This is a genomic window from Niabella sp. CPT15-335-S11, assembly GCF_058792415.1.
The window spans coordinates 57,672-115,342 of record NZ_JBYTEI010000006.1 but is presented as its reverse complement, the minus strand read 5'-3'; the positions used below and the strand labels follow the sequence as shown (position 1 = coordinate 115,342).

Genomic DNA, 57,671 nt, shown 5'->3' with positions numbered 1-57,671 from the left:
CCGGTGAAACCTTCGCCCAATTTAAATACGCAACAGAGCATCCTGCTGTATCCCTCTTTGTGTTTGTTTGAAGGGACCATCGTTAGTCAGGGCAGGGGCACGCAGTTCCCCTTCACCGTGCTGGGAGCGCCGGCGCTCAAAGGGAAATACAGTTTTAGTTTTACGCCGGTAAGTATCAAAGGTATGGCTGAAACGCCGCTGCATATGAACAAGGCCTGTTACGGACTTGACCTCAGGCATATTGATCTTTCGGGATTGATCAAAGAAAGAAAAATTAATATACAATGGATGATGGAATTGTATAAAGCCTATCCCGACAAGCAAAAATTCTTCGACAGGTCTCAAAGCGCGCAGATAGGGGACATTGACAAGCTTGCCGGCGTATATGAATTCAAAAAACAGATTATCGCCGGAACTTCCGAAGCTGATATCCGCAAAACCTGGGAGCCCGGGTTGTCCGCCTATAAGACAATGCGCGAGAAATATATGATATATCCGTAATGCATTTTGGGGTAGAGGAATGAATAGGTGGGGTAGCGATTGCAACAGTGGAGGAACTGGAAGATTGGAAATCACAAAATGTGATATCCAATAAAGAAAAGATGCGCCCCAGACCCCGCGACCCTATTGGTTTTAAAACAAAAGCGGATAAAGAATAATACACAGTTAAAAGGCCGTCGATTCGGAAAATAAAAAAACGGGTCAGGACACTTCCTAACCCATAAATTTTATTGCTGCCCGGTAATTCGGAGTTCTGCCAAAATATACTTAAGCGAATAATTCCGATTAACTCAATTTCTTTTTGAGGTTTTCATCAATCGCTGCCAGGAACTCCTCGGTATAGAGGTAGTGTTCCCCGTGATTGACATTTTTTCCATATACGCTGATGGCCAGGTCCTTGGTCATCTTACCCTCTTCAACAGTTTCAATGCACACCGCTTCCAGCGCGTGGGCAAAACGGATCAGTTCCTGGTTATCATCCAGCTTTCCCCGGAACGCCAACCCGCGGGTCCAGGCGAAAATACTCGCTATTGGATTGGTGCTGGTGGGATTGCCTTTCTGATATTCCCGGTAGTGGCGGGTCACAGTCCCATGCGCAGCCTCGGCTTCCATCGTCTTGTCATCTGGTGTGATCAGCACAGAGGTCATCAGTCCAAGCGAACCAAATCCCTGAGCAATGGTATCACTCTGTACATCGCCATCGTAATTCTTACAGGCCCAGACAAAATTGCCATGCCATTTCAGCGCGCTGGCAACCATATCATCGATCAGCCTGTGCTCATAGGTGATACCTGCTTTATCAAACTCTGTCTTGAACTCCCTGGTGAAAATTTCCTCAAAGATGTCTTTGAACCTGCCATCATATTTTTTCAGGATCGTGTTTTTGGTTGACATATAAAGGGGCCATTTCTTATCCAGCGCCATATTGAAACAGCTCCTTGCAAATCCTATGATGCTTTCATCGGTATTGTACATCGACAATGCGACGCCATCTCCTTTAAAGTCATACACCTCAAAAACCTGCGGTTCACTGCCGTCTTCAGGAGTGAAAGTCATCGTAAGTTTTCCCTTGCCTTTAATGACCGTATCCGTGGCACGGTACTGGTCTCCAAACGCGTGACGGCCAACAATAATAGGCGCTGTCCAGTTTGTAACCAGCCTGGGGATATTGCTGATAACGATCGGTTCGCGGAAAACAGTGCCATCGAGAATGTTCCGGATGGTACCGTTCGGGCTTTTCCACATCTGTTTCAGATGAAACTCTTTTACGCGGGCTTCATCCGGCGTGATGGTAGCGCATTTAATACCTACCCCGTATTCTTTAATTGCGTTTGCGGCGTCAATCGTAATTTGGTCGTTGGTCGCATCCCTGTGTTCAATACCCAGATCAAAATATTTTAATTCAACATCCACATAGGGTAGAATGAGTTTGTCTTTAATGAATTTCCAGATGATCCTGGTCATTTCATCACCATCCAGTTCCACAACCGGTTGTGATACTTTAATTTTCTGAAGCATAAAGTTGTATTTATTTATCCATTCTGAGAAAGCGGCAAATCTACATATTTAACAGTTAATTTAATGTTTAACGCCTGAATAATTGCCTCTGTCAAAGTTTGTCTTAACTTTGAGTGCCATGCCTGACCGAAAATCAATTGAGCCATTTGTACAATTTCTCCGTCAGTTCGTTCCGCTTACGGAAGATGAGGTGAGGAAACTGATGAAGCCCGTTTTGCAAATCAGAAATTTCTCCAGGAAATCCTATATTACCAAAGCGGGCGAAGTTGAAAATTATATAAATTTTATCGTAAAAGGGATAGTCCGGAAGTTTCATGTTGCACATGAAGAGGAGAAGGTTGTTCAACTGGCCAGGGAGGGACATTTGATTTCCTGCCAGGAGTCCTTTTTTTCCGGCACGGAATCCATTTATTATCTCGAAGCGATAGAGCCGACTACACTGATTTCAGTTAAGCGCGAAGACCTTGAAAATTTGTTTAAAATCAGTCACCAGTTCGAAAGGCTCGGGCGATTGGTGACCATTCAAATGATGGTGCTTAAAGATAACTGGCAGATAAGCCTGATCAGTCATACACCCAGGGAGCGATTTTTCTACTTTGTGGAAAATTATCCGGAGATTCTGCAGCGGGTTCCACAAAAATATATCGCGTCCTACCTGAACATCCAGCCCGAAACATTCAGCCGTTTCAAGCACCTGATGATGAGCGAATATCGTAACCCTTACAAGTAATACGACTACCCATTGACTACCAGAACGGGCACCCGGATCCTGTGCCGGACATTATTGATGGTTTCCCCGTAAATAAAGTCACGCAGACCTTTGTGGCCGTGCGCTCCGATCACCAGCATGTCTGCCCCCGATTCGTTGACGATCCGTGCGATTTCCCTGGCCGGTTTACCATATCCCAGGGCAGTATCAGTTCCGATCGCTAATTCATTGAGCTGATCTGAATAGTGGTCCAGGAATGTCTTATCTGTTTGCGTTTCATCATCCTCGCTTTCGGCGAAATTTACCGTTGCCGCCACACTTTCCACAACATGGATCAGCAGGTAGCGGGTGTCCTTCTTGCCCTGGGCAATCGCGTAGTTGATCAACGGCTGGTCCATATCACTGAAATCAAGCGCCACCGCAATTTTTTTATAGGCAGGTACCGGTCGGATCTGCAACTGGACAGGCAGCTTGTGAAGGGGGGAAATGGCTCTGCGCCTGAATCGTTTTCCCATTGGGTACAAAACCGTATAGACAAGCAGGAAGACAAATGATACGCCGCCCAGGACGATCAATATTTTCCAAATCAGGTTCCCCGGTTGTTTAAAATAGGATACGGCCTGATCGCCGACCATCCGAAGGTTCAGGTAAACCAGGATCACCGTGATACCCCATGCCAGTAATTTTGTCTGTGTTTTGATGGCAAATTTTCCCATCGTTTGTTTATCACTCACAAAATGAATGAGCGGCACAATAGCAAAACTCAACTGCATGCTCAATATAACCTGGCTGAACACCAGCAGCCAGTCAACATCACTTTCTCCGTGAATGACAATGATTGCCACCGCCGGGATAATGGCTACCAGCCTGGTCAGCAAGCGCCTTACGATGGGATTAATCCTGATCCGAAGGTATCCTTCCATGACGATCTGGCCGGCAAGCGTACCCGTAACAGTGCTGCTTTGCCCTGCTGCAATGAGCGCCACGGCAAAGAGAGTAGCTGCAAACTTGCTCCCCAGGTGCTGGGGCAGGAGCTCATAGGCTTGTTTAATCTGCGCCACATCGGTCCTGCCGGTTTTAAAGAAGACGGTAGCTGCCAGGATCAGGATCCCTGCGTTGACCAGGAAAGCCAAATTCAGGGCGATGGCGCTATCCATAAAATTCGCCTTCAGCGCTTTCTTTATTCCGGAATCGTCCCGCTTAAATTTACGGGTCTGCACGAGCGCAGAATGCAGGTAGAGATTGTGCGGCATAACCGTGGCTCCAATGATCCCTATTGCAATGTACAGGGCGGCGTCGTTTTCGAGCCGGGGCACGAATCCCGACATGATTTCCCTGCCGTTGGGCTCAGCTACAATGATCTGAATCAGGAAAGAAATGCCAATAATAAAGATCAATCCAACAATAAAGGCTTCCAGTTTGCGAATACCCAGGCGCTGTAATGCCATCAGGAGGAAAGTGTCCAGGGCCGTGAGAAGTACGCCATAAATAAGCGGAAGCCCGGTGAGTAACTGGATACCGATGGCCATCCCCAGGATTTCAGCCAGGTCCGTTGCCGCGATGGCGATCTCGGCAAGAATATATAGAATCAAGTTCAATGCCTTGGGATAGGTTTCCCGGTTTGCTTGTGCCAGATCCCGGCTCCTGACAATTCCCAGGCGGGCAGAAAGGCTCTGCAAAAGGAGGGCCATCAGGTTACTCATCAGCAGGACCCATATCAACGAATAACCAAACTGACTTCCCCCGGCGAGGTCGGTGGCCCAGTTTCCCGGATCCATATAGCCGACACTTACCAGGTAGGCCGGTCCGAAAAAAGCCAGGATGCGTCTCCACTTTGATTTGTAGGGGCGGGTGGTGTCAACCGACTGATGTACATCGCTTAGTGAGGTTTCGGAATGATGACGCTTCATGTTTCGCGGATATTGATCTCTTAGGGAACCCATTCTGTAAAAAGTTTTAAATACCCCTAAAAAAATTTTTAGGCAAATCTAAAAAAATATTTGAAATAATGGGGGATGGAAATTCATCGGGATGAAAAAACCGAAATGGCGGGGTTTTTGCGCAAAGCGGTCGGTAATTGCTGAAAAGTCAAAAAATGATGAAGTTCCGGGAGTTTGAACCTACAAAATATTTATTTTCGTAATTAATTGTTAATGTATGAGTACGAGGTTGTTATTTGGCTGGCTGCTAATGGGATTCGTGTTGGTTGCCTGCGGAGGTAAAATGAAGAAGAAAATGTCTGGCGGTGAATCGGTCATCATTACGGATTATATTGGTTTCTTTCCAAAACTCGATTTGCCGCTGGTTTATTCCGATAGTTCTTTTCCCGCCAGTCTAAATGATTCCGTGTTAATCAGTCCCGAAGTCTATGCACTTTTTAATCCGGATTCTGTTTATGCTCCGGCGTTTTCAAAAAAGGAACATCCCCGTTTTTTTGCCATCGGTCGGTTTGACAATGGTCCGGATGAAGTTTATTTACTGTCAGGCGCTATATCTACCGCGAAAAAAGTATTATTTATCAGCACTTACGATAAAGCCCATAAATTCATTGCCGGTATGGCAGCACTTGAGGCAGGCGCAGATAAACAGTTACATCAATCCGTGACCATTGATACCAGGTTTAATATTACCCGCGATCTGGTCAGGAACAGTCCGGGCGAGACCCCCACTTCAGGCCGGGATGTATTTGTCCTGAACCGCGCCACGCAAAAATTCATGCTGATCATGACCGATTCGTTGGGTCAGGCGGCTACAGAACTGATCAACCCCATTGATACCCTGCCCAGGACCGGAAAGTTTTCTGCCGACTATGGCAGTGGGAAGAAGAACCTGATATCTGTCAGGGATGGTCAGCGTGAGGGCAGGATTCGTTTTTTCATTCATCTGGAAAAGAAAGAAAGTGAATGCTCAGGTGAGCTGAAAGGGGAAGCTATTTTCACAGGCCCAAATGTGGCGGAATATCGCCAGGGTGGAGACCCCTGTGTACTGAAGTTTATATTTAGCAAGTCGGCCGTTACACTCAGTGAGGTAGAAGGCTGCGGTTCCAGGATGGGCGGGCTGCAATGTTCCTTTAACGGCAATTACCCCAGGATAAAAGAGGCGGGGCAATCCGCCGAAAAGCACAAAACACGAAAGCATAAGACAAAAAAATAATGGTTACCCTTTAGCATCAGGTAACCATTAAGTAGAGGTTTGATTAGCTTTGAATCGATTACCGGTCCAGAATGACCTTGTCTGTGATAATCAATGTCTTTGTTCCGTCCACCATTTCTTCATGCCAAATCCATTCCTTTAGATTGATCCGCGTTCGGCTTGAAAACAGATAATCATCAATATACTCAATGGCGTTGGCCGTGAAGCTGATATTGGTCATTACCACAACTTCGTCATCGTTCTCAAACTCTCTGCGCTCGGGTATTTTGTTGACAATTCTCATCTTTACCAGTTTTAAAATGTTAAAGTGAATTTTCAGTTCGAACTAGTCAAAGTACTCTAAAACAACAGGCTAGTCTGGGAGGTGAAGAACGGTCTGAAATATTGCCTGTCTATCGGGTGAGAAATGCCTTACGAGGCAGTACGTGCATCTGCTTTAAAGATAGGATGTTTTCCGTTAAAAAGCAAATTAATTGTAACAATGATTTGTTAAGGAAAAATTTGGGCGGCATTCAACTGGGGCGCAAAGAGTTATGAATACAATATATTAATTATTCTAAATATTTATATGTACTTAAGCCGTCCCATATTGTCAAAAACGGGGCCGTGACTAAAGGCTACGCAGGAGATTGGCAGCAGAACTTTTCATCTGCAGCAGGATATCATATAATTGGAAATAATTGACTGGTTCCGCCCGCTGACCATTTTTATTTTGCAATCAAGTAGAAATTCAGCTAAAAATACATGCCGGATGATCAGGCATATTCTCCGAAAACTTCTACCAGTGCTGCAGAAATCTCTCCCAGCGTGCATTTGGCGGCAACGGCTTTCAGCACCACCGGCATCAGGTTATCAGTTCCCGCAGCTTTTGTTTTCAGCTCCGCAAGCAGCTTGTCACAGGCTGCCTGGTCACGGTTTTGACGAAGTTTCCTGAGTTTTTCAATTTGCACTTCCCGGATCTTATCATCGACTTTCAAAATCGGAGGTGTTTCCGATTCCACAGTCTGAAATTTATTCACGCCGACGATAATTTTTTCATTGGTCTCAATCTTGCGTTGATACTCATACGCGCTCCGTGCAATTTCCTCCTGGACAAATCCTTCTTCAATGGCACGGACGCCCCCACCCATCGCGTCAATTTGTTCGATAAGTTCATTAGCCCTTTCCTCAATCTCGCGGGTCAGCGATTCTACAAAATAGGATCCCGCGAGCGGATCGACCGTCTCCGTGACACCGCTTTCAAACGCGACGATCTGCTGGATGCGAAGTGCGATCCGGGCCGCATCTTCGGTTGGCAGGCTCAACGCCTCATCAAAACCATTGGTGTGCAAAGATTGGGTTCCACCCAATACTGCGGCCAGCGTCTGAATGGTCACCCTGGAAATATTATTCTGCGGTTGCTGTGCCGTGAGGGTGCTCCCGCCAGTCTGCGTGTGGAAACGCAACATCATCGCTTTTAGATCCGTAGCGCCAAGTGTTTTCATAATATTTGCCCACATCCGTCTTGCTGCGCGGAACTTGCCCACCTCTTCAAAAAGGTTATTGTGCGAATTAAAGAAGAAAGAAAGCCTCTTGCCGAATACATTGATGTCCAGTCCTTTTTCCAGGGCTGCCTTAACATATGCTTTACCATTGGAGAGCGTAAAAGCAATTTCCTGTACAGCCGTGCTACCGGCTTCCCGGATATGATAACCGCTAATGGAAATAGTATTCCATTTGGGCAGCTTCTGGCTGCACCATTCGAAAATATCGGTAATGATCCGCATCGAACTTTTTGGCGGAAACCGGTAGGTGCCCCTTGCTGCGTATTCCTTTAATATGTCATTCTGAATAGTTCCTGCGATCTTTCCAAGGTCGGCCCCCTGCTGCCGGGCCAGTTCCACATACATCGCTAATAAGATGAATGCTGTGGCATTGATCGTCATGCTGGTAGAGACCTCTTCCAGCTTAATACCTCTGAACAGGATCGCCAGATCTTCAATGCTGTCAATGGCAACGCCCACTTTTCCAACCTCACCCTCAGCGAGCGGATGATCGCTGTCATAGCCGATCTGCGTGGGGAGATCAAAGGCCACGCTTAATCCCATCACCCCCTGAGAAAGCAGGTAATGGTAGCGCTTGTTGCTCTCTTCTGCTGTGCTAAAGCCGGCATATTGTCGCATCGTCCATAATCGACCCCGGTACATATCTTTTTGCACCCCCCGCGTGAACGGAAATTCTCCTGACTTTTCATTCAGGGTCTCTGCCGGAGGCAGGTCTGCGGCCGTGTAAAGCGATTTGACTTCAATGTGGCTGTCTGTAACAATCTTCCTGGTTTCCATATATGTTTGTTCTCGAATCGGCGTTAAAGGTACGCGGATTCAGATGATTGAGGTCAATTTACAGGCTAACCTGAGATAAATCATTTTTGTGTCACCGGGTGTTAAAATAGGTACATCTTGATTGATTGTCAGGAAGGAACGACATTTTTAAAAGCCTGAGTTACTTGGTCTGAAAAGTTGTAACCACACTTTCTGCGCCGGTTATTATGTGGAGGACGCCAGTTCATCTACGGTTCAATTTTAATAGTTAAATTTGCAGGATGACAGACATTCAAAATGCTGTTCCGGTGACTTTTACTGCCGGGGCAATCCAGGAGCTGAAGAGACTGATGTCCGATCCGGGCTTCGATACAACCCGTTACCTGAGGGTGGGCGTAAAAGGTGGCGGCTGCTCGGGAATGACCTATATATTAGGATTTGATGACAGGGATGAAAAAGACCAGGAATTTGAGGTGGATGGAGTCCCTTGCATCATTAACAGGGCGCACGAGCTTTACCTCGCCGGTATGGAAATCGACTGGGCGGAAGATCTGAACAACCGCGGATTTACCTTCACCAATCCCAATGCTTCCAGTACCTGCGGCTGCGGTACCAGTTTCGCAGTATAAACCCTTTGAATGGCGAATGTTCATTACACTCATTGCCCTGTCTGCGGTTCCGACCACCTGACGACTGTTTTCTCCGCAAAAGACTATACCGTCAGCGGCCGTTATTTTGAGATTATGGAATGCGGGTATTGCCAGGTAAGATTTACGCAGGATGCACCCCCGCTGGAAGAAATAGGCGCTTTTTATAAATCCGAAGATTATATCTCCCATACCAATAGTTCGAAAGGCCTTGTCAACCACTTGTACAAAAAGGTGCGTACTTACACCATCACGCAAAAAGCAGGCATCGTCCGGAAGTATACCGGTCTGGAAAAAGGCAGTCTCCTCGATGTCGGCTGCGGTGTAGGCACGTTTCTGCACTATATGAAATCAAAAGGCTGGCTGACCACCGGGCTGGAACCGGATGCGGATGCCCGTCAGTTAGCTGCCAGTCTGTACGGGCTGACCACAGAGCCGTCCCACGCGTTGTTTTCTTTGCCACCAGATCATTTTGATGCGATCACCCTTTGGCATGTGCTGGAGCACGTTCATGATCTGCATGGCTATCTGAACCAATTGAAAAATCTGCTTAAACCTGCTGGAAAACTATTTCTGGCAGTTCCTAATTACACCAGCCGCGATGCGATGGTCTATGGAAAGTACTGGGCTGCTTACGATGTACCCAGGCATCTTTATCATTTTTCGCCGCTTTCGATGGAAATATTATTAACTCAGCATGGTTTCCAACTGGAGAAACAACTGCCGATGTGGTTCGATAGTTTTTATGTATCACTCCTGAGCAGTAAATATAAGTCGGGGAGTACCCGCTTCGTGTCGGGTACACTCCATGGCCTCTCTTCCAACCTGAGAGCTTTAGGTAATACCGGCGCTTGCAGTTCAGTTATTTATATAGCCGGGCAAAAGTGATGTTGCGATCGGGGAATGCCTGAAAAGTGCACCAGGATCGTGTTTGAATCAATTTAATTTTTTATTGGCCGAGTCGGATCTCATATAATTCCGGCCATTTTTTTCCCGTAATGTAGATTTTCTTTGTATCCGCATCAAAGGCAATGCCATTGGGCACATCGGCGCCGGGATCAATTTGCCGGATGCGGTTCCAGATCTGGGTCAGGTCGATACGCCCAACCACCTGCCCGCTCGAAGGGTCGATCTTAAAGATATAGGGTTGCTGCCATTGATTGGCGTAAACAAAGCCGTCTATATATTCGAGTTCATTCAAATTAAAAGATAGTTCCGCACCAATCGTTACAGACTGCGTATGCAACAATTTAAAGGTAGATGGATCGTAAAAATAAAGGTTACTGCTTCCATCACTGACGATCAGCTCTTTTCCATTATGGGTGATGCCCCAACCTTCGGTATTGATGGGGAATTCCTTGATTTTTTTAAAATCCATATTATAAACGAAAACCACTTTTTGTTGCCAGGTTAACTGATAAATGGTGTCATTTAAAACTGTGATTCCCTCTCCGAAATAAGTTCCCGGCAGAGAAAGAGATTTTTGGGCCTTCCCGCTGATCAGGTCGACCTTCAGAAGCTGGGAATTCCGGTGGCTTTCCGGAAAGGCGTCGGAACCTCCCGTGCCTTCATATAACTGACCTTTATAAATAACCAGTCCCTGGGTAAACGATGAGGTGTCATGTGGATAAGTGCGAACCACCGAATAGCTGATATTATTCACGCCGGTAGTTGGTTTGACTGTTTCAGAATTGTTGGCTTTCTCGTTGTCTTTGCAACTGTTCAAAATGGATAAGGCAATGATAACTGCCGGGATCAACAGGATTTTATTCATAATGTCTTTTGGAACCGCAAAAATAGTGTAATCTGTAGAACAGATTTTCCAGAAACAGGCAAACCAGTCAGGAGCCGGGGCTGCCGATTACATCCACTTAACCATCCTCCGGGGTCAAAACCTGCTTCAGCAAGACCGCAGGACTTTTTTTTGGAAAATTTACTATTGGACACTTTCTTCCAATGATTATACCTATATTCCTTTTTTAAAATATCCTATTTTTGCGCCATGACCATTCAGCCGGGCCAATTATTAAAAGCGGTTAACTCTCCCGCGGATCTGAAAACGATCCCTATAGAGAAGTTACATGAGTTTTGCGAGGAACTCAGGCAGTACATCATTGACGTGGTGAGCGTACACGGCGGGCATTTTGCTGCCAGCCTGGGGGTGGTTGAACTAACCACCGCGCTGCACTATGTATACAATACACCTTATGACCTGCTGGTATGGGATGTCGGACACCAGGCTTACGGACATAAGATCATCACCGGCAGGAGAGACAGGTTTGAGACAAACAGGAAGTATAAAGGGATCAGTGGATTTCCAAAAATCGCAGAAAGTGAATATGACACTTTTGGCGTAGGACATTCATCAACCTCCATTTCTGCAGCACTTGGTATGGCGATGGCTTCTAAATACAAAGGAGAGGCTGACAGAAAAGTGGTGGCTGTCATCGGCGATGGTTCTATGACCGCAGGTATTGCCTTCGAAGGTATGAATCACGCCGGTGTGGCGGATACCGATCTGCTGATCATACTGAATGATAATGGTATTAGTATCGACCCCAATGTGGGAGCGCTCAAAGAATACCTGACCGATATCACTATTTCTCCTACCTACAACAAATTCAAGGAAGACGTCTGGAACCTAATGGGCAAAATGCCCGTCGGCGGGAAATTCACGCAGACAATGAGTCACAAACTGGTCGAGACGCTGAAGGGGATGGTCAACAGCAGCTCCAACCTGTTTGAATCCTTGAAGTTGCGATACTTTGGCCCGATTGACGGTCATAATATCAGCAAACTGGTGGATACGCTGACAGATCTCAAAAATATACCGGGCCCGAAGATCCTTCATGTGGTCACAACTAAAGGAAAAGGTTATGCCCTGGCTGAAAAAGATCAGACCCGCTGGCATGCGCCCGGCATGTTCGATAAAGTTACTGGCGAAATTTACAAGAAGACTTTCGCTACGCCGCAACCACCAAAATATCAGGACGTTTTTGGCAGGACTATTCTGGAACTTGCAAGACAGAACGATAAAATATTTGGTGTCACCCCGGCAATGCCTTCGGGTTGCTCGCTGAAATTTATGATGGATGAAATGCCTCAGCGGGCAATTGATGTGGGTATCAGTGAACAACATGCGGTAACCCTGAGTGCAGGTATGGCTACACAGGGCCTGAAAGTGTTCTGTAATATCTATTCCACGTTTATGCAAAGAGCCTATGATCAGGTCGTGCACGACGTGGCGATCCAAAAACTGCCGGTTGTTTTTTGCCTGGACCGTGCGGGGTTAGTAGGTGATGACGGCCCAACGCACCACGGTTGCTATGATATTCCATACTTCCGCTGTATTCCCAACATGGTGATCAGCGCACCTATGAACGAGTCGGAACTGAGAAACCTGATGTTTACGGCCCAGTTAGAAACGACAAACTTCCCGATGGTTATACGCTACCCGCGTGGAGAAGGGGTGATGCCCGAATGGCAGACACCCATGAGCGAAGTAGCCATAGGTAAGGGACGCCGGTTGAAAGAAGGTAAAGACCTCATCATTCTGAGCCTGGGTCATCCCGGAAATTTCGCCGCCGCGGCTATCCGTACATTGGAACAGGATGGTGTGATGCCGGGACACTATGATATGCGGTTCGTCAAACCCCTTGATGAAGCATTGTTGCACGATGCCTGCCGGAATTATGAAAAGATTCTGACTGTAGAAGATGGTGCTGTGAAGGGAGGCTTTGGTACCGCTGTGCTTGAGTTCATGGCTGCCCACGGTTACACCAATGAAATCAGGATCCTGGGTATTCCCGACCGGATTGTGGATCAGGGAACGCAAAAAGAACTGCAGCGGGAGTGCGGATATGATACAGAAGGTATAGTTTACACTGTCAGGGAAATGCTGGCAGAGAAAATTAAAGTCACTGTCTCCTGATCTCCTTGCAGCGTCAAAGCCTTCAATTTATCGATTGATCTTTCTTGATAACACTGCGTTAGCCGCATCCACGGATATGTCTTCATGCCTACACAATAATCCCTTGTGAAAAATGAGCCCCGATCCCTGTCGTTTGTTGCAGACCGGAGTTTTAAGATTCAGCATTGCTTTCACGGGTTTGGATATTCATTTATTCGTCGCCTTTCTTCTTCATTTCCTGATTAATATCATATTTCCATGCCTGTTTTAGGTGATAATTATCACGCAGGGCGCAAAATGCCCAGGGTAATTTTGTGTTGGACAATAGGGTAGAACGATAGGAGTCAGTGCAGCGCCTACCCGCCGACAAATCACAAAATTTTCTAAAGTGAATTGAAAACATGAAAATTAACATATGAAGAAATTGATTATCCTGGGCGCCGGGACTGCCGGAACAACGATGGCCAGTCACCTAAAAAAGAAACTGAAACCATCAGAATGGGAGATTACGATCATTGATCAGCGAAAGGAACACTATTACCAGCCGGGATTCCTATTTGTGCCGTTTGGTCTTTACAAACCATCAGATACATTCAGGGATATTTCCAGGTATATCCCGTCAGGCGTAAACTTGATAACTACCCGGATTGAAAAAGTCATTCCCGGTGAAAACCTTATCGAACTGGGAAACGGCAGTAAGCTGAGTTATGACATCCTGATCGTAGCTACCGGTGCGGTTTCGTCTCCGGATGAAGTGACAGGAATGAACGGTCCGGAGTGGTATAAATCTGTTTTTGATTTTTACACCTACGAGGGAGCTGTGGCCTTGTCGGAAAAACTGAAAAACTGGGAAGGTGGTAAGCTGGTCGTGCATCTGGTTGAAATGCCCATTAAGTGTCCGGTAGCGCCGCTTGAATTCACGTTCCTGGCAGATGCGTACTTCAGGAAACGTGGTATCAGAGATAAGGTGGAAATCACTTATGTGACCCCTTTGAGCGGGCCATTTACCAAACCTAAATCAAATACTGCACTGAATTACCTCATGCAGGAAAAGAACATTTCCATCATCAGCGATTTCGCCATCGCAGAAGTGGATAATGAACACAAGAAAATAGTGGATTGGGGAGGTGATGAAGTGCAGTTTGATCTGTTGGTTACCGTACCTACCAATAAAGGGGATGAACTATGGGCCAGATCAGGGATGGGTGATGATCTGAATTTCATTCCTACCGATAAGCATACACTCCGGTCTAGAGATTATGAAAACATATTTGTAATCGGTGATGCCACGAATGTACCGGCCTCCAAAGCAGGCTCGGTGGCGCATTTTCAGGCCGAGATCCTCACCGAGAACATCATGCACTACATCAAAGGCGAGGCGCTGCAGGCTTCGTTCGACGGGCATTCAAATTGTTTTATTGAGACCGGTCACGGCAAAGCGCTGCTGATCGATTTCAATTACGATCACGAGCCCGTTCCGGGAACTTTCCCCATACCAGGTATCGGACCCTTGAAGATGTTAAAAGAAAAAAGGGTCAACCATTGGGGTAAACTGGCCTTCAGGTGGGTGTACTGGAATATGCTGCTGAAAGGGATCCCGATTCCTTTTGTGCCGGCGCATATGCGGAAAGCAGGGAAGAAGTTTGATTGAAGTAACTTATAAAGATACGAAAGAAACAAGCACGATTCATTCTTAGGTATTTCTTTAATTATTCATCCGGTATAAAAAAACAATCATGGAAAAGACAGTTGCAGGAAAAACAATTCAGGTAAACGAAGAAGGGTTTATGACCGACTTCTCTCAGTGGACACCCGAGATCGGGGATGAGCTCGCGAAAGAAAGCAGTATTACGCTCACGCCAAGGCATTGGGAAGTGATTCACTATCTGCAGGATCAGGTAAAAAAGGAAGTGGCCCTGAGTATCCGCGGTATTGGAAAAAGCGGCGTACTGGGCATCAAAGAATTTTACGAACTGTTCCCCAAAGCGCCATTAAAAACTTCCACAAAGATCGCAGGTGTACCCAAACCAGCCAGTTGTATTTAAAACCCGTAGTCTAACTGAATTGAAGAGAGTTCGGCGTTGTCCGAAAAAACATGCTGGCAGTTTTGGCTCAATAACCGCCATACTTAACATCATTTAAAATCATTGTTATGAGTGAAAATAATAACAGCCTCAAAAAGGTGATGATCATTTTGTCGAAGGCTACTATCGAGAACGTTTATGCTGCCTTTATCCTGGCCAATGGCGCGAGGATGGAAGGACTCGAAGCTGAAATGTTTTTTACATTTTTCGGTCTCGAAGCCATTCATAAGAAAAAGAACAATAGTCTCAGGGTTCCAACGGTCGGAAATCCGGCCATGCATATGCCCACCCTTATCGGTGCATTACCCGGTATCGAAACGATGGCGACAAATATGATGCAAAAGCAGATGGATAAACTGGATATTCCTCCTGTCCCCGAGTTCCTGGATATTCTTTATGAATCCGGTGTTACCCTTTGGGGTTGCAAGCTGGCTGCAGATATGTTCAAATACAAGAAAGAGGATCTGTACGATGGGGTGGAGGCAATTATCACCGTTGGTGAATTTTATAATAAGGCCAGCGGTGAGGGCACGCAGATAATTTTTATCTGAGCAGAGGGGATGCTAGACGTTAGACACGAGATGTTAGATATTAGACGCTCGACGTGTGAGACTACCCTTTCTCGGCAGGCGAGCCTGCCGAGAAAGGGTAGTCTTGCCTGCAGGCTGGGGTGGACCAGACAAATTTCAACACAAATTTCCTGAATCCTTCGTTATCTTTGCGCCCTTATGGACAACGGAAAGGAAATTGTTTTGAGTGGCGTCCGTCCCACAGGTTTTTTGCATCTTGGAAACTATTTTGGCGCCCTGAGGAATTATGTCAGGATGCAAGATCAGTATCAATGTTATTTTTTTATTGCTGACCTGCATTCACTCACCACACATCCGGATACAAAGGAATTAAGGGAAAACGTACTGCATGTTGCTTCCGAATACCTGGCCTGCGGACTCGATCCGAAAAAAATTGCGTTGTATTGCCAGAGTGATCTGCCACAAACTTCCGAACTTTATTTATACCTGAATATGCTGGCCTACAAAGGCGAGCTTGAAAAAACAACCACCTTTAAAGATAAAGTGAGATTGCAGCCCGATAATGTAAATGCAGGTCTGCTGACCTACCCGGTACTGATGGCTGCCGACATCCTCATCCATCGCGCAAAATACGTACCGGTGGGTAAGGACCAGGAGCAACACCTGGAAATGACCCGTAACTTCGCGAACCGCTTCAATCACAGGTATGGCGAGGTTTTCCCGGAAGCTAAAGCTTTCAACTTTGGTGAAGAATTGCTGAAAGTGCCCAGTCTGGATGGCGCCGGCAAAATGAGCAAAAGCGAAAATCAGTATGCGACTATTTACCTCGCAGATGACGATGAAATGATCCGCAAGAAAGTGATGAAGGCCAAAACAGACGCGGGCCCGACAGAACCCCACTCCCAAAAACCCGACTATATCACCAATCTGTTCGACCTGATGAAGTTGGTTAGTACCGAAGATACGGTCAGAAAATTTGAGAACGACTTCGACAACTGCACGATACGATACGGCGATATGAAAAAACAACTGGCTGCAGACATGGTCGCTTATATCGCACCGATCCGCAGGAAAACAACTGAGATAAGGGCTGACGAATCCTATTTGAAACAAGTGCTGAAAGAAGGCGCAGAAAAAGCCAGCGTAAGCGCAAACAGTACGATGGAGCTTGTGCGGCAAGCCGTAGGCGTAAAATATTTCGGGTAAATTCTCCGGGATTCCAAAAAGATTGATTATTTTGAACTTCAGACAGAGAAGGATATCTACAGGAACAGATAAACTTTAGATTCAACGTGTAAATATGGCCAAATCGAAATCCAAACCAAGACATATCGCGGTAGCCGGTAATATTGGGGCAGGGAAAACCACGCTCACAGAAATGCTGAGCAAACATTACAAGTGGATTCCGAATTTCGAAGACGTAGATCATAATCCATACCTGATGGATTTTTATGATGATATGCCACGCTGGAGTTTTAATCTGCAGATCTATTTTTTACACGGTAGGCTCAAACAATTACTGGAGATCCAGCAGGGAACGGAAACGGTTATCCAGGACAGAACCATTTATGAAGATGCCAATATTTTTGCACCCAACCTCCATGAAATGGGGTTGATGAGCCGCAGAGATTTTGACAACTACTTTCAGTTTTTCCAAACCCTGAAAACAATGGTCAAGCCGCCGGATCTGCTCATTTATCTGAATGCTTCAGTACCCACCCTGGTAGGGCAAATACAAAAGCGGGGAAGGGAATACGAAGAAAATATCCGGCTGGATTACCTGAAGAAATTAAATGAATATTACAATAAATGGATCACCAGTTACCATGAAGGTAAATTGCTGATCATTGATGTAGATAAAAATAAATTTGCAGAACGGGAAGAAGATTTTGGCGAGATCATTTCAAAAATAGATGCCCTGCTCTACGGTTTGTTCTGACAATCGGCCACCGGGATGTTTATATATTCGTGTCGGCCTGGGGTATCTCCCGCCAGATTAATTTCTGAAATTTAAATTGACAAATTTGCAGGAACAATTTACTATAGGATCAATGCCGGTGCAGGAAGGAGAGGGGATGATATTGAGCGTGCAAATGGCGAACGACTACCTGGGGTTTGCGATCAGCTCGCAGGATGAAGAAGCGCTGCTGGCGCTGAAATGGTACGGTATCAAGACTTTGAACCCGGAGTTGTTGGATGAATGGCTCAAAGAAAATGCCTGGCCCGATCAGCCATTTAATAAAATACATATTTGTTTTGATAACAATTCAAATATCCTTTTGCCCGCTGCCGGTGCGGAGGAGGATCATTCAGCGGCACTTTATGCAGCAGGCGCCCATGCCTTCGATACTACGCTTCAGGAGGTGACGCGGGATGGCGCCTTGAGCAATGTCTACACGATACCTTACCAGGTGCATGATTGGATCCGCGTGCATTTCCCCGCGGCCCGTATCATGCATCTCAAAACCCTGTTGGTGGATCAAATTGGCGGAACCGGGGCTGAAGGACTGCTGTCCCTCAATTTTTGTAACAACACTTTTAATCTGGTCGCAGCACAGTCGGGGAAATTACTGCTGGCACAAACCTATCCCTATTCCAGCCCAGCCGACGTTCTGTTTTATGTGCTGAAAGTCTGCGAACTGTTTAACCTGGACCAGGAAAAACTGGAACTGCGTTTATCCGGTTTGCTGGAAAAAGAGTCCAGCTTATACCGAGAGATCTATCAGTATTTTCTTCACCTGGACTTTAGTACCTGCAAGTGGGCCGTTCCAGAGTCCGCTCAGGAATATCCGGCTCATCTTTTTTGCACGCTAAATCTGATTGTCCAATGCGAATAATCAGTGGGATGCTAGGAGGCAGAAAGATCAGTCCGCCGGCGAAAATGCCCTTCACCAGACCCACGACTGATGTAGCCAAGGAAGGCCTGTTCAATGTACTTCAACACCGGATTGATTTTGATGGCATTAAAACCCTCGATTTGTTTGGAGGCACCGGCAGTATCAGCTACGAGCTAGCCAGCAGGGGAGCCGGGGATCTCACGATCGTAGAAAAAGATCCCGTGATGTTTGCGTTTATTCTGAAAACGGCGGAGCAATGGAAGATCGGAAACCTTCACGGGGTTCGAATGGATGTGTTCAAATATCTCGAACAGTGCCGTGACAAATTCGATTTTATTTTTGCCGGACCTCCCTATGCACTGACAAATATCGACCAATTACCACAGTTAATTATTTCGCGGGAGCTATTGAACGACGAAGGTTGGTTTGTACTGGAACACACGCCCAGAAACAATTACAAAGAGTTTAAGAAGTTCCGGTTCGAGAAAAAATACGGTACCACCCTGTTCTCAATTTTTATAAATGAACCCGGTAACGAATAATCCGACCGGATTTATATTTAAAAAATATTAATTCGTTATGCTGAAAGCCGAAGCAAGAAGAATTTACCTGGCTAAAAGACGAAGCATTTCCCCGAACAGGAAAGAAGAATTGGATCAGCTAATCCTGGATCGTTTTGATGGGTTGGAACTTCCTGAACTCAGGAGCCTGCTGACTTACGCGCCCATGCCCGCGAAGATGGAAGTCAACACTTATTTAATTGCAGATCTGCTGGCAATGAAGTTCCCGGGAATAACAATCGCCTATCCCATCTGCAATTTCGCCGATGGTACCATGAAAGCGGTGATAACTCAGGGCCCGGAGAATCTTGTACTATCGGACTGGGGCATTCCTGAACCTCCCGAAGGGGATATCATACATCCGGCTGACTTTGATATCGTCCTGGTACCCTTATTATGCTTCGATAAAGATGGCTACAGGGTAGGTTATGGCAAGGGCTACTATGACAAATTCCTCAAATCAGTCAGAAAGGATTGCATAAAAATAGGACTAAGTTATTTTGAGCCGGTGGACTCCATAGAAGACAGAAATGAATTCGATATACCTTTGAACTATTACGTCACCCCAGATCAGGTATATGCCATTTAGCTCAGTAGTCAAAAAAAAATATAAATTCCTGTTGCCTCTTTCGTGGTTGTACATGACCGGCGTGAAAGGCTACCACCTCCTTTATGATCTGAAAATACTTAGGACCTGGGTTCCCGGACTTCCTGTCATTTGCGTTGGAAACCTCTCTGCCGGCGGAACGGGAAAATCGCCGATGGTCGAATACCTGATCCGCTTATTGCAGCACAGGTTCCGGGTAGCAACGGTCAGCCGGGGCTACCGGAGGAAGACGAAGGGATTTGTTTTGGCCGACGCTAACACAACTGCGAACGAGATTGGTGATGAGCCGATGCAATTTCATGTCAAATTTCCTCAGGTAACTGTTTCAGTTGGCGAAGACCGGGTTGACGCCATCCAAACATTGACCAGGCTCAGGCCCGAAACAGAAGTGATCATTCTGGATGATGCGTTTCAGCACAGGAAGGTAAAAGCGGGGCTGAATATCCTGCTGACCGCGTATGATAATTTGTTCACAACAGACCATTACCTCCCGGCAGGACATTTGCGCGACCTGAAGCAGCATTACAAAAAAGCTGAAATCATCGTGGTTACCAAATGTAAGTCAGGTCTCACAGAAGAAGAGCGGGATGCAATAATCCATTCAATATCACCGTCGGCGGGACAGGAAATCTTCTTTACAGACCTCCATTATTTGAACCCTTATCATCTCCCGGATCAAAGTACTCCGGATATGGATCATGTGGAAGAGATTTTCCTGCTGACCGGCATCGCATTTCCGGAACAATTGATTGGGCATCTCAAAGCCAAAAACTACCGCGTCACCACTTTTATTTTTGATGACCACCACCAGTTTACCCGCAGGGAACTGGAATTGCTTTTGGAGCGTTTTGATCAGCAGCTAACGCCTAATAAGATCATATTAACGACTGAGAAAGACGCCGCGCGGCTAAAAGTTCACCGCGAACTACTAAAAGACCACCCCGTTTTTGTGTTGCCCGTCGCCCACCGATTCCTGTTCGATGGCGAAGAGAGATTTGAACAGATGGTGCTGGATTTTGTGACAAATTTTGGAAAACAGCCTGATTTGGCGGTTGAATTTAAATAGTTTTACCTTTGCTTGCGTGTAATCAATTTAATATGGCATGCGTATTGATTTGATTTACACGATAAAATAAAAATCCGGTAAACCCTAAAACAAGTTGGGCGCCGGGACAAGCATTTATATCCGATACATGATCTCGTCGGCAAATTAATACCGCTGATCAACTGGAAAAACTTACAGCAGGGTACTAAAAATAAAGTCAGGGAAATAGCAATCAACCATTCATTGATTTGAACTGAAATGTATCTTCAACAGGCATCATGCCGCACAGGTAATAAAATCACATAAGCAACAGTTTCTAAAATCACCGGAAGACGCGTTGTCGGCAATTAAAATAGAAAGTAGTAAAACATCATTGATGAAGCAAAAAGATAAGAAAAAACGTAAGAAAGATACCAAACCCTGTAAGGACGGGAGCGGCAAGATCGTACAAGGAACGCTCGATCTGACGCGGTCGGGCAGGGGATTCCTGATCGTTGAAGGTCAGGAAGACGATATTCTGATTGAGCCGGAAAATATCCGGAACGCACTGGACGGCGATATTGTCCGGGTTAAACTTTGTCCCGGCTCAAACGGACGGACAAAAGGAAAAGTAACCGAGGTAGTACACAGGAAGCGCAATGAATTCATTGGCAGGTTTCAGAAAAATGACGGCTTTGGCTTTGTAGTTTGTAATAGTGACAGAAATATTCCGGACATCTATATTCCGCGGGAACATTTCAACCACGCAGAAGACGGCAACCTGGTCGTCGTGAGGATGACCCGTTGGGAAAAACAGGATAAACGCCCGGTGGGGATGGTTGTTACTACGCTCAGCGATGATGATGCCGCGGATGCCGAAATGAAGAACATCCTGCTGGAAAACGGATTCCCGCTGGATTTTTCTGATGATGCGCTTGAAGCAGCAGCCCGCCTTTCGGACACCATTTCAAAAGAAGAGATTGCGTTGCGAAAAGATGTTCGGGGCGTGTTGACATTTACCATAGATCCTGAAGACGCGAAAGATTTTGATGATGCGATTTCATTCCGTGTGTTAAAAAACGGCAACTATGAGATAGGTGTACATATCGCTGATGTAAGCCATTACGTGCGGCCCGGAAATGCGCTCGACGATGAAGCTTACGCGAAAGCGACATCCGTCTACCTGCCGGATCGTGTAGTTCCCATGTTGCCCGAACTCATTTCGAATGATCTCTGCTCGCTGAAACCCAATGAAGATAAACTGACTTTTTCTGCTATATTTCAGATCAACGAAAAGGCGGAGGTAAAACAGTATTGGCTGGGAAAGACCGTGATCCATTCCAGGCGCAGATTCACCTATGAAGAGGCCCAGCAAATCATTGAAACCGGTCAGGGTGATCACGCAGATGCGATCCTGGCTGTGAACCATATCTCACAAACTCTCCGCAAATACCGGTTCGATGAAGGTGCTATTAACTTCCACAGCACAGAAGTCCGCTTTCAACTGGATGAAAAAGGAAATCCGATAGGTATTATGCTGAAAGAAAGTAAGGAGTCCCATCAACTCATTGAAGAACTGATGTTGCTGGCGAACCGATATGTGGCCCGTCACGTTTCAAAAATTAAAATAAAGAATAAATCCATTCCCTTCCCGTACCGGATACACGATACACCTGACGAAGAGAAACTGCTGCCCTTTATTGCGTTCGCCAATAAATTCGGATACAAGTTTGATATCTCAAGCGCGGAATCCATTGCTGAATCTTTTAATAAGCTTTTAAAAGACACGCAGGGCAGGCCGGAAGAAGCCGTGCTGTCTGAGCTGGGCATCCGCACGATGGCTAAGGCCAAATATACATCGAGCAATGTGGGACACTACGGACTGGGGTTTGAGTATTACTGTCATTTCACGTCGCCAATAAGACGTTACCCCGACATCATGGTGCACCGTGTCTTACTGGACGTGCTTGAGGACCGGATATCCATCGATAAAAAAATGGAGGAGAAATGTAAGCATTGCAGTGAAAGGGAGCGCGCTGCGATGGATGCAGAACGCAGCGCAAACAAGTATAAACAGGTCCAGTATATGCAAAAATTTATTGGGGATGATTTCGATGCGATAATCAGCGGTGTGTCGCGACACGGGTTCTGGGCCGAGACGATTGAACATCATTGCGAGGGGATGGTCTCGATGACTGACCTGGCAGCTATCGATAACTTTAATCATGTGGAAGCCGAATATGCCATCATCGGACAACGAACAGGAAAGAAATTCACGATGGGCGATAAAGTGAAAATCAAGGTGGTGGCCGCCAACCTGGAAAAACATCAGTTGGATTTTCACTGGGTGCAGGAGAATTAATCGGGACATTTGCATTAACTTTGGGCATCATTTTATCAGACAATGGAGAATTTTTACGAACTATCGCACAAGTTTTCGGATTTTTTTGACCATCACAGGTTCTACGGTTCGCCCCCAACATTATATGATCCCATCAATTATTTCCTGAGTCTCGGCGGAAAAAGATTAAGGCCTGTGCTATGCCTGATGGGAAATGAGTTGTTTGGAGAAATAGCTCCGGATGCCTGGGAGGTGGCTTCTGCCATTGAACTGTTCCACAACTTTACCCTGATACATGATGATATCATGGATAAGGCTCCGATCCGCCGCGGTAAGCAGACCATTCACATGAAATACAATGAAAGCACGGCAATCCTGGCCGGCGATGTATTGATTGTAAAGGCTTACCAGGCGCTCAACCGGATAGAACCGGGGCTGTTGCACCGGATACTCGCGTTGTTCAACCAGACTGCCGTTGAGGTTTGTGAGGGACAGCAACTGGATATGGATTTCGAAAAGAAAGAGGAAGTGTCTTTCGATGAATACCTGCATATGATCACATTGAAAACGTCGGTACTGATCGCTGCGAGTTTGAAAATGGGTGGTATACTGGGCGGTGGGAGTCTGGGTAACCTGAACCTGTTATATGAAGCAGGTAAGAAGATCGGACTGGCTTTCCAGGTGCAGGATGATTTCCTGGATGCTTTCGGGAATGCCGAAAAATTCGGGAAACAGATTGGCGGCGATATCCGCACGAATAAAAAGACCTTTTTACTAATCCGGGCGCTCGAAGTTGCCAATGCGGCACAAAAGGAGCAAATTGTTCACCACTTGGATACAAATTCGGAGGACAAGGTGGAGAAAATGCTTCAATTATACCGGGAATGTGGTGTGGACGAATGGGCCATCGAATTAAAAAATCAGTTTCTGAACGATGCACTTCAGCATTTCGATGACATGGCCGTGGTTTCTAAACGGAAAAAACCCTTAAAAGAACTGGCCGGTTTATTGGTGAAAAGAGATCATTAAACCTGTAACCAACGGGGATGAAGGTCTTCACCTTCCAGCCTGCTGAAATATCTACGATAAGAGTCCGGCCAATAAAATTTCTCGGAAAGGATGTCAAATTCCATATTACGCAAAAAAGATATCAATCTCATTTTAAGGGAATCTGAAGCAGAGGCGCAGGAAGGGTTAGGATCAGGGCTAAAAAGGGTATTGGGTGTTCGTGATCTCACCGCATTGGGTGTAGCCGCCGTGATCGGCGCGGGTATTTTCAGCAGTATCGGGAAAGCTTCCGCCGATGGCGGGCCCGCGGTTGTTTATCTGTACATCTTCACAGCGGTAGCCTGCGGATTCGCCGCACTTTGCTACGCGCAGTTTGCCTCCATGGTTCCCGTATCGGGGAGCGCCTACACTTATTCCTATGTTGCTTTTGGGGAGATTTTTGCCTGGATCATCGGATGGGATCTGCTGATGGAATATGCCATCGGAAATATAGCCGTAGCCATTTCCTGGAGTGATTATTTTACCCACCTGATGACAAAGGCCGGCATGCATATTCCCGATTGGCTGACGATGGACTATGTAACCGCTCACAGAGGATTTAAGGAAGCGACCAACCTGCTGACACAAGGAAATCTATTGGGCAACCTGGATGAAAATATCCGGGAGGCATACCAGGCCTGGAGCGCAGCACCACAAATTGCCGGATTCAGAATCATCGCTGACCTTCCCGCTCTCTTCATTGTGGTGGTTATCACTTATATCGTTTACGTGGGTGTCCGGGAATCCAGAAATGCGAGTAACCTGATGGTACTGCTGAAACTGGGCGTGATCTTCCTGGTCATCGTGGCGGGATCATTTTATATAAATACCGACAACTGGACTCCTTTCATGCCCGCCGGCATCAGCGGTGTTCTTAAAGGTGTGTCTGCTGTATTTTTCGCGTATATCGGTTTTGATGCCATTTCCACTACAGCAGAAGAATGTAAAAATCCCCAGCGCGATCTGCCGCGGGGCATGATCTATTCCCTGATCATCTGCACCGTGATTTATGTTGCAGTCGCCCTGGTTCTTACGGGCATGGTACCCTATAGCACGCTGAACGTGGGCGATCCGCTGGCCCGTGTGTTTGACGCCAGGGGCCTGAAGATGATTTCTGCGATCGTCGCTGTCAGCGCCATCGTAGCCACTGCCAGCGTCCTGCTGGTGTTTCAGTTGGGCCAACCCCGGATCTGGATGAGCATGAGCCGCGATGGATTATTACCTAAAGCATTTTCCCGGATTCACCCCATTTACAAAACCCCGTCTTTTTCTACGATCGTAACCGGCCTGGTGGTGGCGATTCCCGCCCTTTTCCTGAACCTGGAAACTGTATTGGCACTTACAAGCATCGGTACACTTTTCGCGTTTGTCCTGGTTTGTGGCGGGATCCTGGTACTGGATATCCGGAAGGTGAAAATCAACTCCACATTTAAGGTGCCCTATATCAATGGAAAATACATTATCCCCATCCTGTTTATCATCTCCATTATCCTGGTCGCGACCAAGGTCCCGGGCCATTTCCGGGAGATCTTTACCCTGGAAGGTTTTCCAATGGCGATCTTCTGGCTGGTGATCACCGCCATCGCCGTGGCTTCATTTTATTATCGTTTATCTTTGCTGCCTGTACTGGGTATGGTTAGTTGTTTTTACCTGATGGCTCAGGAGAGCCATACCAATTGGTTGCGTTTTCTGGTTTGGCTCGTTATCGGGCTGGTTATCTATTTTACTTATAGCCGGTTCAACAGTAAGTTAAGAAATCAAACCGCGGGCTCTACCCGCCGAACATCATTATAAAACCTGAGTACGTACGGCAGGTCTAATTTTAGAAAGCAGATACCTTGAAATATCAAATAGGCGATAAGATATTGATCCTGCTGACGGGAGAAGAAGGTCAGATCATCGATTTTATTAACGATCAGATGGTCATGGTGGAAGTGCGCGGCGTAAAATTCCCCGTTTACCTTGACCAGATTGATTTTCCGTATTTCAAAAATTTTACGGAGAAAAAGAAAAAGACAGGACCAGCTCCAAAAAAATATGTGGATGACCTGCCCAAAGAAAAAGAAACCCAGCGAAAACAGGAACGAAAAGAAGATGGGGTCTGGGTCGGACTGTTGCCCGTGTCCGACACCGATGAATTCGGCGATGACGTGGTTGAAGAACTGAAGATTTACCTCATCAACAATACCGGATCAACCTATCAATTCACCTATAAACTGGCCTTTTTTGGGAGATCTGAATTTGAACTGAAAAATACCGTCAGACCCTTCGAGCAATTCTATATCCACGATGTAGATTTTGAGGAAATGAGCGACAGTCCGGGCTTTGAGTTCGATTTCAGTCTGCCTGAACCCGATAAAAAGAAAGCTGAACATTTTGAAGCGGTTGTTAAAATAAAACCTAAACAACTCTTTGCAAAAATTGAAGAGACACGGCAGAAAAACCAGGCTTTGTTCCGTTACAAATTGTTTGACCGCTATCCCGACCGGGCAAAAGAAACTTTTGAACCCGCAGTACCGGCCTATTCGGGTGACAGGCCGAAAGTGTACAATGCCCGGGAAGCCCGGAAGCATATGGAACCAGCCAGGTCGGTGGTAGATCTGCATATCGAAAAACTGACGGATGATTCCAGCAGGATGAGCAGTTCAGAGATGCTGGACCTGCAGCTAAAAACCTTTGAAAAATTTTATGAGCTGGCGGTTTGGCATAAGATCCCCTGGTTCATCGTCATTCACGGAGTGGGAACCGGAAGGCTGCGGGATGAGATCCATGATGCCCTCAGGCTGAAGAAAGAAGTGAGCTATTTTGTAAACCAGTATCATCCATCTTACGGTTATGGCGCAACCGAGATATTTTTCAAATACTAAATTCCTCCGGCTCTCTGAAATTTCCATTTCCTTTCCCTGATTCTCACTCGGCCTGGAGCACAGGTCTTATTTAAGTCGACTGAAATCCAGGTGCCAGGCCCCCTTCATAGACCAAGCCTAAATTCAGGGCCTGGTCGTGGCGGTTCGCCAAGTGATGCGGCGAGTAGTCCGGGGGAGCTCTGGGGACAATTTGGATGGCGGGCAATCAAATGCGGATAATTGGTAATTCTGGTGAAAAATCCTACTTTTGCAAACTTAATTGACAGGATAAAAAACAGGATGACATTTTAAAAAGAAAAAGATGCCACTTACAAAAGAAAAAAACGCAGAAATTTTTGAAAAATTTGGCGGTTCTGCCGCTAACACCGGCTCTATTGAGGGCCAAATTGCTCAGTTAACGGAGCGTATAGCGCAGATCAGCGCTCACCTTCAGCATAACAAGAAAGATTTTTCCACCCACAGAGGGCTGATGCAACTGGTAGGAAAGCGCAAGAGCCTGCTGGCATACCTGCAAAAGCATAACCTCCAGGGTTACCGTGCCCTGATTGAGAAATTAGGGTTGAGAAAATAACCATGCCGAGCCGGCCTTGGGATATTTTTGATGCCTGGCTGACCCGGTTTTGCCATCCTGGTTTGTCGAATTTTTCCCAATGCCAAAGGGTATTGGGATTCCTGTTTTCAAAAGGTTGGTGCTTCACCTGACCGGATTTGAATCCGTAGAACGCCGGTAGTAATCATAAACGATATCAGACCCATGAGAGGCTTCTCCTTTAAATATTAGAAATTTTTACTGAAAAACAAGATCTGAATCTTCGGACCGGATCCTTGTATTCTGAACAACCGGCCAATTCGCGCCGGCATTAACTTCAAATAAAAACATATGTTACAACAACCCATCAGAAAAACCTTTGATATAGGCGATGGAAGAGAAATCACCATCGAAACAGGGCGACTGGCTCGTCAGGCCGATGGCTCCGTTACCGTAAGCATGGGTAAGTGCATGCTGCTTGCCACCGTAGTGGCCAACAAAGTGGCTAAAGAAGGCCAAAGTTTTTTTCCGCTGACCGTCGACTACCAGGAGAAATTCGCGTCCGCAGGGAGAATCCCCGGATCATTTTTCAAAAGAGAAGGAAAACTAAACGATTATGAAGTTTTGGTTTCAAGGCTGATCGACCGGGCGCTGAGACCACTCTTCCCCGATGATTATTTTTGCGAAGTACAGGTACTGGTTACCTTGATCAGCAGTGATCCGGAGATTATGCCCGATGCAATGGCCTGTCTGGCCGCATCAGCCGCGCTTGCGGTTTCAGATGTACCCATCAAAGAAATTATCAGTGAAGTGAGAATTGCCAGGGTTGAGAATGAATTTGTGGTTAATCCCACCCGCTCGCAACTGGCTACCGCGGATATGGACTTCCTCGTCGCAGCAAGCCAGAAAAACCTGGTAATGGTAGAAGGTGAAGCCGGCGAATGCAGCGAAGATGATATGGTGGCTGCCCTGGGTGTAGCCCATGACGCTATCCGGTTGCAGATCAAAGCACAGGAAGAACTGCGCGATTTGAAAGGCATAGCTGGCAAGAGAGAATACGTAAAACCCGAACAGGATGAAGCCCTGAAAGAGAAGGTTTACGCATTCGCTAAAGAAAAAGTTTATGGGGTCGCTAAGAGTGCATTGAGCAAACACGAACGCACAAATAAATTTGAAGAAATTCTCGAAGAGCTTAAAGCCTTCCTTGAAAGCTCAGCGACCGAAGAGAACCCGCTAACCGACCTGCAACTTAAACTGGCAGGTACCTATTACCACGACCTGCAATACGATGTAGTCAGGGATATGATCCTCGATGAAAAAGTAAGGCTCGATGGCCGTAGTCTCGAGCAGATCCGCCCGCTGGATATGGAAGTGGATGTACTCCCATCACCACATGGCGCCGCCCTTTTCACGAGAGGTGAGACTCAATCTCTTACCACGGTTACATTAGGTACAGGTTTAGATGAGTTGCTGGTAGAAACCGCTGCTACATCTAACTATTCCAAGTTTATCCTCCATTATAATTTCCCGCCTTTCAGCACTGGAGAAGTGAAGATGATGCGCGGTCCGGGCCGGAGAGAAGTTGGTCACGGAAACCTGGCTATGAGGTCCCTGAAACAAATGATGCCGATGAATGGTGACTTTGGTTATACGGTGCGTGTTGTGAGCGATATTCTGGAGTCGAACGGTTCCTCTTCCATGGCAACGGTTTGTGCCGGTTCACTGGCGCTGATGGATGCCGGCGTGCCTTTTCCCAAACACGTTGCTGGAATCGCTATGGGGTTGATTACCAAAGATGATAAGTATGCTGTATTAAGTGATATTTTAGGTGATGAAGACCATTTGGGCGATATGGACTTTAAAGTTACGGGTACCCGCGATGGGATTTGTGGCGTGCAGATGGACATTAAAGTTGACGGTCTTCCCATGGAAGTGATGCATAAAGCGTTGATGCAAGCCAAAGGAGGCAGACTTCACATCCTGGAGGCTATGTACAAAACGATACCTGAGGCCAGGTCAGAAGTGAAGCCTCACGCACCGCGTGTAGTGAAAATGTTTATCGACAAAGAATTCATCGGCGCCGTAATCGGGCCGGGCGGTAAAGTGATTCAGGAGATCCAGCGCGAGACCGGAGCTACCATCAACATTGAAGAGATCAATGGTATGGGCGAGATCAGCATTTTTGGTGTGGAGAAAGAAGCCGTGCTGAAAGCTGAGAACTGGATTAAAGGAATCGTGGCTGTACCAGTGGTGGGAGATGTTTACGATGCAATTGTAAAATCTATCATGCCATTTGGTGCGTTCGTGGAGTTCCTTCCCGGAAAGCAGGGACTGGTTCACATCAGTGAGATCAGTTGGAAACGACTTGAAACGCTGGATGGAGTGGTTAACGAAGGTGACGCAATGAAAGTTAAATTGATTGGCACTGATCCTAAATCGGGCAAATTCAAATTGTCCAGGAAAGCCCTGATCCCCAGACCAGAAAGGAAGCCGAACGAAGGCGACCAGGGGCAGGGAGGAGGCTTCAGGCATCACAGAAACGAAAATGAACACTAATAGAACGCCCCTGTAAACGCAGGGGCTTTTTTTATGTTTGCCGGGGATATTTTATCAATGCAGGGTTCAGACTTAAGCATTCAAACTATTTGATGTCAAAAAAGAAAGTAAACCTCAGCAGTGTAAAGCGAGTCGCATCGTGATGCTGTCTGTATATTCGCCTTTGTACAGAACATAGTTTTGCTGGACACCGGTTCTTTCAAAACCCAGTTTCTCATATAGCTCAATCCCCTGCGCATGTCCCGAAAACACCTGCAACCAAAGGTTCTCCAGCACGGACCTGTCGCGTGCCCATTGAACTGCAGATTCGATCAGGAGGCGGCCTAATCCCTGACCCCGCCATTCGGGAATGATTCCCACGCCCAATGTGGCATTGTGCCTGATCTTTTTCCTTACTTCTCCTTTTAACGTCAGGTTACCGATGATCGTTTTCCCGTGAAGGGCTACCAATAACAGGCTGTTGGATTCCCGGGCCATTCCTTCAATCCACCTGGCCTCACTCCTGTTTGTGGGGTTAAATTCTTCAACTGTCGTGATGAGATGGGGGCTTGTGCCAAGATAGGTGCCCACTGCTCTTATCAGGGCGCCGGCATCTTTACGGGTAGCTTCCCGGATAAGTACGGATTCACCGTTTTTTAATATTTCCGGAATGGGGGAGAATTTCATAAACGATGCTTAAATATAAGTCTTTCCATCAAATAATAGTATGGCAATCATTTCAAAAATCCGAATTTTAAATTTAATCCAAAATCTGGCTTTAAAAGTCTATCGTCTAACGTCTATTGTCTAATATCTTAATTTTGAAGTCTATGCCCGGCAAAGAGAAGATTAATAAAAGATGTAAAAGAGTCTGTTGGATTTCTCTCCTGATACTGGCAGTGGCTATTCAGGTCGTTTCTTTCTTTCCGCATTTTATTGAAAAATATTATAGCCTGGGTATTTATCCGGCGATCAGTAAGATTCAGCGAACGCTCACGGGTTGGCTGCCCTTTAGTATCGGAGATATCTTTTATGCAGTCCTGATTATATTGATTATTATAAAAATGCGTTCGCTGGTGAATAATATTCGGAGAAGCGGTTTGTCAAGGCAGATCCTGATATCCGCCGGCAAGGGCGCATTGTTTTTTCTCCTGATATTGTATATCGCATTTTATATTTTCTGGGGTCTCAATTATAGCAGGGTGGGCATTTCGGGACAGTTAAAGCTGGAAGAAAAGCAATACACGGCTAAAGATCTGGATACCCTGGTCGCTTTGTTACATAACCGCTTGAATGCATATGCAGCGGTACTTTCGGTGGAGATGAGAGACTCATTTCAAAGAAAGAAAGGCCTGTTCAGGGGAGCCGCAAATGCCTATAAACACAGCGCTTTGAAGTATCCGTATCTGGACTATCAGGTGCAGTCCGTCAAGCCGTCTATTTACAGTTACCTGGGAAACTATCTGGGATTCCAGGGCTATTACAATCCTTTTTCCGGAGAGGCGCAAGTAAATACTACCATACCACCGAGCGTGGAACCATTTGTTGCGAGCCATGAAATAGCCCATCAGCTTGGTTATGCAAAAGAGAGCGAAGCTAATTTCGTGGGTTATCTGGTTTCGAGTCGCCACCCATCCGTTAATTTCAGGTATTCAGTATATTTCGATATGTATCATTACGGTTACAGGCAACTGTTTGCCGTGGATTCGGTCAGGGCCAAAGCCTACGAAAGTACTTTGAACCCAAAGATCAAAGCTGATGTAAAATATTATCAGGCATTTTACAGACGGTACCGTAATCCCGTCGAACCAATCATCAACTTGCTCTATGGATATTTTCTAAAAGCTAACAACCAGCCGAGAGGAAGGGCGTCCTATGATGAGGTGGTCACCTGGCTGATCGCCTGGTACAAAAAATACGGTAAGGACGCTATCTGATTCGGAACCGGCCTGGCCTTGGGGCCAACTTGCTGACTCACTGTTAGATTGTGTCAATCCTGTCCCTTCCGTCTTTTCTTCAATGCAATATTTTTGGCGCTTTTTTGCCGGAACAGCAGGGCTCCGATAGTAATACCAATAGCCAGGGCAAATAACAGGGAGGAGGTGATTACGAAATTATGAACAGCCTCGGAAAGCAGGGCCGGATTTTGTTTTGCCGTTGCTTCATCGGTGATCTTGATGAACCCCAGCATCGTGCGGTAAGCAAATAAACCTGGTATCATCGTGATACAAGCCGGGATAGTAAAAACATCCGGTGGCGTATGAACCTTATGTGCCATCAGTAATCCGGCCAATCCAATGAATACCGCACCTGCAAGCGTCGCTATGATGATCCCTGCACCGGCATAGTCATGCAGTAAAAATCTCAGGGCATGACCCAGGCCGCCCAATAATGCGGCTGCCCATAAAGCTCTGGAAGGCGTATTGAACAGGATCGCAAAACCGATTGCCACAACAGCGGCGAGAAAGACATCCTGCAAGAAAAATAAAAAATAGAGTCCCATTATTAAAAATTCCTGATTCCAATTAATAAGATACTCAGTGACATACCCAGCGCAATGCATAACAGGATAAATCCCCCGAATAATCCCCGGGCGATTGCTGTAGGAACATAACCTTCAATCAGGTCAATGACACTATTGATAAGCGGTACGCCAGGCACGAGGTAGAGAACGGAAGTCGCCAGTGCTTTTTCAGGTGAGGCTCCAATTCTGAACAACACATCTGCACCGGCCAGTAACGTAGTTACAAAGGCTGCCATCAATATACCAATCATTGGGTTAAAGCGAAGACGCGTGAGTTCCTGCCTGACTAACAGTCCCGCGACCGAAGCAAAAAACGTGATCGATGCATCCTTCCAGTCGCCTTTCGAAACAAGGCAAAGGGCTGCACAGGCGAGGCCCACAAAAAGCAGGACAGCCCATCTTGGATAATGAGGCGTTTTCTTAATCTCTGTAAAGTCTTGCTCCACTTCATCGGGTTCAAGATTTTCTTCCTTTACTCTCCAGGACAACAGGCTGATTTCATTCAAGATACTGAAGTTAACACCGTGATGGGCCACTCTTTTATGCCGGGTTGCGTAAACATAGGGATCGTCTTTTCTCTGAAGCGTAACGATGAGCCCGGTAAAGGAGAAAAAAATGTCGACATCATAGTTCCAGTGTTCTGCAATCCTTTTTACGTTCCGGTTTATTCGTTCGCTATGTGCGCCCGAAGCCAATAGGGTGGATCCGATATCGAGCAGCAGTTCCGTGTGCTTGCCTGCTAATAGCTTCGCTTCGGGGACCCCATATCTTTCGATTTTCATCAATTGCTGAATTCTGTCGCCAAAAATAATTCAAATATTTTTTGTTGGGGAAATTTTACCTGATTTTACAGCACTTACGTTCCATTTTATGGTAACGGTTTGCGAATTGAAACAGTACATTAATCTATGGCACGAACAGTGCGCGCTGGCGCCGAAACACGATATTACAAAGGGCTACCACACTTGTGTTAGTGTCGACTGTGAGGGGGAAGCCAAACCCTAATCGTCCGCAAGTTCTACCTTTCGAAGACCCCCTAAGCAGAGGAAGGCAGAAATCCACATTTTTGTGTAATCTTTACACGATAGCATTCTATTTCCACTTTTATTCATTATTTCTTTTAATTTGCAGCCTTTAAAAAACGCAATTATTAGTTTATGAGTTTTGAAAACTTTGAAGTTCCGTTTGAGATAGATCAAAATTATAAAAAGAAGGTAGCATATTTTTCGATGGAATACGGTATCCATCAACCCCTTAAAATTTATAGCGGCGGCCTTGGTTTCCTGTCAGGATCACATTTACGAAGTGCATATGAGCTGGGTCAGAATTTGATCGGTATAGGCATCCTGTGGAAATACGGTTACTACGATCAGGAAAGAAATCAGGACCAGACCCTGGATGTGGCGTGGAACGAGAAAAATTATAGTTTCCTGGAAGATACGGGTATTAAATTTCAGATTCCGGTCCATGATCACCCGGTATGGGTTAAAGCGATGTACCTGAATCCCGAGACATTTAAGACTGCACCGTTGTTCCTGCTCACAACCGATTTGCCGGAAAATGATTATGTTTCCCAAGCGATTACTCACCGGCTTTATGACGCTAATGTACCCGCGAAAGTAGCCGCGTTCATCCTGCTGGGAATAGGAGGCGCCAAACTGATTGACCTGCTTGGCTTCAACCCGGAAGTGTATCACTTAAATGAGGCTCATGGTATCTCGGCTGCGTTTTATCTGTACCAGAAGTACAACCGGGACTTAAACGAAGTGAAGAAACGCCTTGTGTTTACCACCCATACCCCCGAAGAAGCCGGCAACGAAAAACATGACATGGACCTCTGCTACAAAATGAGTTATTTCTATGGCCTGAGTATGGACGAGGTTAAAGCACTGACCCAGCAGGACGATGGTATGTTTAATCACTCACTGGCGGCCCTTCGGTTTGCCAGAATTGCAAACGGAGTCTCCCAATTGCATGGTGAAGTATCAAGAGCGATGTGGGGCAAGTACGACAATATCTGTCCGATCATTTCTATTACCAATGCTCAAAACTGGACTTACTGGGCAGATAAACAAATGTACAAGTATAAAGATATTGGTGATGATTATGGATTTGATGACAGGAAGAAATGGATGAAGAAACGAACTTTTGAACTGGTGGCTGATCAAACAGGAAAACTTTTTAATCCCGATGTTTTCACGATCGTGTGGGCCAGAAGGTTTGCCGGTTACAAGAGAGCGAGTCTCATCACGGAGAACAGAGACAAGTTTGATGCCCTGATGAAGAATACAAAATATCCGGTGCAGATCATCTGGGCGGGGAAGCCTTATCCCATGGATCATCCGGCAATTGCGGAATTCAACAGCCTGGTTTATCTTAGTAAAGAATACAAGAATGCGGCTGTGCTGATTGGATATGAGCTGACTCTTTCAAAACGACTCAAACAAGCCTCGGACCTGTGGCTGAATAACCCACGTGTGCCCCGCGAGGCCTCGGGTACGAGTGGTATGACTGCCGCGATGAATGGAAGCGTGAACTTTTCTACGGATGATGGTTGGATCCCTGAGTTTATAAACCACCGTCATAACGGCTTCGTTATTCCCAAAGCTGATTATGCGAATATGTCCGTACAGGAGCAGGATGAATATGATCTTCGGAAACTATTCGAAATCCTGGAGGGAGAAATACTGCCTCTGTATTATGAAAATTATGATACGTGGCGGCAGATTATGAAGAATGGAATGTCGGATGTCAGATTCCGGTTTGAAAGCAACCGGATGGCCCATGAGTATTATGAAAAAGTATATGCCGACAATCTTTAGCCGGGGTACGTGATTATTTTAAGACCGTAATTGTTCAAACAGCCAGGCGGCTGATGCTATCATTGGCTGCCTGAAAATGACAAAACCCGCGGCAATCGCGGGTCATTCCTGAAAAAAGAGTCCGTTTACTAAATAATATCCATCGCCTTGACGAAAAATGTGGTTACAAAAGGCAGGAGCAGTGTCAGCCATGGCCAGTGCGAATAAACCGCAAAACCAAAAGCGATTACCGCAACAAAAAATAAAACCCACATCAACCCGGAATTATTGGAACCATTTGCCATGATACTTTTTTTGCAAATATAGGCGAACGGGGTTTAAGAAGGGGGTCAAATTTTTTTTTTTCGATTTAGACAGAATAAAAGTGAAAATTTATACATTCGCAGAGGAATGTGTATCAAAGACACATTAAACGATGGATCACTGACATTTCCGGTAGCATATTCCGGGCGTCCGGATGGCGTGTAACCTGGTTGGAGTTGCTTACCGGTGCGAAAAATTTTGTTACGATGAGGTTGACCTTTTATTTGCGATTTCATACTAATTATGGCGAAAGCCTGTGGATTTCAGGTGATTTACGTCAGCCTGAAAATCAAGCTGGCCCGGAAAGGTTTCCCATGGAATATGTCAACCAGGATTTATGGAAATGGGAACTGGAGATACCTGAAAACGATGCGGCGAGGGGTGAAATTTCTTATTCATTTTTGTTTCGGAAAAAGGATGGGGATTTTATTGGAGAGTGCACGCAGGAGAGGAATCTGCTGCTTCCGGAAAACACCCGCATTCTGAAAATTTATGATTACTGGAATGATCCGGGCGAAATTGGAAACGTTTTTTATACAGCTCCGTTCCAGAAAGTGTTGTTGCCTGTGCCCCCGGCAACTAAGTTGGCAGAAAATAATACGGCAACGCATATCTTCCGGGTAAGAGCACCGCTGCTAAAGAAAGATGAGGTAGTATGTCTGTTGGGCGACAGACCCCTATTTGGAAACTGGGATACTGCGAATCCTTTGCTGATGGAGTTTTCAGGACAATGGTGGGAACTGTCCCTACGTCTTGAGGAACTGACTTTTCCAATAGCTTACAAATACGGGGTCTACAATCAAAAGACACACGTTTTTATCCGCTATGAAGAAGGGGGGAACAGAATTTGTTATGAGCCGGCGGCAGAAAAACAACAGATCATTTTACAGGACGGATTTATCCGGCTGGCGTATGATAACTGGAAGGGAGCCGGCGTGTCGGTACCCGTTTTTTGCCTGCGGACTGAACGAAGTTTCGGTATCGGAGAATTCACCGATCTCAGACTCCTGGTGGATTGGGCTAAAAAGACCGGTCTGAAAATGATCCAGATTCTGCCCGTCAATGATACCACGGCGACAGGAACCTGGCACGATTCCTATCCATATGCAGCCATCTCGGCTTTCGCCCTGCACCCGGTGTACGTGAACCTGGAGGAGGTGGCAGGGAAGAAATGCCACAAGCTGGTAGAAGGGCTCCGGAAAAAACAAGAACAACTGAACGCCAGGTCTGTGGTGGCTTACGAGGAGGTTTTGCGCGCTAAACTGGCCGTGCTTCGCGAAATTTTTGAGCATTGTGGCCAGGCAATCCTGGAAACATCCTCCTATAAAAATTTCTTTGAAGCCAACCGCGAATGGCTGCGGCCATATGCGGTATTCTGCCATTTGCGAGACAAGTTCGGCACCGCTGATTTCAGTGCCTGGAACAGTCACGGTGTGTATGATGAAAGTTTAGTTGACCGCTTTTTTGAGCAACAATCAGAAGGTATACGGGAAATTGATTTTTACAGCCTTATTCAATATTACCTGCATATTCAATTGAGTGAAGCTGTCTCCTATGCTCATAAAAAAGGGATCATTTTAAAGGGTGATATACCCATCGGTGTTTACCGCTATGGGTGCGACACCTGGGTTTCACCCGGTTTGTTTAAAATGAACTGGCAGGCCGGTGCGCCCCCCGATGATTTTGCGACTTACGGTCAGAATTGGAGTTTCCCCACCTACAACTGGGAGCATATGAAGGCGAATGGGTTCAGTTGGTGGAAACACCGTTTCGCCCAAATGAGCAATTATTTTGATGCTTTCCGGATCGATCATATCCTTGGATTTTTCAGGATTTGGAGCATTCCGCTGAATGCGGTGCAAGGCATCATGGGACGCTTTGATCCATGCCTGCCAGTGCACCAGCATGAATTTGGAGAAAAGGGGATCTGGTTCAACTACGAACGGTTCTGCAAGCCATTTATCAGCGATGAAGTAGTGAACAGGCTTTTTGGAGATGCAGCATCCTACGTGCGGGACAACTTCCTGCAGAAGAATACGCCGGGATATTATGATTTGCTGCCGGCATTTGATAACCAGCGAAAGATCGCGAAATGGTTTGCAAATAAAGAAAACAATGAACAGGAGCTGCATATAAGAAAAGGACTCTTTGATTTGGTTTCGAATGTGATCCTATTTGAGGAGGAAGGGTCAGACAGAAAATTGTTTCATTTCCGCATCGGGATAGATCAGACGCTGTCCTTTCAATTGTTGCCGGCGCATATCCGGGAGCGATTGCGGGAACTGTACATCGATTATTTTTACAAGCGCCAAAATGAATTCTGGCGTAAGGCATCTATGGAAAAACTGCCTTGTCTAATGGCAGCGACCAATATGCTCATTTGCGGAGAAGACCTCGGTATGGTGCCGGAGGCTGTGCCAGAGGTCATGGCAAGTCTGGGTATCCTGAGCCTCGAGATTCAGCGGATGCCCAAAAATTCAGACAGAGCGTTTGTAAATCTTGCTGAAGTCCCTTACCTCTCGGTGGTGACGCCGTCTACACACGACATGAGTACCATCCGCGGGTGGTGGCAGGAAGACCGGGGAGTCACGCAGAAATTCTACAATACGATTCTCGGACAATCCGGAAAAGCACCATTTTATTGTGAGCCCTGGATCAACCGGGCTATTGTATTACAGCATTTATATGCTCCTGCCATGTGGAGTATTTTTCAAATTCAGGATCTCCTTGGCATGAATGCGGCACTGAGACGGGAGAAACCCGAAGAAGAGCGAATCAATGTCCCCGCAGATCCCAACCATTACTGGCGTTACCGGATGCATATCACTCTTGAACAATTGCTGGAGCAGAAGGATTTTAATGAAGAAGTGAAAGGATATGTCAGAAGTTCGGGGCGTTGACCAATCGATCATCTTTTGAAGTTGAACTTATCAGTTATCAATAAAATGTCTTTTTCGATCCGAAATATTCAACAACAGGACAACCCTGTTCTGGCAAAAATTATCCGCTCGGCGTTTCACGATTTTAATGCGCCCCAGGCCGGAACTGTTTATGTGGACCCAACGACTGATCAGCTTTTTGAATTGTTCGATCACGCTGGATCGGTTTGCTGGGTAGCAGAAACAGAAGTTGGTGTCGCCGGATGCTGTGGTGTGTTCCCAACACCGGAATTGCCCCCCGGTTGTGCCGAGCTGGTGAAATTCTATTTGTTGAAAACCGAAAGAGGGAAAGGTATAGGAAAAGCGCTGATGGAAAAATGTATCGATTCCGCGCGACAAATGGGTTACACGAAATTGTACATTGAAAGCCTACCTGAATTTGGGAAGGCTGTGCGGATCTATGAAAAGTTTGGATTCAAAACGATTGACCGTCCCATGGGACAGTCCGGTCACCCGGGCTGCAATATCTGGATGCTGAAAGAACTCTGAAGGACGGCTATTTGTATAAATAACACCAGTTGGTGATTTTTTAGCAGTACCCCCGCTTACGTTTTTAAATAAAACTGCGTTAGATACTTTTCATTAACCCGCCGTCAATCGGAATGCTGATTCCGGTGATATAGGAGGCCTGTTCCGATGCCAGAAAAGTCACCAGCCAGGCCATCTCTTCGGGTCTGCCAAGTCTTTTAGCCGGGATACCTTCCTGAGCGAGCTCGGTGACGGTCTCCAGGCTGACATTTTTTGCAGTAGCCTGCAGGGAAAATAGTCCCCTTAGTCGTTCAGTATCAAAATTACCGGTCAGAATATTATTAACTGTGATGTTGAATGGCGCCATCGCTGTGGCGAGCGTCTTGCCCCAGGCTACCACTGCGGCCCGCATACTGTTTGAGAGCACCAGGTTATCGACGGGCTCCTTAACAGTTCTTGAAGTCAGGTTAATGATCCTGCCAAAATGATTTTTCTGCATTGCCGGCAAGGCCAGCGCGGTAGCGAACTGTACAGTTTGGAAAAGAAGGTTAAAGGCAGCCTGATAATCATCTTCATTTTTTTCCATTACAGTTCCGGCTTTGGGGCCGTTGGTATTGTTCACCAGAATATCCACCGTGTGTGTGCTGAAATAATTTCTTAGGATATTGCAGTATTGTACAAAATCGGAAAAGTCAACCACCAAATATTCGTGTTTTTGATCGGTTGGTTTTGGAAGCTCCTCGGCCAGTCTTTTCAACTTCTCTTCATTTCTGGCCATTAGGGTAACGGAAGCACCACTTTCGGCCAACTGAAAGGCAATGGCGCGCCCCAGTCCCTGGCTGGCGCCACCCACAAGCGCTTTCCTGTTATTAAGGGATATGATCATGCTGAAAAGAATTTAGTCGGCAGGACGGAGAATAAACCCTGTGAGGTTTGAAACGCGGTTCCTGAATTAGGGACTGTCTCACCTTTAAAGTTACGCCAACACATCGGGATAAAAAAATATTACCGGATCGGAGTCGTGATCAGTTACGCAAACTGCCGTCTTTTTTCAGGAGGTCGAAATAGGAATCCAGATTGCGCCCCAAAGCCTTTTCGAAGGAGGCCTTCAGGTCCTCAGGCTGCGGATGCTTGTTCTTCCAATCCTTAAAATATTGCTGGAAGGCTTTATCCACGTTGTCCCTGCCCAGACTGGATTCCATCTTATAGACCCAGATCGCGGTTTTGAGATATTCAATGAGCCCATAGTCTTCAGAATTTTTAAAATCAGCAGATGGTGTTTCAATAGGCGTTTGCATAGGGATGCCACTCAACGCACCGTATACTGCTCTTTGAAATTCCCAGACCGGCAGCTTTTTAATATTCGCAGGGATCTGATCTTTGAAGATGGCGTTGTACCGGTATTTTTCCGCTTCATAACGAAATTCAAAATATGTATTCAGGCCTTCGTCCTGCCACGCGTGAGCGCGTTCGTTGCTACCAAGCATACTCATGAACCAGTTGTGCCCTACTTCATGCGTGATCACCGCATCCAGGCTTTCCGGTGTAGCATCAGGATCAGTGATGAGTGTAATCATCGGGTATTCCATACCGCCGCTGGCATTATTCTTCGGACCCTCAAAAGCCTGAACCGTTGGATATTCATATTCTCCGATCCATTGGCTGTATTTGCTGGCTGCATCTTTTACGTAATCGATACTATTAGACCAAACCGAGCCTGGTTTGTCTTTATAAAAGGTAAAGGCATCCACTGTTTTTCCCGATCCAAGTTGAAGGGTATCGTACTGGATGATGATATTTTTTTCGGCGAACCAAGCAAAGTCCGGTACATTATCAGCCGTATAGGTTAGTTTTTTTCTGCCCGGTACCGGTTTATACATCGTTGGTTTACCGCTCCGGTTGAGTGTATTTTTCGCACCAACAGCTTTGTACTGTGCCAGTTCGCCCGGGTTGTGCATCACACCTGTAGCGCCCACTACGTATTCACCGGGAAGGCTGATACTCACTTTATAATTTGCATACTCACCGTAAAACTCCCCCATGTCCAGGTATGGAAATTCGTGCCATCCTTTTTTGTCATACACTGCAGGTTTTGGATACCACTGACAAACCATAAACTGTCCGTCTGCGAATCCCGATCTTGAAAAATAGGAGGGAAGCTGAACCTTAAAAGGTGTAGTAATTGTTACGGAATCTCCGGGGTAAAGTGGTTTGGGTAATAACAGCCGGATGATATCAATGTAGTTCGGATTGCTGTGCGGCTGTGTTTTGGCGGATTTGCCGTTTACTTTAAAATCCAGCCCCGTAATGAATCCTTTTGTATACGTAGTAAATGGTTCGCGCCGGCTCGCATCAGCCCTGATTTGTTTAATAAGCGCTGTCGAATCATTCTTATAAGCATTCGGCCATATATGAAACCAAATAAAACTTAGTGTGTCGGGCGCATTGTTTTTATATACTATAGTTTCAAAACCACTAAGGGCTTTTGCTTTGTCGTCAAGCGATACATCGATATTAAATCTGAGGTGCTGCTGCCAGTAGGTGTCCTGCGCAAAAATCTGAAGGGAAAAAAATAATAGACCAATGAAGAGTACGAATCTGTTCATAAATTATTTTATTAATCAATGAGGCAGGCGTCTTTGCCCTGTCTCCAAACAGCCAAATATAAAGAAGATTTAATAACCTGCAGGCTTAGTCCTGGTAAATAATCTCACCATGAGGATCCCTCCTACGAATCCGCCAATATGTGCGGCATAAGCTACACCGCCGGCCTCTCCATTTGCCCGGTCCCCAAGGGCACCCAGTTGGCTGACGACCTGTAAAGCGATCCATACACCCAGGGTTATAATCGCAGGAACATGGACCACTGACCGGATAACAAAGATCCTGATCCTGTTCATCGGAAATAACATCAGATAGCCGCCCAGTACACCCGAGATAGCACCGGATGCGCCCAGACTGGGAACATACAGCGTGGTGCCATTGTGGGCCGACATGAAGACGTGGCTCAGCGATGCGATTACGCCGCAGAGCAGGTAGAAGACCAGGTATCTGAAATGCCCCATTACATTTTCCAGATTATCGCCGAAAATCCAGAGGAAAAGCATATTGCCCGCAAGATGGCCAAAGCTGGCATGCATAAACATCGAAGTAAGTATGGTGCCATAAACCGGTATCGGCGTAACACCCAGGCCGTGCGAAGTGATATCTGTATTTGTCAGGATTTCCTGGGGAACGGTAGAGAAACTCATGATCAGCGCCTGGTCGGTACCCATTTGCTGGACGAAAATAAAAACGAGTACATTAACAGCAATTAGCAGGTAGTTGATGATAGGTGAGATGGTCCTTCCGGAATTGTCATCGCCAATGGGGATCATAAGTTCATTTTCCTTTTAATAAATGTTTCTTTAGAAGAGCATAAGGAAAGATAGGCAAAATCCTTTAAACACCGGTTTTTTTTCTGTGATGCGACTGCCATATCTGAATTCAGCGCCCAACGCCTGCCAGCCAGATCAACAGGCAAAGAAGTATCGCGAGTGCAGGGATCGCGAACCACTTCAGGCGTTCCCACCAAATCCGGCTCCGGATTTGTTTTTCCTCCTCCAAAATCAGTCTGTGTGCGGCTTCCCCGGAGTTGATTATTTTTAGTCTTGCCAGAAAAGCTCCCTGGCCGGAAGGTGTTAGTATTCGCAACAGCCCGATTCCCAGACTGACAACCTCCCGGCTTATTTCTGCATCATTTTCACTGTTCAGGATCCGGATTACGTCATCGTTTAACAAAACCTGCAGGCTGTTAAAATACTGTTTCCTGTTCATCCTCCAGGTGTCTATAAACGCGGTTTTCCCGTAGGCGTGTAAGAAACTTTTCAACACCTCTTCGGGCGTCGTGACCGGGAGAGAATAGTTCGCACCGTTGGCCCGTAGCAGCCATCTTTTTTCCTGGTATTTTATTTTCAGTTCAGGATTGCTCAGCGTCTCATAGGCTTCTTTGAGCAGGGCGTAATATGCTTCCGACTCCCTGTTGCCGGGATTTTTATCCGGGTGAAACAGATGCGCCTGCTTCCTGAAGGCCGTCTTTATCTCAGCCTGTGATGCGGTGGGTTCAATCTGTAATATGCTGTAGTAGTCTATCAGAACAATATTTTTAATGGATTTTAGTATCTACGTGTAAGCTGTCCGATTGTTTAGAAAATTGTTAAAATTTTTTGTAAAAAATTTCCTTAATTCGGTGAACGAAAGAACGCGGAAGCAACTTTACACAAATTGCGGCGTCATATAATCAGGAGATGGATTCGCGAAAACTGGTCCGCCAGCCGGGGTCCTGAACCACTTAAATTTTAAAACCACAAAAATGAAACGAATGTTTACCCCCTTTAGCCTGGTGTTGATGTTCGTGCTGGGTCTGGCATTTGCAAAGCCGGCCGCGTCACAACCGAGGGTAGGCGTCAGTATTAATTTTCAAACCTTTTATGACGAGCTGAGCCCTTATGGAGACTGGATCGATTACCCTGACTATGGGTATTCCTGGAGGCCGAGATTGGGCGGGGATTTCCGGCCCTATTCAAGCAATGGTTATTGGCTCTACACGGATGTCGGCGACTGGATGTGGAATTCCAATTACGACTGGGGATGGGGCCCCTTTCACTACGGTCGCTGGTTCTATGACCCGTTCTACGGGTGGTTATGGGTTCCGGGTTACGACTGGTCGCCAGCCTGGGTTGCATGGCGCGGTGGTGACGACTATTATGGATGGGCGCCCCTTCGTCCGGGCTTCAGTATCAACATTGGCATCGGCCGATACAATCCGCCCTATGACTACTGGACCTTTGCGCCCTCCCGGTATATGAGTTCCAGGTACATAGACCGATATTACTACCCCTACCAGAATAATGTAACGATCATCAACAATACCACCATCATCAACAATTATGGAAACAGAGGTTATGGTGGAAGGTACGACAGAGCCGCACAGAACAGGTATTATTCAAATGGTCCGCTTCGCTCTGATGTTGAAAGGTACACGGGAAGGATACAATCTGTCCGTTATCAGGACGCAAGCAGACCTGGCAGAGCCTCTCTTAGCCGTGATGCAGTGAATGTTTATAGGCCGACTGTGCAAAGAGAACGTGGAGGTGACAGAACAACCTATGCACCCAGGAATGTTGAAGCTTATGACAGGAGCCTGGCTGATCGTGGCAATGTATTGCGTGGACGGGAGAGATCAGGAGCTATTGGCCAACAGGGAAATGAACGGGGCGCTGCAGGTAACGAGCGCGTGCGGGGAGACAGAAGCAGGGTTGGCGTGCCGGTTGATCAATCTGCCGGCAACGCAAGGCAGCAGCGAAATGAAGATAATATGCGTCAGCGTGAGCGGCAGATGAATGAACAACGTTCCGGCGAAATTCGTCAGCGTCAACAGGAACAGGTAGATCGTCAGCGCAACGACCAAGGAATGCGTCAGCGTGAACAACAGATGAATGAACGGCGTTCTTCCGAGATGCGTCAGCGTCAACAAGAGCAGATAGATCGTCAGCGCAACGACCAAGGAATGCGTCAGCGTGAGCAACAAATGAATGAACAACGTTCCGGCGAAATTCGTCAGCGTCAACAGGAACAGATAGATCGCCAGCGCAACGACCAAGGAATGCGTCAGCGTGAACAACAAATGAATGAACAGCGTTCTTCCGAGATGCGCCAGCGCCAGCAGGAGCAGATAGATCGCCAGCGTAACGAGCAAGGAATGCGCCAGCGTGAGCAACAAATGAATGAGCAGCGTTCGGCTGAAATGCGTCAACGCCAGCAGGAGCAGGCAGATCGCCAGCGAAATAATGAAATGGAACGTCAGCGTCAGGAGCAGGCACAGCAGCAGCGGGCCATGGAAAGGTCCCAGGCCGCACCTCAGCGGGAATCGCGCAGCCGTGAGATGCAGGCCCCACCTCCGGACTCCAGAAGTAGTGGGGACCGTGGTGACAATATCAGAGGCAGAAGATTTTGACAGATGCAATAGTTGGTTTTTGGAGCGGCCGTGTTTTCACGGCCGTTTTTGTTGACACGACAAATTCACGGGACGTCGTTTTTTTTTGAATGCTCTGCAGAATGACCATAGGATCTTTTTGAATACACATTTTTACCTTATTTTGCAGGACTGAACGTCCATATATGCCAAAACCCATCATCGAAATGAGCAATGCGAGTGTGTACCAGGGTGATAACCTTATCCTTGATAATGTGAACCTGTTGGTAAACAGCGGCGAGTTTGCCTACCTGGTAGGTCGTACCGGTACGGGAAAGTCCAGTCTGTTAAAGACACTTTACGGTGAACTTCCATTGAAATCGGGAGAAGCGACTGTAGCGGGTTTTCAACTCCGGCAATTGCATTGGAAACAGGTACCATTTCTAAGACGGAAGCTTGGGGTGGTTTTTCAGGATTTCAGACTGCTTACCGACCGGAACGTAGCTGCCAACCTGAAATTTGTACTTAAAGCAACCGGATGGACCGATGAAAAGCTGATGGATGAAAAAATTGAAGAAGTGCTGGAACAGGTTGGACTTAAGGCACAGGGATATAAAATGCCTTTTGAGATGAGCGGCGGCGAACAGCAAAGAGTGGATATTGCCAGGGCTTTGTTGAATAGTCCGCAGCTTCTCCTGGCTGACGAACCCACCGGAAACCTGGATCCTGAAACCACTAACGAAATTATGCGTTTGTTATTGCGGATCGCCCGCGAATTTGATATGGCCATTGTAATGGCCACCCATGATTACCTGGTTGTTGAAAAATATCCTGCACGCCTGATAAAGACGGAAGATAGTAAAGTCATCGATAACGCTACCATAGATACGCTGTAAAACCAGTCAGGTTTTTTTCATTATTATAACGGTCACACAAGAGCCTCTTCCTGAGCGTGATTTCTTCTTCTGCGAATGGCAAATAATATAATTGGGAGATGATGCTGGCCATGCCATTAGCAGAATTTCCAATATGACAGGCGTCTTCCAGATCCGTTCCCGCAACCATTGAAGCCGTGGCTACACAGTGCCTCCCCTCAAACAGCGCGTGGAGCAGCTTCTGACGAATACCCGTCGGGTTTTTTGGATGAAGACAAGGTAAAATATTTATGTGGGCTTTCCTGATCAGATCGTTCATTTCCTGATCACACGGATTACTGATCAGGCAGGTGTGCTGAAGAAATGAAGCAGCCTTTTGAAGTCTCCTCGATGGGTTCTTACCTGCTATGACAAAAGGTATCCTTACTTTGTTAAAAATATTCCATAGTAGCCAGAGCGCCGTTCTTTCATTTTCAGGTACGGATAAATTTCCATGGAACAGGCACAAGTTGCCCATTCCAGCCGGAGCCGTGACGGTCTGCCAGGAGGGAAACGCGGGGATAAAACGCACGTCAGGTAATCCAAGGTCAGACAGGCGCTGTGCATCTACTTTAGAAACACAGGCATACATGCAATGGTCCGGCAGGGATTTCATGTACTTTTTCATCAGGTAGCTTTCCACTGCGTAGTATAGTTTTTTTGCAGGGTTTCTGCAAATCTTCATCAGTCTATTGTAGTATGCGGAACCTTCGCGATGAACCCGGATGCAGATCTTTCTGTTTTCTGAATGGATCCCTTTCAAATTTCCTGTAACAGCGATGCCTTCCATGAGAATGGGGTAATTGTCTGCATTCAGGGTTTCTATCAGTTGTTCATCAATTCTGGTATGTATGGCAGCGGGCGTTTTACCTGGGAAGTATATTCCTTTATTCTTTCCGGGATAAACCGAAACGGAGGTGCATTTATTTTTGAGTTTCCTGGGGACATTGTCAGGTTCCCGACCAAAGTAGTGTAAGTGAATCAGAATGCCGTTTTGATAAAACGCATCGAGACGGTTCTGGATGTCAATATTGTCACCACAATCTGCAGGCCAGGGCATCTCGGCGCACACTATATGTAAATGTCTTTCCATTACAGATATGGCCTGTAATTGTCGACGAGCCTGAATTTTTCTTTTTCCCAGCAGAGCTCTGCTGCCGCTTTTATGGCATTTTGCCGGTAAAACTGGTACGTGGATTCTTGCTTCATCAATGTCATAACTTCTTCGGCCATGAATTCGGGTTGAATATTAGAGAAACAAAATCCACACTGATATTGTTCAATGATCTTTTTTACTTCCGGGATCGGAGTGGCGGCCACCGGTACACCCGCCTGGACATAATCAAATATTTTGTCCGGCAGACTGAGCTCATAATTCAGGGAAATAGCCTGATCCGGCCTACCGCGGTCCCATTCCTCCCATATCTGAATCCATGCCTTCCATCTCGTTCCTGTTGCTCTTGCGCTTGAACAACGAAGTATCAAACTTACCAAAACGGAAAGCGAAATTCAACCGGAAAAACTGCTGGTCGGCACGCCTGACCGAATGCTGGCTGAATATGGGAGACTCGGTGTAGGTTTCAGTGAGGTCCGTGCGGAAAATATCGTTGACACTGAGGGTGAGGGAAGCCGCTTTATTCTTAAGAAACTCATAACGCACAGAAGCATCCACACTCAACTTGGGCATGCTATAACCCTGGGCATTACCGGAAACATTCCCTCCCATAAAGCCCCGCCCGCCGCCACTGCTTCCTGCAGACCCGCCGGGTGCCAGTACTCGTTTGGAATTATAATCGCCAGATAATTGAACGGTGAAATTTTTGGGCAGTTTGAAATCGTTGTTGATCTTGCCAAACCAGCTCCACAGTTGGGCCGGAGGAGTAATATCGCGATCTTCAATATTGATCTTCGAAGTGTACACATTCAGATTACTGGTAATATTCCACCAGGGAGTGATCTTATTTTTAGCAATTGCTTCGAAACCGCCGGCATATCCTGAATTTGCGTTGATATACGTATTGACCAGCATCGTATCGCCGCGTACAGGATTTGGTTCGGTAGCCTGGTAACGCGTGATAAGGCCGTTGGTATGTTTGAAATAAGTAGACAGGATCAGGTTATTGCTCCTGTCGAAATTCTTGGCATAGGAGAGTTCGATGGAATTGGTAAACTCAGGTTTCAGATCTGGGTTCCCGCGGCTCAGGTTCAACGAATCGGTATAATCGGTAAACGGAAACAGCTGGAAGAATCCGGGCCTGTTGATCCGCCGGCTATAATTTAACTGCAGTTGCTGATCGTGCTTAAGTTGCTGTGACAAAAAAATACTGGGAAAAAGACTTACGGGATATTGTATCTTAAACTGGTTATTTGTGCCGCCGGTTACCGTCCCGTTATACTCCGAACTCTCCAGTCTAAGTCCCGCCTGGTATCCAAAATTATCCCCGATCTTGCTGGAAAAGTTTCCATACGCTGCCAGGACCCTGTCGGTATAATCGAATTTTGACGACAGAAGCGGTTGCGGAACAAGTGTTCCCGATGGTTCCACCCATGAAAAGTTATTTTCAGAAGCAAGACTGGATTGATTCAGTCTCGCCCCGGTTTCGATCTTGCTCCGGGTTGTTATTGGATTGGCATAGTCGATCTGTGCTGTGAGGCGCTCATTATTTCCCTTACCATCCTGTTGCTGTCTGAAAGTGCCGGTTTGTGAGCCGGAGGCATGGGCAAAATTCCGGTTAGTGGTTGAAGTCTGATTCCAGTTCCTGCTCTTATTATAATTGAGATCTGCGCTAAGCTGGTGCCCATTTTTTGGGAAATTATGCACATAAGCCGCGCTTCCTCCCAGGCTACGGAAATTAAAGCCACCTGCTGAGTTGCGAAGGATCTTCGCTTGTATATTATTCAGACTTGACACCGTATCCACCAGGATCTCACTGTTGGTGCTACTGTTGAACCTGCCGCGTACGCCCATACCGGCCAGAGTGATGGTATTTCGGTTGTCTAAGAAATAATCAAACCCCGCACGTCCAAACATGAAGGTTCCGTTGTTGATGCCCCGGTCGCTTTGATCCAGCCGGGTAGTAAGATTTTTCAGGGTGGTCGTTCTTTCGGTTGTTCCCCAGGTATGGCGTTCACGCTGGATGTACATAGCGTTACCAAAGAAATTGAATTTACCCTGCCGGATATTCAGGTTACCACCTGCATTTATTTTGCCACGCTGATCAATGCCTGCGCGCAGGTTTCCGCTGTAACCCGGTCGCCGGTTCTTTTTCAACACAATATTCAGAATACCTGCCATACCTCCGGACGCATCATATTTTGCTGAAGGATTCGTGATCACTTCCACGGTTTGGATCTGATCAGCGGGAATCTGGTCGAGGGTCAGCGTAGTGGGTCTGCCATCCACAAAGATTTGCGGGGTACTATTGCGGACACTTACATTTCCGTCGATATCTACACTTACAGAAGGAACGTTTTTGAGAACATCAGTGGCCGTTCCCCCCGCTGCGTTCAGGTTACCTTCTACATTATAAATTTTCCGGTCGATACCAAGCTGTGTCCCCGTTGCAGAGGCGGTTACGGTTACATTGGATAACAATTCGTGATCAACGGTGAGTTTCAGGTTCCCCAGGTCTTTGTCTGTTGCAGCAAGTATTTTGCTCATATCTGCCCGGCCCGGTTGCATAGCATTTTTGTCAACAAAACTGAAATGTGTGGTATAGGACTTGTAACCCATGGCAGAAATTTTCAGGATGTATTGTCCGAAAATGGGGATTTTTTCCAATCTGAAGGCATGGTCCGCGTCTGACAAGACCATATCGATCCTGACCTGTTTGGGTTTTCGCGTTGCTGAGTCCATTTTCATTTGCGAAAGCTCAACGGTTGCGGCATCAATACCTTTGCCAGTGGCAGAATCGATGAGTTTACCAAAGACTGACCCGGTGGGCATTTGGCCGCCACCAGGCATACCCTGGCTGAATGCACCGAGTGATAAGCCTAATAAAAGGCCGGTAAAAAGTATTTTGTAAAGGGAAGCGGAAGTACGTATAATGTTGTTCATAAATTTGAATCAGACAAATAAAATCAATAAATGGTGAAATATTTGACTAAATAGGGATGAGCGCAAAATATCTTTTACGAAGGGAGCCGATAGTTGCCTGATCGGAAATTTGCCCATAGTAAAAGAGTTAGACAAGGGGATTTATCCCGAAACAGGCTCTTTGCGGAATTGATTTTTGTCTGTAAACCTGAAATTACTCAGCAGGTTTGTTTATTTAACAGGTCTGCGATTATAACCACAATACAACTAATAAGTTCAGAAGCCCGATGCAAAGTCCGTATACAAAACCCCAGATCTTTAATTTTTTAAGCGCACCTGAAAATGCGGGGCTTAAAAACTGCTTGGACGTCGTTTCTTCAATTTTCCTGCTTAAGAAATTGTCAAAATCAGTCTTTTCTCCTGTTTCTGCCGAAAGAAGTCTTGCGAGGAAGCCGGGTATCAGTGATCTCAATTCATTCAAAAAGACTGCTTTTACTTTATCCGTGGTCTTCGAAGTGATGAACATGCTCAGCATTGGAATTTCTTCCGGTAATTTGGTGGTCAGGAAATGGTCAATTTGCTGTTCAAGATAGGGTAGGCTGCGTTCGGTGAGACCGGAACTTTCAACCAGGTTCTTCAGGGATTCGCCGTCTCTGAGGAGTGTTGTAATTCCCGAGGCCGCCTGCTTTGAAAGCTTTGCGCTAAGCTTCGGAAAATAGGATCTTTGGAGGTACCGGCACAGCAACAGGCTCAGGAGCCACCCCAGTGTGGCGGAAAAGACTGGGATTAAATATATTATTAGGTTCATATATATATTATTCATTAAAAAAACCCCGAATTTTAATCCGGGGTTAATCTGGGTGGCTAACCGGGTTCGAACCGGCGACCCTCAGAACCACAATCTGATGCTCTAACCAACTGAGCTACAGCCACCATTTGAGCGGCAAAATTAACAAAAAAATCAACATTCAGGAAATTTACGGCCCGGAATTTATCGTCTAATTAGAGGATATTGAACAAAACCCCGCCGGATGGTTTAAAACTAATGCTAAATTACGGCTCGAACTGCGGGCAACATGGTATTTTTAAACTATTTTTGAAGATGACTTCGTTTTTTAAATATATTCTGGATATGAAGAGATTACCCTATGTGCTTTTGCTGATTGTGCTAACCGGTTCTTTTTTTGCTTTCAGGAGCACACGGTCCACCGGCATACCTGAAGCTGGCAAATACGAAAAGATCATGAGGCTGGTTGGACAAATGTTATCACAAGCGCATTTCAGTCCCCGCGAAATAGATGATAATTTTTCCAATAAAGTATTTAACAAATACCTGGAGACCCTGGATCCGGAAAAGAATATTTTTCTGAAATCAGATGTGACCACGCTATCTCAGAAATACGGCAGCCGGATCGATGATGAACTCAAGGGAGCACCGGTGGAAAGTTTTATCGCAGTATCAAAAGTTTTCAATGACAGGGTGAAGATCTCAGCCCAGTGGAGCAGTGAAATACTTTCTAAACCTTTTGATTATAACCTGCACGAGAACTATGTGATGGACGGCAAGAAGTTGCAGTATCCTAATTCGGAAACGGAGCGAAAGGAGCGATGGAGGAAAAAATTAAAATATCTGTCATTGGAACGATATGTGGACTCTTTGGATCAGCGAGATTTGAATAAAAACAAACCGGGTTATAAAGCAAAGACTGACATTCAGTACGAAAAGGAAGCGCGGACCAGAGCAGATACGATTGTACGCAGGTTTTTTGATCGCTACCGCGTGAAGTACACGGAAGATGATCTGTTCAATATGTTTGTGGATGCCATCGCCAACACGATGGATCCTCACACTGAATTTTTTCCGCCGGCGGATAAGCGGTATTTCGATGAAGAAATGAGTGGACGATTTTTTGGCATTGGAGCTATGCTCTTACAAACTGAAACCGGGATCAAAATCACCGCTATAAATCCCGGAAGTCCTGCGGCCAGATCCGGAGTACTTCAGGTAGGTGATATTATTTCGAAAGTGGGACAGGGTGATGCACCGGAAGTGGATCTGATGGGCTATACGGTGCAGGATGCTGTTAAGCTGATCCGGGGAAAAGAAGGCAGCACAGTGAGTATTACAGTGAAGAAAGCAGACGGCACCATCAAGAACGTGAAGATGCAAAGGGCAAAGATTGAGAGCGACATTGACACCTATGCCCGTAGCGCTATTATCAAAGACAGCGTCAACCACACCCGCATTGGTATCATTTACCTGCCTGAATTTTATGCCGACTTTGAAGATGCAAATGGCAGACGGAGTTACCTGGATGTGGAGAATGAAGTGAAGAAACTAAAGAATGAAAAAGTCGATGGAATTATCATGGATCTACGCAATAATGGCGGGGGATCCCTATATGATGTAGTTCAAATGGCGGGTCTTTTCATAGGTGATGGTCCTGTAGTGCAGGTGAAAGACAGGAATAACCGCCCTACCATTTTGAGGGATAAAGATGAATCTATTTTATACACGGGACCACTGGCTGTATTAGTGAATGAATTCAGCGCATCAGCTTCTGAAATATTCGCGGCGGCCATTCAGGATTATGGCCGAGGGATCATCATTGGCGGCACCTCCACTTTTGGAAAGGGTACGGTGCAGAGAAATATTGGTCTGGATGCAAAAAAGGGATTCACCTTTGATGAATCGGACCTGGGGACAATAAAGCTGACGCTTCAGAAGTTCTATCGGGTCAGTGGTGGCTCTACGCAGTTAAAAGGGGTGGTCTCAGACATCGTTATGCCCAGTCAGCTTGAAATACTGAAAATGCGGGAAAAAGACTACGAGGATGCGCTGCCTTACGACGAAATAGCCCGGGCCGATTACAAGCCCTGGCAGATGCCTGTTGATCTCCGTGCAGTTAAGAGTCGCGGGGAAGAAAGGTTGCAGCATGACAGTTCATTCGTTATTATCAAAAGAAACAGCGATTGGCTTGCAAAAGAGAATAATAGCAGTTTCCCGTTGAATATTGATGCATACCGGAAAGAAAGAAAGGAAATGCGGGAGAAGATGGCCCAGATTGAGAAAGTACAAAAGCTGAAGCGTAAAATGAACGTTTCTCTCCTGAATGTTGAAAAAGATAAATATGCGACCGATAAAAATAAACAGGAGCGGCTCAATCTGTGGTTAAAACAATTGAGTGAAGATATCTACCTCAATCAGGCCGTCAAAGCCGTGGATGATATGATCGGGATGGAGAACATCGCAAGAAATGCAGCAACTAGAACGCAGGTAGCTACTCCGTGATTCAGGAAGCCTGACTTACCGCGGCGGTTTAGCTATCAGAATTCTTCCTCGCGCTCCAGCATCAGGATGGCGCTTTGAGGAACGATAAAAAACTTTTCACTTTCGTACATCACTTCGGTGGCGCCACTGAGCAGGAATATAGCCAGATCACCTTCGCGGGCCTGCAGGGGAATGTATTTAACCTGTTCGTCTTCTGCCTTCCAGGGTTCATCGTCAACAGGCATCGGAATGGCATAACCCGGGCCGGTCTTGATCACGTAACCCTGCTGAACTTTTTCCTTTTCCTGCACGCCCGGTGGTAAATACAGGCCACTGGATGTTCTGTCTTCCGGTTTTGCCGGTCTAATCAGTATCCTGTCGCCAATAACGATGAGTTTTTTAAACCTGTTTTCAGATGTTACACGCATAGTATCATTTTAAGGCACAAAAATAAACAATAAATTAGACGATAGACAATAGACGATAGACAATAGACGATAGACGATAGACAATAGACGCTAGACTTTAGACGCCAGACGATAGACGATAGACAATAGACGATAGACAATAGACGATAGACAATAGATGCTAGACTTTAGAAGCTAGATGTTAGACGCCAGACGATAGACGATATATATTATACGTAATATATATACAATTAATTATGAATTACAAATTACGCGGAACGGTTTAATTAGAGAAGTTATCTTTTTTACAGGTCCATTCGTAATTCGTAATTGACCATTCGTAATTTCCCCAGTCCCTGCATTTTCCCTACCTACGGCGATGGGCTTGGCCTTAATTTACAGATCGGTGATCTTTTTCGCCCGGATGCGGTCAAGCGCTTTCATCCTGTTGCTTAATTCCTGAATCCGGGCATTGATTGTCGCAATCGTAGTAAGTTGCAGACTGTCTGTGGGTGCCTGTGATGCGAGTTGATTTTTGATCAGTTTGAGTTCTGCCAGCTCATTCTTGTACTGCAGGGAAACACTGTCCATTTTGTATTCGTTGACTATAGCATTCAGATACAACAGCGTAGAGTCCCAATTGACCCGGGAATAAACACGGCTCAGGTCTTGTTTTACTCCACGGCTGTCAGCCTCCGCGAATCTCCTCATATACTCATCCTTCAATGCCTTTTTTTCATCATTTGTCAAAGCCTCCCCGAGCTCATGGTCGATTCTTTTCCAATTGGACTCCGCAATGATTTGGCGGGCGGCCTGAATCGCTTTTTCGATCTTCGCTTCCTGTTCAGCAGAAAGTGCCATCGAACTCACTGCCGTCAATTTTACAAATCGCACAGGCAATGGTTCACTTAATTGCAGGGTTGACGGATCCGGCAGGATCGTTTCTTTGCTTTGTTCAGTGAGATGATTGTTAGAAGGGCTCCCGGGAGCAGCCCGCGGCGGACTCGATTGAGGACTAAGATTATCTTCACGAACTCGGGCAGGACTTAAGTCCGATGAATGCGATGGCGGCCCTGCTGCCACCCACCATAACGGGATATCGTTCATAACGGAAACCGAAGCCGTCAGCTTCTGAACGGGCGAAGGATTGCGCGATACAGAAAAAGTGATCAGCGAAAAGCTCAGAATAGTGAGCGCGTAGGCCAGTACCTTGACTCTCCCCGGCCTGATACGTTCTTTCTTGCCCATCATCCACTCAATGCGGTTCAGCAATTCCATTTTGTTTCCGGAAGCAGGAATAGCCAGGGATGCCGAAACCTTTCCCGAGGATTTTGCAAGGGCGTACAGTGCCGATGCGTACATGGCGCGATTATAATCAAACCGGATGACCCAGTCGTCGGCAGATTTTTCCCTTTCCATTCCCTGAGAGCGGTCAAGCGCCTGAATAAACGGATTGAAAAACATCAGGGTCGACAAGACCCTGCTGATCAGGTGAACCAGGTAATCGTTCCGGCGAATATGGGAAATTTCATGCAGAAGGATGGCTTCAACCTGTTGAGTGCTCAGGTTATTCAGGGCAGCAACGGGGAGGAGGATCACGGGTTTCAAAAAACCGAAAGTGAGCGGCGAATCTGCCCGGTTCGAAATCCAGATTTCGACCTTGCGACGGATCCCGAGAGCAGCACATGCATCCAGCAAGAATATTTTCAGGTGTCCCGGAGCCCTGCTTACCCCGTCTGACCGGAGCGACTGCACTGAAAAATAGGAAATAACGAGCTGGGGAACTTTAAAAATCAGTATCAGCAGGTAAAAAGCCGCCAGCCAGGCATACAAGGGCTGGCCCGGTTGAATCCGAAGCCATTGAGTCCAGCTTCCCAGGCTCTGCGGAGAATAAAGCGCATAAATAAAAGTGATCAGGAATTCCAGGAATCCCAAAAGGATCGCCAGAAAATGCAGGGTCGAAACCGAGGATGGTCTGGCCTTTGGATGAAAAAACGTGTAACCGGTTACGATCAGCCAAAGCAGACCACTTTGCCAGATGCTGCACAACATGGCATATCCGAGGGAATTAGCAATCCATGGCAGGGTTAAACTCATTATTATTCGCTGTTTTTCAAATCATTGATCAGCGACTGGATCTGCTCCAGTTCGTTTTGCGTGACTTTATGCTCGCCGAGGGCGCGAATCACCAACTGAGTGGAGGAACCACCGAAGAGACCGCTGATCATTTTGTTCAGGAGATGGTTCTGCGTCATCTCCTTGTCGACCGCCGCCCTATAGACATGCGTGCGCTGGGAATCGTTTCTTTTTACCAGCCCTTTTTCGTGCATGATCTGCATCAGCTTGAGCGTGGTCGTATATCCTACTTCTTTCTGAGCCATCAGGGATTCATGCACCTGTCTGACCGTGGCTTTGCCGTTTTCCCAAAGGACTTTCAAAATCTCCAGTTCACTTTCTGTCGGTTTCAACCATTTTGATTCCTGCATAACCAAATTTTGCCACAAGTTACGATTTATTTCGTATTCAAGTGTTGTGGTTTTGATAATTTCGGTTTTTTAACAAAAAGTTCGGGGTAAGGTTATGTGGGCAAATCGCGTTATCTTTGCAGATAATTTGTTATTTAAGTATTGTAAACTATCAACAAACGGTGAATCTATCTACTCAATTTGGCGTGCACATTTGTAAAGCCTGTATTTTAGACAATTATCACCTGTTTTCCGATCTGTCGGAAACCGAACTGGAGGAACTCAACAAACACAAATCCTGCAGTTCGGCAAAAAAAGGCCAGATAATTTTTTCCGAGAATGGTCTGCCTATGGGATTATTCTGCATCAGCAAGGGAAAAATTAAGCTCAGTACGACAGGTCCGGACGGAAAAGAACAGATCCTCAGGTTGTCGAGAGACGGGGACATCCTGGGTTACAGGGCACTCTTGTCGAACGACCGCTATCATTGTACAGCCACAGCCATTGAAGACTGTGACTTTTGTTTTATTGAACGGGAGTTCTTCCTGGGCCTGGTTATCACCAATCCAAAATTGTGCACGGCTATTTTTAAACGGATCAGTGATGATCTGAAAAGTGCAGAGGAGCATATTGTTTCTCTTTCCCAAAAGAACGTACGGGAGCGAATGGCGGAAGCGTTATTGTTTTTTAAAGCTACTTACGGCTTTGAATCCGACGGGCTTACGTTGAATGTACAGTTTAGCCGCGAAGAAATCGCTGATTTTGTAGGTACTTCCACAGAAAGCGCAATCAGGTTGTTATCGGAGTTCAACCACGACCGGATCATCGAACTCAAAGGAAAAAAGATCCGGATCATCAATCTGGATAAGTTGGTCAGAACAGCTAATCTCCTGTACTAAATCTCAAAGCCCCGAATGGATGCAAGCCCCATCACTTCTGAGGCTACCCGGGGGAGTTGTCAACGTTTTGCTCCCGGCACTGCAGGTTATCAGTAGTTGGTATTTAACGGCTTCATAAACAAAAAAGTTTTTTTCCGAAAGCCGCGCTGTGTCTGTGAAAGCCTCCCGAAGTCCCGACCCAAAAAGTTGATCGTCGCCCTTTATGAATACCTGAATTTTTAAAATATTGAATACAATAAAATCCGATATAACGTCACTCCAGGATATCATTCACCTGGTAGATTCTTTTTACGGGAAGGTGAGGAACGATATGATACTGGGACCGGTTTTTGAGGAGAGGATTGGAGAAGACTGGTCTGTTCACCTGGATAAAATGTACCGCTTTTGGCAGACGATCCTCTTAGATTCCAAAACCTATTTTGGCAGTCCGTTTCCACCCCACGCTACGTTAGCTATAGGGGAGGCCCATTTTGAATCGTGGTTAAAGCTTTTTAATGAAACGGTAGATGATCATTTCGAAGGTGAAAAGGCTGATGAAGCGAAATGGCGCGCGGAAAAGATGGCGGCTATGTTCCTTAGCAAGCTGAATTATTTTAATGAAAATTCAGCAAAACCGCTGGTTTGAGCAGGAGGCCCGGAAAGTGATGAAAATCATATAAAAGATACCTATTAATCATTTTTTATAGAAAAGGATGAATAGAGATTTGTATAAAATTAAAAGTATGTCCCATACCTTGATAAATAAAGAACTTATCCTGGAAATAACCGGGCAGCTTTACCCAGAGATTGCGGCACAACTGAAAGCAGCTTCGGCGCTTAAAGAGTTACACGCCGAAGATCCTGGTTTTGAAAATACCTTCGATATTCTGAATGAACTCAAGAGTGAATTTATTTCCCTGAGCAACTATGAAATAAAATTACTTTTTCCGACCTTACTGAATGCAGCCGACTCAGGAACTATTACGGATGAG

At 46.2% G+C, this 57,671-nt stretch carries 51 protein-coding genes, 1 tRNA gene and 1 pseudogene (2 of these 53 cut by a window edge); 31 read left to right on the top strand and 22 right to left on the bottom strand.

Annotated elements, in window-relative coordinates; translation table 11 throughout:
• On the top strand, window positions 1-501 hold the final stretch of the coding sequence (locus AC3WS5_RS14600; protein WP_492468137.1) for an exo-beta-N-acetylmuramidase NamZ family protein. Its footprint begins 738 nt before the window's first position; the window shows 501 of its 1,239 coding nt (coding positions 739-1,239); the start codon falls outside the window, past its left edge; it ends in the stop codon at window positions 499-501.
• A 285-nt stretch (window positions 502-786) separates the two neighbouring features.
• Here AC3WS5_RS14600 and AC3WS5_RS14595 read toward each other — a convergent pair whose 3' ends face one another.
• The gene (locus AC3WS5_RS14595) at window positions 787-2,019 is read right to left on the bottom strand and encodes an isocitrate dehydrogenase (NADP(+)) (protein ID WP_492468136.1); all 1,233 of its coding nucleotides are present in this window, start codon (window positions 2,017-2,019) and stop codon (window positions 787-789) included.
• Window positions 2,020-2,137: 118 nt separating this feature from the next.
• Between AC3WS5_RS14595 and AC3WS5_RS14590 the strand changes: the two genes are divergently transcribed.
• Entirely contained in the window at window positions 2,138-2,749 is a 612-nt protein-coding gene (locus AC3WS5_RS14590) for a Crp/Fnr family transcriptional regulator (RefSeq protein WP_492468135.1), read from the top strand.
• Between the two features lie 5 nt (window positions 2,750-2,754).
• On the opposite strand, the gene AC3WS5_RS14585 is transcribed toward AC3WS5_RS14590, so the two are convergent.
• The gene (locus AC3WS5_RS14585; protein ID WP_492468134.1) at window positions 2,755-4,638 is read right to left on the bottom strand and encodes an Nramp family divalent metal transporter; all 1,884 of its coding nucleotides are present in this window, start codon (window positions 4,636-4,638) and stop codon (window positions 2,755-2,757) included.
• Window positions 4,639-4,885: 247 nt separating this feature from the next.
• On the opposite strand from AC3WS5_RS14585, the gene AC3WS5_RS14580 reads away from it, so the two are divergent.
• Window positions 4,886-5,881, top strand: a complete 996-nt coding sequence (locus AC3WS5_RS14580; protein ID WP_492468133.1) for a hypothetical protein — start codon at window positions 4,886-4,888, stop codon at window positions 5,879-5,881.
• A gap of 58 nt (window positions 5,882-5,939) precedes the next feature.
• On the opposite strand, the gene AC3WS5_RS14575 is transcribed toward AC3WS5_RS14580, so the two are convergent.
• Complete coding sequence (locus tag AC3WS5_RS14575) at window positions 5,940-6,164, bottom strand: hypothetical protein (RefSeq protein WP_492468132.1); 225 nt, start codon at window positions 6,162-6,164, stop codon at window positions 5,940-5,942.
• A 472-nt stretch (window positions 6,165-6,636) separates the two neighbouring features.
• Window positions 6,637-8,202: an acyl-CoA mutase large subunit family protein gene (locus tag AC3WS5_RS14570; protein ID WP_492468131.1), complete on the bottom strand. Its 1,566-nt coding sequence runs from the start codon at window positions 8,200-8,202 to the stop codon at window positions 6,637-6,639.
• Window positions 8,203-8,462: 260 nt separating this feature from the next.
• Between AC3WS5_RS14570 and AC3WS5_RS14565 the strand changes: the two genes are divergently transcribed.
• The gene (locus AC3WS5_RS14565; RefSeq protein WP_492468130.1) at window positions 8,463-8,810 is read left to right on the top strand and encodes a HesB/IscA family protein; all 348 of its coding nucleotides are present in this window, start codon (window positions 8,463-8,465) and stop codon (window positions 8,808-8,810) included.
• Window positions 8,811-8,819: 9 nt separating this feature from the next.
• Entirely contained in the window at window positions 8,820-9,716 is an 897-nt protein-coding gene (locus tag AC3WS5_RS14560) for a class I SAM-dependent methyltransferase (protein ID WP_492468129.1), read from the top strand.
• Window positions 9,717-9,777: 61 nt separating this feature from the next.
• On the opposite strand, the gene AC3WS5_RS14555 is transcribed toward AC3WS5_RS14560, so the two are convergent.
• Window positions 9,778-10,602 (bottom strand): glutaminyl-peptide cyclotransferase, encoded by an 825-nt coding sequence (locus AC3WS5_RS14555; protein ID WP_492468128.1) that lies wholly within the window; start codon window positions 10,600-10,602, stop codon window positions 9,778-9,780.
• Between the two features lie 228 nt (window positions 10,603-10,830).
• Between AC3WS5_RS14555 and dxs the strand changes: the two genes are divergently transcribed.
• The 16 genes from dxs to pnp all read left to right on the top strand — a co-directional run bounded on the left by dxs (window position 10,831) and on the right by pnp (window position 29,720).
• Window positions 10,831-12,759, top strand: coding sequence for a 1-deoxy-D-xylulose-5-phosphate synthase (gene dxs, locus AC3WS5_RS14550; RefSeq protein WP_492468127.1), 1,929 nt, complete (start codon window positions 10,831-10,833; stop codon window positions 12,757-12,759).
• 394 nt (window positions 12,760-13,153) lie between these two features.
• Window positions 13,154-14,389, top strand: a complete 1,236-nt coding sequence (gene sqr, locus AC3WS5_RS14545) for a type III sulfide quinone reductase, selenoprotein subtype (protein ID WP_492468126.1) — start codon at window positions 13,154-13,156, stop codon at window positions 14,387-14,389.
• Between the two features lie 85 nt (window positions 14,390-14,474).
• Window positions 14,475-14,783 (top strand): TusE/DsrC/DsvC family sulfur relay protein, encoded by a 309-nt coding sequence (locus AC3WS5_RS14540; protein ID WP_492468125.1) that lies wholly within the window; start codon window positions 14,475-14,477, stop codon window positions 14,781-14,783.
• Window positions 14,784-14,890: 107 nt separating this feature from the next.
• Window positions 14,891-15,373: a DsrE/DsrF/DrsH-like family protein gene (locus tag AC3WS5_RS14535; protein ID WP_492468124.1), complete on the top strand. Its 483-nt coding sequence runs from the start codon at window positions 14,891-14,893 to the stop codon at window positions 15,371-15,373.
• Window positions 15,374-15,550: 177 nt separating this feature from the next.
• The gene (gene trpS / locus AC3WS5_RS14530; protein WP_492468123.1) at window positions 15,551-16,558 is read left to right on the top strand and encodes a tryptophan--tRNA ligase; all 1,008 of its coding nucleotides are present in this window, start codon (window positions 15,551-15,553) and stop codon (window positions 16,556-16,558) included.
• Window positions 16,559-16,652: 94 nt separating this feature from the next.
• The gene (locus AC3WS5_RS14525) at window positions 16,653-17,291 is read left to right on the top strand and encodes a deoxynucleoside kinase (RefSeq protein ID WP_492468122.1); all 639 of its coding nucleotides are present in this window, start codon (window positions 16,653-16,655) and stop codon (window positions 17,289-17,291) included.
• 85 nt (window positions 17,292-17,376) lie between these two features.
• On the top strand, window positions 17,377-18,189 hold the full coding sequence (locus AC3WS5_RS14520) for a DUF3822 family protein (RefSeq protein ID WP_492468121.1): 813 nt from the start codon (window positions 17,377-17,379) through the stop codon (window positions 18,187-18,189).
• On the top strand, window positions 18,180-18,731 hold the full coding sequence (locus tag AC3WS5_RS14515) for an RsmD family RNA methyltransferase (protein ID WP_492468120.1): 552 nt from the start codon (window positions 18,180-18,182) through the stop codon (window positions 18,729-18,731). The genes AC3WS5_RS14520 and AC3WS5_RS14515 overlap by 10 nt, the downstream gene beginning before the upstream one ends.
• A 37-nt stretch (window positions 18,732-18,768) precedes the next feature.
• Window positions 18,769-19,338 carry a 5-formyltetrahydrofolate cyclo-ligase gene (locus tag AC3WS5_RS14510; RefSeq protein ID WP_492468119.1) on the top strand — a complete coding sequence of 190 codons (570 nt, stop codon included), beginning with the start codon at window positions 18,769-18,771 and terminating at the stop codon, window positions 19,336-19,338.
• The gene (lpxK, locus tag AC3WS5_RS14505; RefSeq protein WP_492468118.1) at window positions 19,328-20,422 is read left to right on the top strand and encodes a tetraacyldisaccharide 4'-kinase; all 1,095 of its coding nucleotides are present in this window, start codon (window positions 19,328-19,330) and stop codon (window positions 20,420-20,422) included. Before AC3WS5_RS14510 ends, lpxK begins: the two co-directional genes overlap by 11 nt.
• Window positions 20,423-20,777: 355 nt before the next feature.
• Window positions 20,778-22,742 carry a ribonuclease R gene (gene rnr / locus AC3WS5_RS14500; RefSeq protein ID WP_492468117.1) on the top strand — a complete coding sequence of 655 codons (1,965 nt, stop codon included), beginning with the start codon at window positions 20,778-20,780 and terminating at the stop codon, window positions 22,740-22,742.
• A gap of 42 nt (window positions 22,743-22,784) precedes the next feature.
• Window positions 22,785-23,750, top strand: coding sequence for a polyprenyl synthetase family protein (locus AC3WS5_RS14495; RefSeq protein WP_492468116.1), 966 nt, complete (start codon window positions 22,785-22,787; stop codon window positions 23,748-23,750).
• A 90-nt stretch (window positions 23,751-23,840) separates the two neighbouring features.
• Complete coding sequence (locus AC3WS5_RS14490) at window positions 23,841-25,562, top strand: amino acid permease (RefSeq protein WP_492468115.1); 1,722 nt, start codon at window positions 23,841-23,843, stop codon at window positions 25,560-25,562.
• 44 nt (window positions 25,563-25,606) lie between these two features.
• Complete coding sequence (locus AC3WS5_RS14485; RefSeq protein ID WP_492468114.1) at window positions 25,607-26,635, top strand: Smr/MutS family protein; 1,029 nt, start codon at window positions 25,607-25,609, stop codon at window positions 26,633-26,635.
• 301 nt (window positions 26,636-26,936) lie between these two features.
• On the top strand, window positions 26,937-27,206 hold the full coding sequence (rpsO, locus tag AC3WS5_RS14480; RefSeq protein ID WP_492468113.1) for a 30S ribosomal protein S15: 270 nt from the start codon (window positions 26,937-26,939) through the stop codon (window positions 27,204-27,206).
• A gap of 309 nt (window positions 27,207-27,515) precedes the next feature.
• The gene (gene pnp / locus AC3WS5_RS14475) at window positions 27,516-29,720 is read left to right on the top strand and encodes a polyribonucleotide nucleotidyltransferase (RefSeq protein ID WP_492468112.1); all 2,205 of its coding nucleotides are present in this window, start codon (window positions 27,516-27,518) and stop codon (window positions 29,718-29,720) included.
• Window positions 29,721-29,834: 114 nt separating this feature from the next.
• Here the strand turns inward: pnp and AC3WS5_RS14470 are convergent, their stop codons facing one another.
• Window positions 29,835-30,386, bottom strand: a complete 552-nt coding sequence (locus AC3WS5_RS14470; protein ID WP_492468111.1) for a GNAT family N-acetyltransferase — start codon at window positions 30,384-30,386, stop codon at window positions 29,835-29,837.
• A gap of 143 nt (window positions 30,387-30,529) precedes the next feature.
• Here AC3WS5_RS14470 and AC3WS5_RS14465 point away from each other — a divergent pair, with 143 nt between their 5' ends.
• Complete coding sequence (locus AC3WS5_RS14465; RefSeq protein WP_492468110.1) at window positions 30,530-31,636, top strand: DUF3810 domain-containing protein; 1,107 nt, start codon at window positions 30,530-30,532, stop codon at window positions 31,634-31,636.
• Window positions 31,637-31,689: 53 nt separating this feature from the next.
• On the opposite strand, the gene AC3WS5_RS14460 is transcribed toward AC3WS5_RS14465, so the two are convergent.
• Together AC3WS5_RS14460 and AC3WS5_RS14455 are read right to left on the bottom strand one after the other, a co-directional pair.
• Window positions 31,690-32,202 (bottom strand): threonine/serine exporter family protein, encoded by a 513-nt coding sequence (locus tag AC3WS5_RS14460; RefSeq protein WP_492468109.1) that lies wholly within the window; start codon window positions 32,200-32,202, stop codon window positions 31,690-31,692.
• Between the two features lie 2 nt (window positions 32,203-32,204).
• Window positions 32,205-33,005 (bottom strand): threonine/serine exporter family protein, encoded by an 801-nt coding sequence (locus AC3WS5_RS14455; protein ID WP_492468108.1) that lies wholly within the window; start codon window positions 33,003-33,005, stop codon window positions 32,205-32,207.
• A gap of 375 nt (window positions 33,006-33,380) precedes the next feature.
• On the opposite strand from AC3WS5_RS14455, the gene glgP reads away from it, so the two are divergent.
• On the top strand, window positions 33,381-35,045 hold the full coding sequence (glgP, locus tag AC3WS5_RS14450) for an alpha-glucan family phosphorylase (protein WP_492468107.1): 1,665 nt from the start codon (window positions 33,381-33,383) through the stop codon (window positions 35,043-35,045).
• A gap of 128 nt (window positions 35,046-35,173) precedes the next feature.
• Here glgP and AC3WS5_RS14445 read toward each other — a convergent pair whose 3' ends face one another.
• Entirely contained in the window at window positions 35,174-35,329 is a 156-nt protein-coding gene (locus AC3WS5_RS14445) for a hypothetical protein (protein WP_492468106.1), read from the bottom strand.
• A 225-nt stretch (window positions 35,330-35,554) separates the two neighbouring features.
• Here AC3WS5_RS14445 and AC3WS5_RS14440 point away from each other — a divergent pair, with 225 nt between their 5' ends.
• Window positions 35,555-38,248: a 4-alpha-glucanotransferase gene (locus tag AC3WS5_RS14440; protein WP_492468105.1), complete on the top strand. Its 2,694-nt coding sequence runs from the start codon at window positions 35,555-35,557 to the stop codon at window positions 38,246-38,248.
• Between the two features lie 45 nt (window positions 38,249-38,293).
• Window positions 38,294-38,776, top strand: a complete 483-nt coding sequence (locus AC3WS5_RS14435; protein ID WP_492468104.1) for a GNAT family N-acetyltransferase — start codon at window positions 38,294-38,296, stop codon at window positions 38,774-38,776.
• 79 nt (window positions 38,777-38,855) lie between these two features.
• Here AC3WS5_RS14435 and AC3WS5_RS14430 read toward each other — a convergent pair whose 3' ends face one another.
• From AC3WS5_RS14430 to AC3WS5_RS14410, 5 genes and pseudogenes are all read right to left on the bottom strand, one after another.
• Window positions 38,856-39,641 carry an SDR family oxidoreductase gene (locus AC3WS5_RS14430; protein WP_492468103.1) on the bottom strand — a complete coding sequence of 262 codons (786 nt, stop codon included), beginning with the start codon at window positions 39,639-39,641 and terminating at the stop codon, window positions 38,856-38,858.
• Window positions 39,642-39,780: 139 nt separating this feature from the next.
• On the bottom strand, window positions 39,781-41,361 hold the full coding sequence (locus AC3WS5_RS14425; protein ID WP_492468102.1) for a M1 family metallopeptidase: 1,581 nt from the start codon (window positions 41,359-41,361) through the stop codon (window positions 39,781-39,783).
• A 69-nt stretch (window positions 41,362-41,430) separates the two neighbouring features.
• Window positions 41,431-42,132: a rhomboid family intramembrane serine protease gene (locus AC3WS5_RS14420; RefSeq protein ID WP_492468101.1), complete on the bottom strand. Its 702-nt coding sequence runs from the start codon at window positions 42,130-42,132 to the stop codon at window positions 41,431-41,433.
• 109 nt (window positions 42,133-42,241) lie between these two features.
• Window positions 42,242-42,571: a hypothetical protein gene (locus tag AC3WS5_RS14415; RefSeq protein ID WP_492468100.1), complete on the bottom strand. Its 330-nt coding sequence runs from the start codon at window positions 42,569-42,571 to the stop codon at window positions 42,242-42,244.
• A 138-nt stretch (window positions 42,572-42,709) separates the two neighbouring features.
• A pseudogene (locus AC3WS5_RS14410) lies at window positions 42,710-42,871 on the bottom strand (J domain-containing protein); the annotation flags it as partial.
• A gap of 235 nt (window positions 42,872-43,106) precedes the next feature.
• Between AC3WS5_RS14410 and AC3WS5_RS14405 the strand changes: the two are divergent.
• Together AC3WS5_RS14405 and AC3WS5_RS14400 are read left to right on the top strand one after the other, a co-directional pair.
• Window positions 43,107-44,750 carry a DUF6600 domain-containing protein gene (locus AC3WS5_RS14405; protein WP_492468099.1) on the top strand — a complete coding sequence of 548 codons (1,644 nt, stop codon included), beginning with the start codon at window positions 43,107-43,109 and terminating at the stop codon, window positions 44,748-44,750.
• A 164-nt stretch (window positions 44,751-44,914) separates the two neighbouring features.
• On the top strand, window positions 44,915-45,604 hold the full coding sequence (locus AC3WS5_RS14400; RefSeq protein WP_492468098.1) for a cell division ATP-binding protein FtsE: 690 nt from the start codon (window positions 44,915-44,917) through the stop codon (window positions 45,602-45,604).
• On the opposite strand, the gene AC3WS5_RS14395 is transcribed toward AC3WS5_RS14400, so the two are convergent.
• From AC3WS5_RS14395 to AC3WS5_RS14375, 5 genes are all read right to left on the bottom strand, one after another.
• The gene (locus AC3WS5_RS14395; protein ID WP_492468097.1) at window positions 45,585-46,682 is read right to left on the bottom strand and encodes a glycosyltransferase; all 1,098 of its coding nucleotides are present in this window, start codon (window positions 46,680-46,682) and stop codon (window positions 45,585-45,587) included. The two genes, AC3WS5_RS14400 and AC3WS5_RS14395, sit on opposite strands and share 20 nt — an antisense overlap.
• A gap of 32 nt (window positions 46,683-46,714) precedes the next feature.
• The gene (locus AC3WS5_RS14390) at window positions 46,715-46,855 is read right to left on the bottom strand and encodes a hypothetical protein (RefSeq protein ID WP_492468096.1); all 141 of its coding nucleotides are present in this window, start codon (window positions 46,853-46,855) and stop codon (window positions 46,715-46,717) included.
• A gap of 166 nt (window positions 46,856-47,021) precedes the next feature.
• Entirely contained in the window at window positions 47,022-49,679 is a 2,658-nt protein-coding gene (locus AC3WS5_RS14385) for a TonB-dependent receptor (protein WP_492468095.1), read from the bottom strand.
• A 229-nt stretch (window positions 49,680-49,908) separates the two neighbouring features.
• The gene (locus AC3WS5_RS14380) at window positions 49,909-50,466 is read right to left on the bottom strand and encodes a hypothetical protein (protein WP_492468094.1); all 558 of its coding nucleotides are present in this window, start codon (window positions 50,464-50,466) and stop codon (window positions 49,909-49,911) included.
• A 51-nt stretch (window positions 50,467-50,517) separates the two neighbouring features.
• Window positions 50,518-50,591 (bottom strand) — tRNA-His (locus AC3WS5_RS14375).
• A gap of 199 nt (window positions 50,592-50,790) precedes the next feature.
• On the opposite strand from AC3WS5_RS14375, the gene AC3WS5_RS14370 reads away from it, so the two are divergent.
• Window positions 50,791-52,950, top strand: a complete 2,160-nt coding sequence (locus tag AC3WS5_RS14370) for a carboxy terminal-processing peptidase (RefSeq protein WP_492468093.1) — start codon at window positions 50,791-50,793, stop codon at window positions 52,948-52,950.
• Between the two features lie 35 nt (window positions 52,951-52,985).
• On the opposite strand, the gene AC3WS5_RS14365 is transcribed toward AC3WS5_RS14370, so the two are convergent.
• The 3 genes from AC3WS5_RS14365 to AC3WS5_RS14355 all read right to left on the bottom strand — a co-directional run bounded on the left by AC3WS5_RS14365 (window position 52,986) and on the right by AC3WS5_RS14355 (window position 55,822).
• A complete protein-coding gene (locus AC3WS5_RS14365) occupies window positions 52,986-53,357 on the bottom strand; it encodes a co-chaperone GroES (protein ID WP_492468092.1) in 372 nt (123 codons plus the stop codon).
• A gap of 375 nt (window positions 53,358-53,732) precedes the next feature.
• Complete coding sequence (locus AC3WS5_RS14360) at window positions 53,733-55,433, bottom strand: M56 family metallopeptidase (RefSeq protein ID WP_492468091.1); 1,701 nt, start codon at window positions 55,431-55,433, stop codon at window positions 53,733-53,735.
• A 2-nt stretch (window positions 55,434-55,435) separates the two neighbouring features.
• Window positions 55,436-55,822 (bottom strand): BlaI/MecI/CopY family transcriptional regulator, encoded by a 387-nt coding sequence (locus AC3WS5_RS14355; RefSeq protein ID WP_492468090.1) that lies wholly within the window; start codon window positions 55,820-55,822, stop codon window positions 55,436-55,438.
• Window positions 55,823-55,983: 161 nt separating this feature from the next.
• Between AC3WS5_RS14355 and AC3WS5_RS14350 the strand changes: the two genes are divergently transcribed.
• From AC3WS5_RS14350 to AC3WS5_RS14340, 3 genes are all read left to right on the top strand, one after another.
• Window positions 55,984-56,700: a Crp/Fnr family transcriptional regulator gene (locus tag AC3WS5_RS14350; RefSeq protein ID WP_492468089.1), complete on the top strand. Its 717-nt coding sequence runs from the start codon at window positions 55,984-55,986 to the stop codon at window positions 56,698-56,700.
• A gap of 226 nt (window positions 56,701-56,926) precedes the next feature.
• Window positions 56,927-57,325: a group III truncated hemoglobin gene (locus AC3WS5_RS14345; RefSeq protein WP_492468088.1), complete on the top strand. Its 399-nt coding sequence runs from the start codon at window positions 56,927-56,929 to the stop codon at window positions 57,323-57,325.
• A 97-nt stretch (window positions 57,326-57,422) separates the two neighbouring features.
• Window positions 57,423-57,671, top strand: the 5' portion of a protein-coding gene (locus AC3WS5_RS14340; RefSeq protein ID WP_492468087.1) for a hypothetical protein. Its footprint extends 225 nt past the window's final position; only the first 249 of its 474 coding nucleotides appear in the window; it begins with the start codon at window positions 57,423-57,425; its stop codon lies beyond the right edge, outside the window.

What these genes read in the sequence shown, in the direction of transcription:
- AC3WS5_RS14595 (WP_492468136.1), bottom strand. Translation starts at nt 2,019, where the DNA reads ATGCTTCAGAAAATTAAAGTATCACAACCGGTTGTGGAACTGGATGGT.
- AC3WS5_RS14590 (WP_492468135.1), top strand. Translation starts at nt 2,138, where the DNA reads ATGCCTGACCGAAAATCAATTGAGCCATTTGTACAATTTCTCCGTCAG.
- AC3WS5_RS14585 (WP_492468134.1), bottom strand. Translation starts at nt 4,638, where the DNA reads ATGAAGCGTCATCATTCCGAAACCTCACTAAGCGATGTACATCAGTCG.
- AC3WS5_RS14580 (WP_492468133.1), top strand. Translation starts at nt 4,886, where the DNA reads ATGAGTACGAGGTTGTTATTTGGCTGGCTGCTAATGGGATTCGTGTTG.
- AC3WS5_RS14575 (WP_492468132.1), bottom strand. Translation starts at nt 6,164, where the DNA reads ATGAGAATTGTCAACAAAATACCCGAGCGCAGAGAGTTTGAGAACGAT.
- AC3WS5_RS14570 (WP_492468131.1), bottom strand. Translation starts at nt 8,202, where the DNA reads ATGGAAACCAGGAAGATTGTTACAGACAGCCACATTGAAGTCAAATCG.
- AC3WS5_RS14565 (WP_492468130.1), top strand. Translation starts at nt 8,463, where the DNA reads ATGACAGACATTCAAAATGCTGTTCCGGTGACTTTTACTGCCGGGGCA.
- AC3WS5_RS14560 (WP_492468129.1), top strand. Translation starts at nt 8,820, where the DNA reads ATGGCGAATGTTCATTACACTCATTGCCCTGTCTGCGGTTCCGACCAC.
- AC3WS5_RS14555 (WP_492468128.1), bottom strand. Translation starts at nt 10,602, where the DNA reads ATGAATAAAATCCTGTTGATCCCGGCAGTTATCATTGCCTTATCCATT.
- dxs (WP_492468127.1), top strand. Translation starts at nt 10,831, where the DNA reads ATGACCATTCAGCCGGGCCAATTATTAAAAGCGGTTAACTCTCCCGCG.
- sqr (WP_492468126.1), top strand. Translation starts at nt 13,154, where the DNA reads ATGAAGAAATTGATTATCCTGGGCGCCGGGACTGCCGGAACAACGATG.
- AC3WS5_RS14540 (WP_492468125.1), top strand. Translation starts at nt 14,475, where the DNA reads ATGGAAAAGACAGTTGCAGGAAAAACAATTCAGGTAAACGAAGAAGGG.
- AC3WS5_RS14535 (WP_492468124.1), top strand. Translation starts at nt 14,891, where the DNA reads ATGAGTGAAAATAATAACAGCCTCAAAAAGGTGATGATCATTTTGTCG.
- trpS (WP_492468123.1), top strand. Translation starts at nt 15,551, where the DNA reads ATGGACAACGGAAAGGAAATTGTTTTGAGTGGCGTCCGTCCCACAGGT.
- AC3WS5_RS14525 (WP_492468122.1), top strand. Translation starts at nt 16,653, where the DNA reads ATGGCCAAATCGAAATCCAAACCAAGACATATCGCGGTAGCCGGTAAT.
- AC3WS5_RS14515 (WP_492468120.1), top strand. Translation starts at nt 18,180, where the DNA reads ATGCGAATAATCAGTGGGATGCTAGGAGGCAGAAAGATCAGTCCGCCG.
- AC3WS5_RS14510 (WP_492468119.1), top strand. Translation starts at nt 18,769, where the DNA reads ATGCTGAAAGCCGAAGCAAGAAGAATTTACCTGGCTAAAAGACGAAGC.
- lpxK (WP_492468118.1), top strand. Translation starts at nt 19,328, where the DNA reads ATGCCATTTAGCTCAGTAGTCAAAAAAAAATATAAATTCCTGTTGCCT.
- rnr (WP_492468117.1), top strand. Translation starts at nt 20,778, where the DNA reads ATGAAGCAAAAAGATAAGAAAAAACGTAAGAAAGATACCAAACCCTGT.
- AC3WS5_RS14495 (WP_492468116.1), top strand. Translation starts at nt 22,785, where the DNA reads ATGGAGAATTTTTACGAACTATCGCACAAGTTTTCGGATTTTTTTGAC.
- AC3WS5_RS14490 (WP_492468115.1), top strand. Translation starts at nt 23,841, where the DNA reads ATGTCAAATTCCATATTACGCAAAAAAGATATCAATCTCATTTTAAGG.
- rpsO (WP_492468113.1), top strand. Translation starts at nt 26,937, where the DNA reads ATGCCACTTACAAAAGAAAAAAACGCAGAAATTTTTGAAAAATTTGGC.
- pnp (WP_492468112.1), top strand. Translation starts at nt 27,516, where the DNA reads ATGTTACAACAACCCATCAGAAAAACCTTTGATATAGGCGATGGAAGA.
- AC3WS5_RS14470 (WP_492468111.1), bottom strand. Translation starts at nt 30,386, where the DNA reads ATGAAATTCTCCCCCATTCCGGAAATATTAAAAAACGGTGAATCCGTA.
- AC3WS5_RS14465 (WP_492468110.1), top strand. Translation starts at nt 30,530, where the DNA reads ATGCCCGGCAAAGAGAAGATTAATAAAAGATGTAAAAGAGTCTGTTGG.
- AC3WS5_RS14460 (WP_492468109.1), bottom strand. Translation starts at nt 32,202, where the DNA reads ATGGGACTCTATTTTTTATTTTTCTTGCAGGATGTCTTTCTCGCCGCT.
- AC3WS5_RS14455 (WP_492468108.1), bottom strand. Translation starts at nt 33,005, where the DNA reads ATGAAAATCGAAAGATATGGGGTCCCCGAAGCGAAGCTATTAGCAGGC.
- glgP (WP_492468107.1), top strand. Translation starts at nt 33,381, where the DNA reads ATGAGTTTTGAAAACTTTGAAGTTCCGTTTGAGATAGATCAAAATTAT.
- AC3WS5_RS14445 (WP_492468106.1), bottom strand. Translation starts at nt 35,329, where the DNA reads ATGGCAAATGGTTCCAATAATTCCGGGTTGATGTGGGTTTTATTTTTT.
- AC3WS5_RS14440 (WP_492468105.1), top strand. Translation starts at nt 35,555, where the DNA reads ATGAGGTTGACCTTTTATTTGCGATTTCATACTAATTATGGCGAAAGC.
- AC3WS5_RS14435 (WP_492468104.1), top strand. Translation starts at nt 38,294, where the DNA reads ATGTCTTTTTCGATCCGAAATATTCAACAACAGGACAACCCTGTTCTG.
- AC3WS5_RS14430 (WP_492468103.1), bottom strand. Translation starts at nt 39,641, where the DNA reads ATGATCATATCCCTTAATAACAGGAAAGCGCTTGTGGGTGGCGCCAGC.
- AC3WS5_RS14425 (WP_492468102.1), bottom strand. Translation starts at nt 41,361, where the DNA reads ATGAACAGATTCGTACTCTTCATTGGTCTATTATTTTTTTCCCTTCAG.
- AC3WS5_RS14420 (WP_492468101.1), bottom strand. Translation starts at nt 42,132, where the DNA reads ATGATCCCCATTGGCGATGACAATTCCGGAAGGACCATCTCACCTATC.
- AC3WS5_RS14415 (WP_492468100.1), bottom strand. Translation starts at nt 42,571, where the DNA reads ATGAACAGGAAACAGTATTTTAACAGCCTGCAGGTTTTGTTAAACGAT.
- AC3WS5_RS14405 (WP_492468099.1), top strand. Translation starts at nt 43,107, where the DNA reads ATGAAACGAATGTTTACCCCCTTTAGCCTGGTGTTGATGTTCGTGCTG.
- AC3WS5_RS14400 (WP_492468098.1), top strand. Translation starts at nt 44,915, where the DNA reads ATGCCAAAACCCATCATCGAAATGAGCAATGCGAGTGTGTACCAGGGT.
- AC3WS5_RS14395 (WP_492468097.1), bottom strand. Translation starts at nt 46,682, where the DNA reads ATGCCCTGGCCTGCAGATTGTGGTGACAATATTGACATCCAGAACCGT.
- AC3WS5_RS14390 (WP_492468096.1), bottom strand. Translation starts at nt 46,855, where the DNA reads ATGGCCGAAGAAGTTATGACATTGATGAAGCAAGAATCCACGTACCAG.
- AC3WS5_RS14385 (WP_492468095.1), bottom strand. Translation starts at nt 49,679, where the DNA reads ATGAACAACATTATACGTACTTCCGCTTCCCTTTACAAAATACTTTTT.
- AC3WS5_RS14380 (WP_492468094.1), bottom strand. Translation starts at nt 50,466, where the DNA reads ATGAACCTAATAATATATTTAATCCCAGTCTTTTCCGCCACACTGGGG.
- AC3WS5_RS14370 (WP_492468093.1), top strand. Translation starts at nt 50,791, where the DNA reads ATGAAGAGATTACCCTATGTGCTTTTGCTGATTGTGCTAACCGGTTCT.
- AC3WS5_RS14365 (WP_492468092.1), bottom strand. Translation starts at nt 53,357, where the DNA reads ATGCGTGTAACATCTGAAAACAGGTTTAAAAAACTCATCGTTATTGGC.
- AC3WS5_RS14360 (WP_492468091.1), bottom strand. Translation starts at nt 55,433, where the DNA reads ATGAGTTTAACCCTGCCATGGATTGCTAATTCCCTCGGATATGCCATG.
- AC3WS5_RS14355 (WP_492468090.1), bottom strand. Translation starts at nt 55,822, where the DNA reads ATGCAGGAATCAAAATGGTTGAAACCGACAGAAAGTGAACTGGAGATT.